This is a genomic window from Halarchaeum sp. P4, from assembly GCF_051195175.1.
Taxonomy (GTDB): domain Archaea; phylum Halobacteriota; class Halobacteria; order Halobacteriales; family Halobacteriaceae; genus Halarchaeum.
This window is the reverse complement of record NZ_JBNTKC010000007.1, coordinates 1-57671: the sequence shown is the minus strand read 5'-3', so window position 1 is coordinate 57671 and position 57671 is coordinate 1. Positions and strand designations below refer to the sequence as shown.

The 57671-nt window shown below is 66.9% G+C and carries 46 protein-coding genes and 1 pseudogene (1 of these 47 running past the window's edge); 20 read left to right on the top strand and 27 right to left on the bottom strand.

Features of this window, described 5'->3' with window-relative positions:
• A protein-coding gene (locus ACQUS8_RS16035) for an ABC transporter ATP-binding protein (protein ID WP_435102971.1) crosses the window boundary here: on the bottom strand, positions 1-317 show its start. Its footprint begins 1594 nt before the window's first position; only the first 317 of its 1911 coding nucleotides appear in the window; the start codon lies at positions 315-317; the stop codon falls past the left edge of the window.
• Positions 318-438: 121 nt separating this feature from the next.
• On the opposite strand from ACQUS8_RS16035, the gene ACQUS8_RS16030 reads away from it, so the two are divergent.
• Positions 439-735, top strand: coding sequence for a hypothetical protein (locus ACQUS8_RS16030; protein ID WP_435102969.1), 297 nt, complete (start codon positions 439-441; stop codon positions 733-735).
• On the opposite strand, the gene ACQUS8_RS16025 is transcribed toward ACQUS8_RS16030, so the two are convergent.
• Positions 732-1037 (bottom strand): hypothetical protein, encoded by a 306-nt coding sequence (locus ACQUS8_RS16025; RefSeq protein WP_435102967.1) that lies wholly within the window; start codon positions 1035-1037, stop codon positions 732-734. The genes ACQUS8_RS16030 and ACQUS8_RS16025 overlap by 4 nt on opposite strands.
• A 258-nt stretch (positions 1038-1295) precedes the next feature.
• Here ACQUS8_RS16025 and ACQUS8_RS16020 point away from each other — a divergent pair, with 258 nt between their 5' ends.
• On the top strand, positions 1296-3317 hold the full coding sequence (locus tag ACQUS8_RS16020; protein ID WP_435102965.1) for an ABC transporter substrate-binding protein: 2022 nt from the start codon (positions 1296-1298) through the stop codon (positions 3315-3317).
• Positions 3318-3378: 61 nt separating this feature from the next.
• Here ACQUS8_RS16020 and ACQUS8_RS16015 read toward each other — a convergent pair whose 3' ends face one another.
• Together ACQUS8_RS16015 and ACQUS8_RS16010 are read right to left on the bottom strand one after the other, a co-directional pair.
• Complete coding sequence (locus ACQUS8_RS16015; protein ID WP_435102963.1) at positions 3379-5145, bottom strand: ABC transporter substrate-binding protein; 1767 nt, start codon at positions 5143-5145, stop codon at positions 3379-3381.
• Between the two features lie 26 nt (positions 5146-5171).
• Entirely contained in the window at positions 5172-6296 is a 1125-nt protein-coding gene (locus ACQUS8_RS16010; protein WP_435102961.1) for a HEAT repeat domain-containing protein, read from the bottom strand.
• A 130-nt stretch (positions 6297-6426) separates the two neighbouring features.
• Here ACQUS8_RS16010 and ACQUS8_RS16005 point away from each other — a divergent pair, with 130 nt between their 5' ends.
• The 6 genes from ACQUS8_RS16005 (at position 6427) to ACQUS8_RS15980 (ending at position 14409) form a co-directional block, all read left to right on the top strand.
• Entirely contained in the window at positions 6427-7497 is a 1071-nt protein-coding gene (locus ACQUS8_RS16005; RefSeq protein WP_435102959.1) for an ABC transporter permease, read from the top strand.
• Position 7498: 1 nt separating this feature from the next.
• Positions 7499-8506 (top strand): ABC transporter permease, encoded by a 1008-nt coding sequence (locus tag ACQUS8_RS16000; RefSeq protein ID WP_435102957.1) that lies wholly within the window; start codon positions 7499-7501, stop codon positions 8504-8506.
• Positions 8507-8563: 57 nt separating this feature from the next.
• Positions 8564-9655 (top strand): ABC transporter ATP-binding protein, encoded by a 1092-nt coding sequence (locus ACQUS8_RS15995; protein WP_435102955.1) that lies wholly within the window; start codon positions 8564-8566, stop codon positions 9653-9655.
• Positions 9652-10773 carry an ABC transporter ATP-binding protein gene (locus ACQUS8_RS15990; RefSeq protein WP_435102953.1) on the top strand — a complete coding sequence of 374 codons (1122 nt, stop codon included), beginning with the start codon at positions 9652-9654 and terminating at the stop codon, positions 10771-10773. Before ACQUS8_RS15995 ends, ACQUS8_RS15990 begins: the two co-directional genes overlap by 4 nt.
• 48 nt (positions 10774-10821) lie before the next feature.
• A complete protein-coding gene (thsA, locus tag ACQUS8_RS15985) occupies positions 10822-12426 on the top strand; it encodes a thermosome subunit alpha (RefSeq protein WP_435102951.1) in 1605 nt (534 codons plus the stop codon).
• An 87-nt stretch (positions 12427-12513) separates the two neighbouring features.
• On the top strand, positions 12514-14409 hold the full coding sequence (locus tag ACQUS8_RS15980; protein ID WP_435102949.1) for an ABC transporter ATP-binding protein: 1896 nt from the start codon (positions 12514-12516) through the stop codon (positions 14407-14409).
• Positions 14410-14640: 231 nt separating this feature from the next.
• On the opposite strand, the gene ACQUS8_RS15975 is transcribed toward ACQUS8_RS15980, so the two are convergent.
• Together ACQUS8_RS15975 and ACQUS8_RS15970 are read right to left on the bottom strand one after the other, a co-directional pair.
• Positions 14641-15660 (bottom strand): SGNH/GDSL hydrolase family protein, encoded by a 1020-nt coding sequence (locus ACQUS8_RS15975; RefSeq protein ID WP_435102947.1) that lies wholly within the window; start codon positions 15658-15660, stop codon positions 14641-14643.
• Positions 15661-15966: 306 nt separating this feature from the next.
• Positions 15967-17100, bottom strand: coding sequence for a mandelate racemase/muconate lactonizing enzyme family protein (locus ACQUS8_RS15970; protein ID WP_435102945.1), 1134 nt, complete (start codon positions 17098-17100; stop codon positions 15967-15969).
• 158 nt (positions 17101-17258) lie between these two features.
• On the opposite strand from ACQUS8_RS15970, the gene ACQUS8_RS15965 reads away from it, so the two are divergent.
• Positions 17259-20543, top strand: a complete 3285-nt coding sequence (locus ACQUS8_RS15965; RefSeq protein WP_435102943.1) for a family 78 glycoside hydrolase catalytic domain — start codon at positions 17259-17261, stop codon at positions 20541-20543.
• Between the two features lie 21 nt (positions 20544-20564).
• On the opposite strand, the gene ACQUS8_RS15960 is transcribed toward ACQUS8_RS15965, so the two are convergent.
• The 5 genes and pseudogenes from ACQUS8_RS15960 to ACQUS8_RS15940 all read right to left on the bottom strand — a co-directional run bounded on the left by ACQUS8_RS15960 (position 20565) and on the right by ACQUS8_RS15940 (position 24770).
• Entirely contained in the window at positions 20565-21431 is an 867-nt protein-coding gene (locus tag ACQUS8_RS15960) for a DUF58 domain-containing protein (RefSeq protein ID WP_435102941.1), read from the bottom strand.
• Positions 21432-21447: 16 nt separating this feature from the next.
• Positions 21448-21534 (bottom strand): annotated as a pseudogene (locus tag ACQUS8_RS15955) (hypothetical protein); the annotation flags it as partial.
• Positions 21535-21788: 254 nt separating this feature from the next.
• Positions 21789-23027, bottom strand: coding sequence for a tyrosine-type recombinase/integrase (locus ACQUS8_RS15950; RefSeq protein WP_435102939.1), 1239 nt, complete (start codon positions 23025-23027; stop codon positions 21789-21791).
• 286 nt (positions 23028-23313) lie between these two features.
• Positions 23314-24057 (bottom strand): ThuA domain-containing protein, encoded by a 744-nt coding sequence (locus tag ACQUS8_RS15945; RefSeq protein ID WP_435102935.1) that lies wholly within the window; start codon positions 24055-24057, stop codon positions 23314-23316.
• Between the two features lie 47 nt (positions 24058-24104).
• Positions 24105-24770, bottom strand: a complete 666-nt coding sequence (locus tag ACQUS8_RS15940) for a ThuA domain-containing protein (RefSeq protein WP_435102933.1) — start codon at positions 24768-24770, stop codon at positions 24105-24107.
• A 119-nt stretch (positions 24771-24889) separates the two neighbouring features.
• Here ACQUS8_RS15940 and ACQUS8_RS15935 point away from each other — a divergent pair, with 119 nt between their 5' ends.
• From ACQUS8_RS15935 to ACQUS8_RS15920, 4 genes are all read left to right on the top strand, one after another.
• A complete protein-coding gene (locus tag ACQUS8_RS15935; RefSeq protein ID WP_435102931.1) occupies positions 24890-25573 on the top strand; it encodes an RraA family protein in 684 nt (227 codons plus the stop codon).
• Between the two features lie 60 nt (positions 25574-25633).
• Positions 25634-26824, top strand: coding sequence for a mandelate racemase/muconate lactonizing enzyme family protein (locus ACQUS8_RS15930; RefSeq protein WP_435102929.1), 1191 nt, complete (start codon positions 25634-25636; stop codon positions 26822-26824).
• A gap of 123 nt (positions 26825-26947) precedes the next feature.
• The gene (locus ACQUS8_RS15925; protein WP_435102927.1) at positions 26948-27973 is read left to right on the top strand and encodes a GDSL-type esterase/lipase family protein; all 1026 of its coding nucleotides are present in this window, start codon (positions 26948-26950) and stop codon (positions 27971-27973) included.
• 80 nt (positions 27974-28053) lie between these two features.
• Positions 28054-29145: a Gfo/Idh/MocA family protein gene (locus tag ACQUS8_RS15920; RefSeq protein WP_435102925.1), complete on the top strand. Its 1092-nt coding sequence runs from the start codon at positions 28054-28056 to the stop codon at positions 29143-29145.
• Here ACQUS8_RS15920 and ACQUS8_RS15915 read toward each other — a convergent pair whose 3' ends face one another.
• Complete coding sequence (locus tag ACQUS8_RS15915) at positions 29146-30600, bottom strand: glycoside hydrolase family 4 (protein ID WP_435102923.1); 1455 nt, start codon at positions 30598-30600, stop codon at positions 29146-29148. It abuts the gene before it with no gap.
• A 317-nt stretch (positions 30601-30917) separates the two neighbouring features.
• Between ACQUS8_RS15915 and ACQUS8_RS15910 the strand changes: the two genes are divergently transcribed.
• Complete coding sequence (locus ACQUS8_RS15910; RefSeq protein WP_435102921.1) at positions 30918-31688, top strand: SDR family NAD(P)-dependent oxidoreductase; 771 nt, start codon at positions 30918-30920, stop codon at positions 31686-31688.
• A gap of 24 nt (positions 31689-31712) precedes the next feature.
• On the opposite strand, the gene uxaC is transcribed toward ACQUS8_RS15910, so the two are convergent.
• The 3 genes from uxaC to ACQUS8_RS15895 form a co-directional block, all read right to left on the bottom strand.
• Positions 31713-33080, bottom strand: coding sequence for a glucuronate isomerase (uxaC, locus tag ACQUS8_RS15905; RefSeq protein ID WP_435102919.1), 1368 nt, complete (start codon positions 33078-33080; stop codon positions 31713-31715).
• Between the two features lie 131 nt (positions 33081-33211).
• A complete protein-coding gene (locus ACQUS8_RS15900; RefSeq protein ID WP_435102917.1) occupies positions 33212-33400 on the bottom strand; it encodes a hypothetical protein in 189 nt (62 codons plus the stop codon).
• A gap of 187 nt (positions 33401-33587) precedes the next feature.
• Complete coding sequence (locus tag ACQUS8_RS15895) at positions 33588-34532, bottom strand: mannonate dehydratase (protein WP_435102915.1); 945 nt, start codon at positions 34530-34532, stop codon at positions 33588-33590.
• A gap of 106 nt (positions 34533-34638) precedes the next feature.
• Between ACQUS8_RS15895 and ACQUS8_RS15890 the strand changes: the two genes are divergently transcribed.
• On the top strand, positions 34639-35004 hold the full coding sequence (locus tag ACQUS8_RS15890) for a hypothetical protein (protein ID WP_435102913.1): 366 nt from the start codon (positions 34639-34641) through the stop codon (positions 35002-35004).
• Between the two features lie 10 nt (positions 35005-35014).
• Here ACQUS8_RS15890 and ACQUS8_RS15885 read toward each other — a convergent pair whose 3' ends face one another.
• Both ACQUS8_RS15885 and ACQUS8_RS15880 read right to left on the bottom strand, forming a co-directional pair.
• On the bottom strand, positions 35015-35476 hold the full coding sequence (locus ACQUS8_RS15885; RefSeq protein WP_435102911.1) for a universal stress protein: 462 nt from the start codon (positions 35474-35476) through the stop codon (positions 35015-35017).
• A 159-nt stretch (positions 35477-35635) separates the two neighbouring features.
• Positions 35636-36607, bottom strand: coding sequence for an endo-1,4-beta-xylanase (locus tag ACQUS8_RS15880; protein WP_435102909.1), 972 nt, complete (start codon positions 36605-36607; stop codon positions 35636-35638).
• Between the two features lie 383 nt (positions 36608-36990).
• Here ACQUS8_RS15880 and gfo6 point away from each other — a divergent pair, with 383 nt between their 5' ends.
• Positions 36991-38082: a D-xylose 1-dehydrogenase Gfo6 gene (gfo6, locus tag ACQUS8_RS15875; RefSeq protein WP_435102907.1), complete on the top strand. Its 1092-nt coding sequence runs from the start codon at positions 36991-36993 to the stop codon at positions 38080-38082.
• Between the two features lie 62 nt (positions 38083-38144).
• Complete coding sequence (locus ACQUS8_RS15870) at positions 38145-38393, top strand: hypothetical protein (RefSeq protein WP_435102905.1); 249 nt, start codon at positions 38145-38147, stop codon at positions 38391-38393.
• A 1-nt stretch (position 38394) separates the two neighbouring features.
• On the opposite strand, the gene ACQUS8_RS15865 is transcribed toward ACQUS8_RS15870, so the two are convergent.
• The 7 genes from ACQUS8_RS15865 to ACQUS8_RS15835 form a co-directional block, all read right to left on the bottom strand.
• Entirely contained in the window at positions 38395-39501 is a 1107-nt protein-coding gene (locus ACQUS8_RS15865; protein ID WP_435102903.1) for an oligopeptide/dipeptide ABC transporter ATP-binding protein, read from the bottom strand.
• A complete protein-coding gene (locus ACQUS8_RS15860) occupies positions 39494-40585 on the bottom strand; it encodes an ABC transporter ATP-binding protein (protein WP_435102901.1) in 1092 nt (363 codons plus the stop codon). Before ACQUS8_RS15860 ends, ACQUS8_RS15865 begins: the two co-directional genes overlap by 8 nt.
• A gap of 3 nt (positions 40586-40588) precedes the next feature.
• Positions 40589-41644: an ABC transporter permease gene (locus ACQUS8_RS15855; RefSeq protein ID WP_435102898.1), complete on the bottom strand. Its 1056-nt coding sequence runs from the start codon at positions 41642-41644 to the stop codon at positions 40589-40591.
• Entirely contained in the window at positions 41631-42641 is a 1011-nt protein-coding gene (locus ACQUS8_RS15850) for an ABC transporter permease (RefSeq protein ID WP_435102896.1), read from the bottom strand. Before ACQUS8_RS15850 ends, ACQUS8_RS15855 begins: the two co-directional genes overlap by 14 nt.
• Before the next feature lie 192 nt (positions 42642-42833).
• On the bottom strand, positions 42834-44633 hold the full coding sequence (locus tag ACQUS8_RS15845) for an ABC transporter substrate-binding protein (protein ID WP_435102894.1): 1800 nt from the start codon (positions 44631-44633) through the stop codon (positions 42834-42836).
• Between the two features lie 111 nt (positions 44634-44744).
• Positions 44745-46556: an ABC transporter substrate-binding protein gene (locus ACQUS8_RS15840; RefSeq protein ID WP_435102892.1), complete on the bottom strand. Its 1812-nt coding sequence runs from the start codon at positions 46554-46556 to the stop codon at positions 44745-44747.
• 101 nt (positions 46557-46657) lie between these two features.
• A complete protein-coding gene (locus tag ACQUS8_RS15835; RefSeq protein ID WP_435102890.1) occupies positions 46658-48484 on the bottom strand; it encodes an ABC transporter substrate-binding protein in 1827 nt (608 codons plus the stop codon).
• 170 nt (positions 48485-48654) lie between these two features.
• Here ACQUS8_RS15835 and ACQUS8_RS15830 point away from each other — a divergent pair, with 170 nt between their 5' ends.
• Positions 48655-50736, top strand: coding sequence for an alpha-glucuronidase family glycosyl hydrolase (locus ACQUS8_RS15830; protein ID WP_435102888.1), 2082 nt, complete (start codon positions 48655-48657; stop codon positions 50734-50736).
• A 299-nt stretch (positions 50737-51035) separates the two neighbouring features.
• Complete coding sequence (locus ACQUS8_RS15825; protein WP_435102886.1) at positions 51036-53369, top strand: glycoside hydrolase family 3 N-terminal domain-containing protein; 2334 nt, start codon at positions 51036-51038, stop codon at positions 53367-53369.
• Positions 53370-53510: 141 nt separating this feature from the next.
• On the opposite strand, the gene ACQUS8_RS15820 is transcribed toward ACQUS8_RS15825, so the two are convergent.
• The 3 genes from ACQUS8_RS15820 to ACQUS8_RS15810 all read right to left on the bottom strand — a co-directional run bounded on the left by ACQUS8_RS15820 (position 53511) and on the right by ACQUS8_RS15810 (position 56893).
• Complete coding sequence (locus ACQUS8_RS15820; protein WP_435102884.1) at positions 53511-54386, bottom strand: fumarylacetoacetate hydrolase family protein; 876 nt, start codon at positions 54384-54386, stop codon at positions 53511-53513.
• Between the two features lie 138 nt (positions 54387-54524).
• On the bottom strand, positions 54525-55499 hold the full coding sequence (locus ACQUS8_RS15815; protein WP_435102882.1) for an aldo/keto reductase: 975 nt from the start codon (positions 55497-55499) through the stop codon (positions 54525-54527).
• Between the two features lie 155 nt (positions 55500-55654).
• The gene (locus tag ACQUS8_RS15810) at positions 55655-56893 is read right to left on the bottom strand and encodes a mandelate racemase/muconate lactonizing enzyme family protein (protein WP_435102880.1); all 1239 of its coding nucleotides are present in this window, start codon (positions 56891-56893) and stop codon (positions 55655-55657) included.
• Positions 56894-57545: 652 nt separating this feature from the next.
• Between ACQUS8_RS15810 and ACQUS8_RS15805 the strand changes: the two genes are divergently transcribed.
• On the top strand, positions 57546-57671 hold a 126-nt coding region (locus ACQUS8_RS15805; RefSeq protein ID WP_435102973.1), incomplete at its 3' end, for a helix-turn-helix domain-containing protein.

Here is a 57671-nt window from a genome sequence, read left to right as displayed (position 1 = left end):
AGCCCGGCGCTCAGGCAGTAGGCGACGACGAGCACGCCGCCGAGGAGGAGGAACTGTGCGCCGGCGGTGTCGGGGAGCCACGCGTCGGGGACGTACGGGAAGCCGAACGGGCGACTGTTCGTGAACAGGGTGTCGATGGCGACGGAGAGGACGTAGGCGGGGACGAGCTCCATCGCGACCGAGAGAACGCTCGCCGTCCCGCCGATGGCGAACTGCGGGCGGTAGCCCCCGCCGTACTCGCGGAACAGCCGCCAGATGGCGTTGCCGTCCTCCGCGCGTATCTCCGCGAACTCGTCGTCGTCAGCGGGCTCGGCCATAGTGGTGTGAACGTTCAGTCAGACTCCTGAAAAGGTTCCGGTCGGTTCGGGTCGTCAGCCGCCGTGCGAGCTGCGAGTGTGGCGTGGAAACACTTTTCACTCGAGGCCGGCACCAGAGCGTATGGACCAATCCACCGGCGGAACCGAGAACGGGACGGGCTACGTCGTGAGCGAGCGACTCGACCCGCTATTGGTAGAGCTCTGTGACCGGCGGACTCAGCTCATGGCGCTGTTCGCCATCGCGGTGCTCTTCCTCGGCGTCCAGCTACCCTACCTGTTCGTCGTGGAGTCCGGGACGGCGCTGTTCGTCGTCTCGGTGTTGAACGTCGTCGCGCTCACCGGCGCCGTCGTCGTGCTCGGGGCGGCGCTCTGGTACTGCCGAAAGCTCAGGCGGCACAATGCGGCGCGCTGGAGTTAGTTGGTCGCGGCCCGACGCTCGGAACGGAGTTTCAGCAGCCAGAGCGCGACGTAGGAGAGGGCGCCGAAGAGGGCGAACGACGCACCCCAGACGCCGAGCATTCCGGCGAACGTCCGCGTCGGTTCGTTGGTCGGCGTCGGCTGTCCGATGGAGAGGTTCCACGCCCACCCGACGGCGGCCATCACGACCCCGATGCCGACGATAGTCATCAGGAAGTTGCGCGCCATCAGGTAGTAGGCGGCGAGCAGGTACATCTGCGCGCCGCTCGACTCCTCTCTCGCTAGCTCCAGTTCGCGTCTCATCGTTCGTGGTATAGGAAGAGTAGTATTTCAATATTGCGCCAATGGTTGCCGTGGTACAGTAGGTCAAACAGGCGCGTGTGGCCGAGCGCGGGCGGGCAGACGCTCACGCGAGCGCAAACTAATTTATGTCATCTCTAAATCATCCAGAACATTTATGATATTGTGTGCCAAGTACCGACCATGCGGCACGTCGACCGTACACAAGACGACAGTGGACTGTCTCGACGCCAGTACGTCGCGTTACTGGCAGGTAGCGGAATGGCCGGTCTCGCGGGCTGTGGCGGGTCCTCGGACGGCGACACCTCGAACGGCGGCGGGACGTCGGAGGGCGGGGGCGGCGGGAACACACCAGTCAGCGACACGCTATCGGTCACCGTGAACAACGTCGCCTCCCAGTCCAACCTCCAACCGTGGGCGACGACCGTGAAGAACACCGGCCTCACGTGGATCACCGAACTCGCCGCGCCACAGGACCCCGCGACCGGTGAGTACAAGCTCAGCGGGAGCACCTTCGACGCGCCGTGGGTCGAGGGGACGGACCAGATACAGGTCTACTCCATGCTGAAGGACATGACCGTCAACCCGCCCTACGAGTGGACGTGGGAGCTAGAGGACCTGCAGTACTGGGACGGGACGGACATCGACGCCGAGGCGCGCCGCCTCCACGACCGCGTCTACTACTTCAACGACGGCAACAAGTTCGTCAAGACCTCGACGTTCAACTACGAGGTCGTCGACAAGTGGACGTACAAGGGCTGGCGGAACAAGGGGGAAGTCGAGGGGCAGGAGAAGGACCCCGCGAACAAGTTCGTCATCCGCGGGAAGAACTACCCCAGCGGGCCGTCCTCGATCCCGTTCCACCCCGGCTTCACCAAGCAGTGGGTCCAGAAGTTCGAGGACGCCTCGACGAAAGAGGCGGTGAACTCCGTCAGCAAGGAACTCGGGAGCACCCGCGTCTCCTTCGGCAAGTTCGCCGAGGAGGGTTGGGGCTCCGGCCTCTACCAGATCGAGTCGCGTGACGATGTCTCCGACCAGGGCATTACGGCGAAGCTGCGCGACGACCACCCGAACGCCGAGCACGCGACCATCCCGAACCTCGAGATGATGTTCGCGAACGGCGACCGGACGCAGGTCCTCACCACCAACGGGAAGGTCGACATCGGGAACGGCTACATCCCCGAGAAGTCCGCGGGGACCGGCGGCGCGAGTCGCGCCACCCTCCCCGACTACATCCAGCAGATTCAGGAGTGGCTCCAGCTCGGCGGCGACACCCTGATGTTCAACTGGAAGCACAACAAGCACCTCGGCCGCCTCTGGTTCCGCCGCGCCGTCGTCGCCGCGACGGACTGGGACGCACTCCGGCAGAACGGGTGGGGCGTCGGCGTCTCGAAGAGCTCCCAACACCACACGGGGATGCTCGACACGCTCGCCGAGCAGACCTTCTCGAAGGAGTTCCTCGACAAACTCTACACGTACCCGATTAAGTCCGACATGGCGCTCGCCGAGAAGTGGCTGAAGAAAGGCGGCTACTCGAAGCAGGGCGGGAAGTGGGTCGGCCCCGACGGCGACACGGCGTCCTTCGAGGTCAACTACTACGGCCCGACGAAGGCGTACATCGGCGCGACGCAGACGATGCAGGCCAACATGCAGGACCTCGGCGTCAACCTCAACGTGAAGGGGCTGCCGAACACCGCGTTCTCGAAGGCGCTGAAGCCCGAGAACGAGAACTACGACGCCGTCTTCACGTGGGACAACGACAACGAGCCGTGGAAGGAGTTCTGGTCGCACGGGAACTGGTGGCGCATGGGCTTCATCAGCGGCGACCCGAACGACAACCCCGGGCAGGCCGTCGTCGACTACCAGGACCACGGCAGTCAGCACCGCGACACCGTCGACACACTCGGGCGGCCGCTCCAACCCGAGATTCCGAAGGAAATCGGCTCCATCGAAGCGCCCGACCAGGCGGGCCGCGACCCCGACCTCCCGAACGGCGAGACTATCGACCTCGCGAAAATCATCCACAAACTCCGCGCGCCCGATATTTCCGACGACGAGTACCAGACGATGCTCCGGCAGTGCGCGCGCTGGTACAACTTCTACCTGCCCGACTTCCACTTCCACCAGTACAAGGCTGGACTCTACGGCAACGTCCGGGACTTCAAGTTCGCGCCGCAAGGCAAGCAGATAAACCAGCTCTCGAAGGAGTTCGGCGGCGACGACTTCCAAGTCCTCGGCGGCATCCCACAGGTGAAGTACAACACCGACTACGAGAAGCCCTGACGACGAGGCGACGACGACTGTCGGTCCTCTTCTTTCGCGCGCGACGCCGTGAGCGGTCGCGTCAGCGCTCGGCCGGTGCGATGTCACCCGCCCGCAGGAGCGCGTGGAGTGCGTGTCCGTCCGACCCTGCGGTCCGATAGGCCGGGTCGTCGGCGGCCGGCCACGAGAAGTCGCGCGCGTTCCCCCAGACGCCGCTCGTCGCCGTCGCGAGGTAGAAGTCCGGGAGCGCGTGGTTCCACCAGCGCGCGAACGTCCGGGCCGCGGCCGCCGTCTCCGCCTCGGCGGTCGGCCGCTCGATGCGCCGCCAGGTCTCGAGGAGGTCCACCGTCTCGGTCCCGCCGTCGCCCGTCGGCACCTCGGGTTCGACCGGACGGCCGAGCGCGGACTCAGTCGCCGCGTCCGTGACGCCGTAGCCGAGCGTCGCGGGCGACGGGTCGGTCACGTCGTAGGCGGCGTACGGCGTCCCGGTCGTCCACCAGAGCAGCAGGTCGTACTCGTCGCGGCGGCTGACCGCGAGGAAAGAGGACGCCGGCGACTGCGTGACGTCGACGCCGACGCCGAACGCGCGCAGCGAGTTCGCGATGAGCTGCGCGCTCGACCCCCACGCCTTGTCGAGGAGCGTGTCGAGGCGGAGCGCGAGCCGTCGGCCGTTCGGCCCGTACCAGTCGCCATCGTCACGAGTGTAGCCGGCGTCGCGGAGGAGTGTCGCGGCGCGCTCCGTGTCCGCCGCGACGGGATAGGTGCGCAGCGAGGCGCGGATCGCGTCGTCCAGCCAGTCGTCGGCGGCGGGAGCGGCGAGCCCCGTCTGCCGGCGCGGCGGACTCCCCCACGCGGCGTTCTCGACGACGGTCGGAATCGGGAGCGCGCAGAAGAGCGCGCGGCGGACGGCGCGACGCGCGAGGTGCTCGTTGCGCCAGTTCACCACGAGTTTCGTCCCGCCGGTCGTCCGGTAGCGGGCGCGCTGTTCGATGTAGTCGGGCGGGTTCGCACCTCGGTCGGCGAGGAGGCCCTGTCCGCCGTCGAGGGTGCCCTCGCCGATGAGGCCGTTCGCCTGCGAGGCCTTCGCGACGGGGAGCCAGAGGCGCGGAATCGAGAGCGCGTCCGCGTTCGGGTGGTCGTCGTGGCGCTCGAGGAGGAGGCGGTTCGGCGACACCTCCACGAGCTCGTAGGGGCCGAAGCCGAGGCCGCGTTCGCGCACCGTATCGAGGTCGAGTTGGAACGACCGGAGGTCGGCGGCGACGCGCTCGCGCGCCGCCGTCGAGGAGGCGTCCTCGAAGCGCTCGAGCCACGACCGGAAGACGGACGCCGGGGCGTCGACGCCGCGGACGACGTTCGAGAGCACGAGGTGGCGCGCACGGGGCGCGTCGAGGCTGTAGCGAATCGTGTAGTCGTCGACGAGCGTCGCCGTCGGGGTGCCGTCGGGTGCGACGAACTCGTCGATGCGGTGGGCGACCCACGCGTCACGGGCGTCGACGGGGTCGCCGTTCCACCACGTGTAGGCGTCGCTGTACGTCACGGTGACCGTCGAACCATCGAGTTCGACGGCGTCGAGCAGGGGGCCAACCTCGTAGCGGCCGGCGTGGGTGCGCTCGACGGCGGGGTCGAAGACGAGCGACGCGAAGTCCGCAGGGTACTGCGTGCCCCACGGGTTGAGCTGCGCGCGCTCCGTCGAGTGTGAGAACACCGTCCCGAAGACCGTGGTCGAGTCGCCGATGTCGTCCCCGTTCCCGCCGCCGTCGAGACATCCCGCGAGCGCGCCGAGCGTGCCGCCCGCGCCGAGCGCGCCGAGGAAGCGTCGACGCGTCACACTCGAGTCGTCGTCAGTCATGGTCGCTGGGTAGCCACCGGACCGGGTTAAACGCCGCGCCCCGCCTCGAGCGCGTCGGCGGCGGCGGCGCGAACGTACGGTTCGTCGCCAGTCTCCCGGAGGGCGCGGAGGCGCGCGGTAACGGGCTCGACGATGTCGGGGTCGTCGTCGGCGAGGAGGGCGAGGAGCGTCGCGGCGCTCGCGTGGACGGCGGGTTCCTCGTCGTGGAGGCAGTCTCGGAGAATGTCGACGGCGGGGGCAACGGCGTCACGGACGGCCGACGGGGTGTCGGGGGAGGCAACGGCGAGAACGCGGAGCGCGCTCGTGCGGACGTCCGCCGGCGCGTCGGCGTCGAGTCGGCCGGCGAGCGCGTCGATGTGCGGGCGGACGACGGCGGGGTCGGCGTCCGCGAGCGCAAACAGGGTGTCGGCGGCGGCGACTGCGACGCGCGGGTCGCGGTCGGTGAGACGGTCGGCGAGCGTGTCGGCGCACGGTACGACCGCGTCGGGGTCGTCGCGGGCGACGGCGACGATGGCGCGGCCGGCGGTCCGGCGTCGCGTCCGCTGGCGCGCGAACTGCTCCTCGCGGACGTCCTGCAGTTGCGGCGCGGGGTCGCCGTCCCGCGTGGGCACGCCGGCGACGTCGACTTCGGGCTCGCGGAGCGCCTCGACGAACGCGGGGCGGTCGGGTGCGACGGCGGCGAGCGAGACGAGGGCGTGCTCGCGGACGTGTTCAGCCTCCGCGTCGAGGAAGGGGCGGATGGCCTCGACGTGCGGCCGGACGGCCTCGGGAGCGCTGCGAGTGAGGTGAAAGAGGGCTTCGAGGGCGTTCCACCGGACGAGCGAGAAGTCGTCGGCGAGGCACGCGGCGAGGGCGTCGGCGGCGTCGCGGTACGGGTCGGGGTCGACTTCGCCGAGGTCGCCGAGCGCGGCGGTGGCGTCGACGCGAATCTGGTCAGCGGGGTCGTCGAGGCGCTCGACGAAGTCGTCGACGGCGTACGCGAGGAAGGTCCGGTCGTAGCCGCCGAGGACGCGAACGCCCTCGACGGCGCGCCGACGGACCGCGGGGTCGTCGGCGTCGAAGAACGCGAGGAGGCGGTCGGCGTCCGCCGGTTCGGGGTCGGTTCGCACCTTCTCGAGGAGGGTGTGCACGCGAGTCTCCGTGTCGGTCATGTCTGAGTCATGCGGCCGGCCGCGAATAAGTGTACTGTCGAGTGCGGCGTTTCGGGGCGTACGCGCCCGAGAACTCGCGTTCAGCACAACCAAAGATATAATAATGAGGGTGTCACACACTGTGATGGATATGAGAGATGACACCCGGAGAATAGGGTTGAGAGCCATTGCGTTCCTGCGGAATTACTACGTCCGCCGCATCCTGCGCGCGACGGCCACGTTCCTCCTCGGGATGTTCGTCGTGTTCGCGCTCTACCGCCTGATGCCGGGCGGGCCGCTCGATGCGATGATGACGCAGATGGTTCAGCAGATGCGCCAGGAGCAGGGGCACGTCGACATGGCCCGGATCGCCCACCGGGCGAAGGTGCTGACCGGCATCGACCCCTCGAAACCGATACCGCTTGCCTACTACGGCTACCTGAAGGACATCATCATCCACCAGGACTTCGGACAGTCGATCGCCTACAGCGACCCGGTGTTCAAAATCCTGTTCAAGGCGATGCCGTGGTCAATCTTCATCAGCGTTTACGGCCTGTTTCTCGGATACACGTCGAACATCCTCATCGGGGCGCTCATGGCCTACCGTCAGGGGACGCGGACGGACAGCAGCCTCACCGTCTTCGTCCTCGTGATGAACTCGGTCCCCTACTTCGTCGTCGCCATCGTCCTCCTCAGCCTCGTCGGCTTCCAGTGGCACCTGCTGCCGACCGGCGGGCGCTATCCGTCACAGGCGACCCCCGGGTTCAATCTCGAATTCATGATCGGGATGGTGAGACACTCCATCCTCCCCATCGGGTCAAGTTTCATCGTCGGCTTCGCCGGCGGTTCGCTCCAGATGCGCGGGAACGCCATCAGCATCATGGGCTCGGACTACCTCCGGCTCGCGAACATCCGGGGGCTGAGCACGAACCGCATCCTGACACGCTACCTCACGCGGAACGCCATCCTCCCGATTTACACGTCCATCATCATCGGGATTTCCGCGCTGTTCAGTTCGAGCGTCATCACCGAACGCATCTTCCAGTATCCGGGTGTCGGATGGTACACGTTCGAGGCGCTCCAGTATCAGGACTACCCGCTCCTGATGGGGGCGTTCATCTTCTTCGCGCTCCTGACGATTCTCGGGACGCTCATCGCGGACTTCACGTACGGACTCATCGACCCACGCGCCGGCACCGGCGACCAGAGAGAGAGCTACTGACATGACCTCCCGAGACCCACAGACCGACGGCGGCGAAGTGACGAAAGAACAGATCTTCGGGACGGGCGACGACACCCGGACACGGATAACGCATCGGAAGCGTCTCAGGCGCTTCTTCGACGCGTACGTCCTCGCGCCGCTCCGCATCGCCTCCGAGGACTGGCGGACGGTCGTCGGCGGCCTCGGTGTCCTCGGCTACCTCCTCATGGGGTCGCTCGGCGTGATTCTCATCCCGCAACCCGAGCTCAACCGCGGCCCGCGCTACCTCCAGCCGTTCCAGCAGTGGTCGTTCCCGCTCGGGACGGACAACGTCGGGCGCTCCATCTTCCGGCGCATCGTCCACGCGACGCCGGCGATGCTGGAGATGGCGCTCGCCGGCATCCTCTTCGCCGTCGTCGTCGCCGTCATCATCGGCTTCGTCGCGGGCTACAAGGGTGGCCGCATCGACGAGGCGCTGATGGGGCTGACCGACCTCCAGATCATCATCCCGGGCCTCCCGCTCATCATGGTGCTCGCCGCCGTCTACACGCCGACGAACCCGTTCCTCGTCGGGGCCATCGTCTCCATCGACAACTGGCCGGGGCTGGCGCGTGCCATCCGCTCACAGGTGTTGACGCTCCGCGAGGAGGACTACGTCGAGTCCGCCCGCGCGATGGGGCTCTCGACGCCGACCATCATCAGACAGGAGCTCCTCCCGAACATCGCACCCTACATCCTCGTGAACGCCGCGGGCGCGGCGACGTTCGTCATCAACTCCTCCGTCGCGCTCTACTTCCTGAACATCCTCCCGTTCAACACGCTGAACTGGGGCGTCATGATCAACCTCGCGTACTCGCAGGGGCACGCCGTCTCGAACCCCGCCCGCGCATGGCACTGGCTGTTCTTCCCGCTCGTCGTCCTCTCTGGGCTGAACTTCGCGCTCATCCTGTTCTCACAGGGTCTCGACCGCGTGTTCAACCCGCGACTGCGCGCCCGCCACAGCAACACCACCGGAGGTGACGAGTCGTGAGACGGACACGGCGACGCCGAACGAACAGCGCGCGAAGCGACACGAAGTAAGCAGACAATGGCAATACAGAACTCCACGCAGACTGGGCGCACCGGCTCACAAAAGGACGTCGTCCTCGACATCGAGGAGACGAACGTGCACTTCGACCTCTCGCGGGGCACCTCGCAGGTGCTGAACGACGTGAACCTCGAAGTCGAGCGCGGCGAAATCCTCGCCGTCGTCGGCGAATCCGGCAGCGGGAAGTCGATGTTCGCCGCCTCCATCCTCGACGCCGTCGAGGACCCCGGCGTCACTACCGGCGACATCACCTACTACCCGAAGGGCCAGACGCACGCGCGCCTCGACGACGAGGCGATCGACGTCCTCGACCTGAACGAGAAACAGCTCTCGGCGCTGCGCTGGGAGGACATCTCGATGGTCTTCCAGGGCGCGATGAACTCGTTCAACCCGACGATGAAGATTCGGACGCACTTCGAGGAGACCGTCCGCGCACACGACGCTGACCTCGACGCGTGCATGGAGCACGTCGCGGACGTCTTCGACGCGCTCCACCTCGACATGGGCCGCGTCCTCAACTCCTACCCGCACGAGCTCTCGGGCGGGATGAAACAGCGTGCGCTCATCGCGCTCTCACTCGTCCTCGAGCCGAACGTCCTCGTGATGGACGAACCGACGGCGGCGCTCGACATGCTGATGCAGCGCTCCATCATCTCGATGCTGCGCGAACTCCGGGACACCTTCGACTTGACCATCGTCTTCGTCACGCACGACCTGCCGCTGGTCGCGGGGCTCTCGGACCGCATCGCCGTGATGTACGCCTTCGAGTTCGTCGAAGTCGGACCGACGCGCGAACTCCTGCTCGACGCCGCCCACCCCTACACGCGCGCGTTGCTCCGCTCGGTGCCGAACGTCGACACGAAAATCGAGGAGATGGAGGCCATCGAGGGCGCCAGTCCCGACCCGGTGAACATCCCGCAGGGGTGCTCGTATCACCCGCGCTGTCCACTCGCCGACGACCGCTGTGAGGCGAACGACCCGGAGATGCACGCCGCGGACCCCGGCCACGAGGCCGCCTGTTACTACGTCGACGAGGCGCGCGAGACGGTGCCCTACCTGCTTCACGGCGCCGAACGGGGTGACGCCCGATGAGCGACGGGACGCCGCTGCTCGAGCTCGAGGACGTGGAAGTGCACTTCAACCCGGGCGGGATGGTCCGCAGTCTGCTCTCCGAGCAGACGGTGCGCGCCGTCGACGGCGTCGACCTCACGCTCGAGGAGAACGACGTCATCGCACTCGTCGGCGAGTCCGGCTGTGGGAAGACGACGCTGGGGAAGGCGGCGGTCGGCCTCCAGCGCCCGACCGGGGGCGACGTGAACTACCGCGGGCAGGAAATCTGGGAGGCGAAGGACTCCCGGGACGCCGACATTCCGTGGACGGAAATCCGGCGCTCGCTCCAAATCATCCATCAGGACCCCGCGAGCGCGCTGAACGGGTCGCGGCGCGTCCGCGCGCTCCTCGCCGACCCGCTGAAGAAGTGGCGGACGGACCTCGGGCCCGAGGAGCGCCTCGAAACCATCTACCACTACCTCGAGTACGTCGGGATGGAGCCGGTCGAGGACTACGCGGACCGGTACCCCCACCAGCTCTCGGGTGGGGAGAAACAGCGCGTCGCGCTCGGGCGCGCACTCCTGATGAACCCGGACGTCATCCTCGCCGACGAGGCCATCAGCGCCCTCGACGTGAGCCTCCGCGTCGAGATGATGGACCTCATCATCGACCTGCAGGGGATGTTCAACACCTCCTACCTCTTCGTGAGCCACGACCTCGCGAACGCGCGCTACCTTACGAAGCAGGCGGGCGGGAAAATCGCGGTGATGTACCTCGGCGAAATCGTCGAAATCGGTGACCCGGACGACATCGTGCAGAACCCCCAGCACCCCTACACGAAGGTACTGCGGTGGTCGATGCCGCCCATCGACCCGGACGCGGCGGCGAAAGCCGTCGAGGAGGAGCCACCCATCCGGAAAATCGACGTGCCGGACCCGAAGGACCCCCCGTCGGGCTGTAAGTTCCACACGCGCTGTCCGCACGCCCGCGAGGCGTGTACGCAGGAGGAGCCGGCACACTTCGAGACGGAGTACGACACGCGGGTCGCGTGCTTCCGACAGCTCGACGACCACGCCTACTGGGACTCGCCCGAACTCGAGGACGAGGCGGACGGGACGGACATCGGCACGGACGGCGAGGCGACGGCGCGGGGCGACTGACCGCACGACGGAAACACTTTTATCGTTCGTGTAGGATACCTCTCGTCTATGCAAGGACAACGTGGTGGCGGACCGACGGTCGTGCTCTCCGAGGAGTCCGAACGTGCGTCCGGCGAGGACGCGCGAGCGATGAACGTCTCCGCGGCGCGGGCCGTCGCGGACGCCGTGCGGACGACGCTCGGCCCGAAGGGAATGGACAAGCTCCTCCTCGACTCCAGCGGGAACGTCGTCGTGACGAACGACGGCGTGACGCTCCTCGAGGAGATGGACATCGACCATCCGGCCGCCGACCTCCTCGTCGAAGTGGCCGAGACCCAGGAGGCGGAGGTCGGCGACGGGACGACATCCGCGGTGGTGCTCGCGGGCGAACTGCTCGCGGAGGCCGACGACCTCCTCGAGCGCGGCGTCGCCGCCTCGACGGTGACGGCGGGGTACGCGGAGGCTGCCGAGCGCGCACAGGCGTTCCTCGCGGAGCACGCCGACCCCGTCGACCCCGACGACACCGAGACGCTCGAAGCCATCGCCGCCACCGCGCTCTCCGGGAAGGGTGCGGAGGCCGCACAGGACCACCTGGCGTCGCTCGTCGTCGCCGCCGTCGAGGTGGCCACCCGGCCGGACGGCGGCGTCGACCGGGACGCCGCTGTCGTCCGGTCGTTCCCCGGCGGGTCGCTCACCGATTCGCGTTTCGTCGACGGCGCGCTCGTGGACGTCGACGCGCCCCACGAAGGGATGCCCCGTCAGTTCGAGGACGCGTCCGTGCTCGTCTACGAGGGCGACATCGAGGCCCCCGAGGTCGACGACGCGACGGCGACCGTCGGCGACTTCGAGGCCGCGGAAGCCTTCGTGGAGCGCGAGCAGGCCGAACTCGACGGGATGGTCGACCACCTCGTCGGGACGGGCGCGGACGTCGTCCTGGCGGACGGCGGTATCGACGACCGGGCGCTCGCGCGCTTCGCCGACGCGGGCGTGCTCGCGCTCCGACGCGTGGACGAGGAGGACCGCGCGCACGTCGCGGCCGCCACGGGCGCGACGCGCGTCTCCAGTCTCGCGGACGCGACGGCCGCCGACCTCGGGCACGCGGGACGGGTCGAGCAGGAGCGGATTCGGGCGTACGGCTACACGCACGACGCCGAACCGGAGCGGACGTTCGTCTTCAGCGACGGCGCGGGCGGCGAGGTCGGGACCGTCCTCCTGCGCGGAGGCACCGAGCACGTCCTCGACGAGGTCGAACGCGCCGTCACGGACGCGCTCGGCGTCGTCAGCGCCGCCATCGAGTGCGGCGCCGTCCTCCCGGGCGCGGGCGCGCCCGAAATCGAACTCGCCGGCCGCCTGCGCGACTACGCGGACGGGGTCGAGGGCCGCGAGCAGCTCGCCGTCGAGGCGTTCGCGGACGCCCTCGACGTCGGCCCGCGCACCCTCGCCGAGAACGCCGGTCACGACCCCATCGACGCGCTGGTCGCGCTCCGCGCTGCCCACGCCGGCGGCGACGGCCACGCCGGATTTGACGCCGACACCGGTGGCGTGCTGGACGCGTTCGAGGCGGGCGTCGTCGAGCCGCTGCGCGTGAAGACGACGGCCGTCGAGGCCGCCATGGACGCCGCGACGATGCTCCTACGCATCGACGATGTCGTCTCCGCGAGCGACCTGCCATAGGGTGCCATCGGGCCGGGATTTTCGGTCGCTGCAAGCGAGCGCGGGGAGGCGAATTCTTATCACGACGCCGAGGGTACGGCGACGCGAGTGACCGACCGCACACGCGACTTCGAGTGGTACCGTGACCAAGTCGAGAGGCCCCTACTGCGCATCTTCACGACGTTCGGGAGCGACAAGCGCCGCTGGTTCGGCGTCGGCCTCGCCATCAGCCTCGTCGAGCGCCTCGTCTCGCTCCTCCCGCCGTTCATCCTCGGCGTCGCCATCGACGCGGTGTTCAACCAGACGACGGCCTACGAGTTGCCACTCGTCCCCGCATCGTGGATTCCGGCGGCGCGCGCGGACCAACTCTGGTTCTCTTTCGCGCTGATACTGGGGTGTTTCGCGGCGACAGCGGTGTTCAGGACGGCCCGGATGCTCGCCGTCGACTACTACAGCCACTCGCTGATGCACGACATCCGGACCTCAACGTACGACAAACTCCAGCGCCTCGACGCGCGCTTCTTCGACGACCAGCAGAAGGGCGAGTTGATGAGCGTGCTCAACAACGACGTCTCGAACTTCGAGACGTTCTTCGACGACGCGCTCAGCCAGGCCGTCCGCATCGTCACCGTCCTCTTCGGCATCACGATCATCCTCGTCTACCTGAACTGGCAGCTCGCCGTCGTCACGCTCGTCGCCGTCCCGCTGCTCACGGCGTTCACCGTCTGGTTCATGCGTCGAGTCGAACCCGTCTACGACGCGATTCGCGCGAGCGTCGGCGGGATGAACACGCGCCTGGAGAACAACATCGGGGGCATCCACCTCATCAAGACGATGACGACGGAGGAGTACGAGTCCGAGCGCGTCCACGACGTCTCCTATCGGTATTTCTCGACGAACTGGGACCGCATCAAGCTCAGCACGCTCTACCACCCGGGGAGCAGCCTCATCACGGACGCCTCGTTCAGCGTGACGTTCATCGTCGGGGGCTACTGGGTGGTCATCGGGCCGCCGCCGTTCCTCTCGGGGACGCTCTCGGTGGGCGCGCTCGTGACGTTCCTCTTCATGAGCCAGCGCTTCACCGGCCCGCTGAAGCGCGTGGCGAGCATCATCGAGCAGTACGAGAACGCCCGCGCTTCCGGCAAGCGCGTCATCGGCCTCCTCGACATGCCCGTCGCCATCGCGGACGACACGGACGCCGTCGACCTCCAGAATCCCGACGGGCGCGTCGAGTACGACGACGTCTCCTTCGCCTACGAGGAAGCCGGCGACCCCGTCGTCGAGGACATCGACTTCACCGCCGAACCGGGCGAGACGGTGGCGCTCGTCGGGCCGACGGGCGCGGGGAAGTCCACGGTTCTCAAGCTCCTCACGCGGATGTACGACCCGGACGAGGGGGCCGTGCGCGTCGACGGCCACGACGTCCGGGACGTCTCCCTCGGGAGCCTCCGCGACGCCATCGGCTACGTCAGCCAGGAGAACTACCTCTTCGGGGGCACCATCGCCGAGAACATCCGCTACGGGACGTTCGACGCCGACCACGAGGCCGTCGTCGAGGCCGCGAAGGTCGCGCAGGCCCACGAGTTCATCCAGGACCTCGAGGCGGGCTACGACACGCAGGTCGGCGAGGAGGGCGTGAAGCTCTCGGGCGGCCAGCGCCAGCGCGTCGCCATCGCGCGCGTCGTCCTCGCCGACCCGTCCATCCTCATCTTCGACGAGGCGACGAGCGACGTCGACACGGAGACGGAGATGCTCATCCAGCGCGGCCTCGACGACATCACCGCCGACCGGACGACGTTCCTCATCGCCCACCGCCTCTCCACGGTGAAGAACGCCGACACCATCCTCGTTCTCGAGGACGGCGAAATCGTCGAGCGCGGCACCCACGAGGAACTGCTCGGACGCGACGGCCTCTACGCGAACCTCTGGCGCGTGCAGGCCGGCGAGATCGACGAACTCCCCGAGTCGTTCGTCGAGCGCGTCGCGCGCGACCACGGCGATTGAGCCGTCCGCGAACACGGCAGTAGTGTTTCACGATGGGTAACGAGCTGTTCGCGGTCGATAACATCGCCGCGAGTCGGCGCCGTTCTTTACGTATATACTTCCGTAATTCCGTCCGGATATCGTGTGTTATTTAGATAGAATACCACCGAGGGGTCCGCACGGCACCGAATACGCGACTCTCGGTGTGCGTGTACGGCGAAGCCGCCGTTCCGAATTATCGAACGCGGCGTGTCAGCCGAGGAGCGGAGCAAGGCGCTCCGCGAGGGCGCGCCCAATCTGGATCATCCCGTCGTCGCCGGGGTGGAGGACGTCGCTCGTCAGGCACGTCGCGTCCATCAGGTCTGCGCCCTCGACGATGTGGAGGTTCTGGTGGTCGGCGTCGGCGACGATGGTGCGGAGTGCCGCGCGGAAGTCGGCGGCGCGCTCCGGGTCGTCGCCCGCAACGACGTCAGCGTGATACGGGAAGAGCGTGACGCAGACGACTGGCGTCTCGGGGTGGGCGCGGGTGACCGTGTCCACGAGCGCGGCGGCGCGCTCGCGGAACTGTTCGAGCGTGAAGCCGCGGTTCGCCATGTTGACGGAGAGCGCGAGCGTCGCGACGTCCCAGTCCTCGCGACCCGCGATGTAGTCGGCCATCGCGGGTTCGCAGAACGCAGAGCCCGAGCAGCCAAGGTTCAACGCGTCCACGCCGAGGTGGCGGGCGGTTCGAGCGACGTAGGAGAGGTGGGGTGCGGACGCCCACGCGCCCTCGGTAATGGACGTCCCATACGCGAGGTAGCGCGCCCGCGGCAGTTCGTCGTTCGTAGGCGCGCGGACGGCACCGGAGACATCGTGGACGGCGGCGGGCACCCAGCCGTCGAAGCGCAGTCGGCAGACGCGGTGGTCGAACGCGCCGCCGGCCGCTACGTCGGGGTCAAGGTCGCGGACGCGCGGCGGAAGCGAGAACTCGTGTGTCGTTGGCTCCGGCCCGATTTCGACCGGCTCGCTCGGCTGGAACGGCCCCCAGAACGGCTGGACGACCGTCTCCTCGGGCGCGGAGAGCGTGACCGTCGCCGTCGCGTCCGACGACTCGGGGACGAAGCGGAGTTCGGCGCCGGTCGGATGCCGGAGGCGCTCGCGCGCGTCGACGTTCAGGTTCGCGCCGACGGCCGCCGGAACCCGGCAGAGCCGGTGGCCACCGTCGGTCCAGTCGGGGGAAGCGGTCTCCGCAACGTTGTGGAGCGAGACGTCGGGGAACGGCAGGTCACTCATCAGGACGCCGTTCGACAGCCGCCGAGTTAAACTCCGGCACCTGCGGTCGCGGCCGGCGAGCAACCCAGTCGTTTTCGGTAGGAGGACGTGTTTTTAAGCGCCTTATTATCCATATCCCCCATAATTCTCCCAATTTTCTAAATACTTACCCGCGTTAATGAGGTGTTTATTAGTACATATCCGTTATCCACTCTCTTTCCTGCCGTTTAATATTTGTTTTCTAAAGGAGAACAGTCTGCGGCTGTCAACCCTGTTCTCCGCGCAAGTTCCCCGACTGTCGCGTCTCCGTTCACCGTCGGCGAACGGTCAGTCGTCGCGATAGCGTTCGAGCGCGTCCGCGTCAACCTCGATGCCGAGACCGGGCGCCTGTGGGACGTCGAGTTCCCCGCCGCTCGGGTCGAAGGGGTCCTCGAGCAACTCGGAACGCAGCGGGTTCGGCGACCGGTCGAACTCCACCATCATCGGGTCGGGAACGTGGCGGGTGTGGGGGTAGTCGGAGACGCTCGCGGCGAACTGGACGGCGGCGGCGAGGCCAACCGCGGAGTTCCAGATATGTGGACGGACGGCGACGTTCGCGGTGTTCGCCATCGAGGCGATGCGGCGCGCCTCCGAGAGCCCGCCACAGCGCGCGAGGTTCGGCTGGACGACGTCGACGAGGCGGTCGTCGATGAGACGCTTGAACGCGAAGCGCCCGTAGTAGGCTTCGCCGGCGGCGAGGGGGATGCCGACGTGCTCGCGGACCTCGCGATACCCCTCCAAGTTCTCCGGGGGCACCGGCTCCTCCATCCACGTGACGTCGTACTCGGCGATGGCGCGCGCGGAACGAATCGCCTGGTCGGGTCGATAGTTGCCGTTGCAGTCGACCATCAGACGCGCGTCGGGGCCGAGCACCTCGCGGGCGGCACGGACGCGCTCGACGTCCTCCTCGACGCCGGTGCCGATTTTGATTTTCGCGGCGGTGAACCCCTCGGCGACGGCTTCCTCGATGGGTTCGGCGACCGGCCGGTCGCGCTCGGTGAAGTACATCGTCGAGGCATAGGGGAGGAGCGTCTCGCGCTTGCGGCCGCCGAGAATCCGGTGGACGGGCCGGCCGAGTTCCTTCCCGATGAGGTCCCAGCACGCGACGTCGATGGCGCTGAGCGCGCTCTGGACGAAGACGCTCCCGCCGAAGTGGTAGGGGTCGGTGTAGCTCCGGTCGGCGAGTGATTCGACGTCGAACGGGTCCATGCCCACCACCTCGTCGCGGAACAGCTCGTCGACGGTGGCCTGCACGATGGGACCAGGAGCGAACGCCTCGCCCCACCCGACGTGGTCGGTGTCGGTCTCGACGCGGAGGAGCGTCGTCCCGCGCTCGTGGCCGAAGCCGCGCGCGTCCCCGAGACCCTCGCCCGCGGGGAGCGAGTGTGAGACAGGGATGACGTCGATGTCGGTGAGTCGCATACCCGGAGACGACTAAACGGACCCCGATATAGCTTGTCCAGCCGTATCGGCGACCCCGGGACGTGTTCATCTCCAGTCCGTCGTTCTCGCTTGGCGAACGCGCGGTGGACGTGTCGGTTCCGAACGATTTATTCGTCGTGTGAGAGAGGCACACGACGATGCAGTCACAGGACGCGTCGCGGGACGCGCGACCGACCGGGCTCCGGGTCGAGGGCGAGGCCGACCCGCGAAACGTCGACCCCGAGCGCGACCCGCGCTTCTCGTGGCGACTCGACACCGACGACCGCGACGCCGGGCAAGCGGCGTACCGCGTCGCCGTCGGGCGCGACCGGGACGCCGTCGCGAACGGCGACGGCGACACGTGGGAGAGCGGCTGGGTGGACGCACGGCGGGCGACCGGTGTCGCGTACGGCGGGCCGCCGCTCGCGTCCGACACGACCTACGTCTGGTCCGTACAACTGCGGACACGGCGGGGTGCCGAGACTGAATGGGCGGCCCCCGCGACGTTCACGACGGCGCGCCGCGAACGCGAGTGGCGCGGCGAGTGGGTCACCCACCAGCCCGGCGTCGGCGACACCGACGGCTGGCGGGGCCGCTGGCGCGCGGACGGCTGGGACGGGGCGGAGTGGGTGCAGGTCGACTTCGGCGAGTCCCGCGAGATACGGAGCGTGGCGCTCCACCCCGCGGCGCCGGTGACGACGCTCCGGACGCCGGACGGCCGCGCCATTACCGAGGACTGGACGGACAGCCCGATTCGCGGCTTCGGCTTCCCGGACGCCTACCGCGTCGAGGTCGCGGACGACCCCGCGTTCGCGGACGCGACCGTCGTCGCCGACGTCCCGGACGCCGACACGGGCGAGTCACACGGCCGCCGGACGGTCCGGCGCGCGACGCCGGCGCGCCACGACGCCGCGGCGTCGGGCCGGTACGTCCGCGTGACCGCGACTGACCTCCACACGCTCGAACCCGACGGCCACCCGTTCGGCGCCGAGGAGCGGAAACGCGAGCGGGCGGGGACGTGGCACTGTTTCGCGCTCGCCGCGCTCACCGTCGAGGGCGCCGACGGAGTCGACCACGCGGCCGGCCAGTCCGTCACGGCGTCCTCGAGCGTCGAGACGGCGACGTGGGGCCGCGAGCACCTCGTGAACGGCGTCACCGAGTCGACGCGCGCGTCCGACTCGCCACACCTCCGAACCGAGTTCGACGTCGACGGCAAGGTGGCGTCGGCGCGCCTCCACGTCGCCGCGGTGGGGTACGGCGAGGCATACGTCAACGGCGAGACGGTCGACGAGGGCCGGCTCAATCCCGGGTGGACGGACTACGAGGAGCGCGTGCTCTACACGACGAGCGACGTGACCGACGCCCTCGAGGAGGGGACGAACGCGCTCGGCCTCTGGTTGGGCCGAGGCTGGTTCGCGAAGACCGCCGCACACTGGACGAGCGCCGGGTCGCCGCGCGCACGCGCCCACCTCACCGTCCGCTACGCGGACGGGACGACGCAGACGCTCGCCACGAGCGGCAACTGGGAGGCGACAGAGAGCCCAATCACCGAAAACGACGTCTACAACGGCGAGCGCTACGACGCGCGCCTCGCACAACCGGACTGGGCGAATCCGGGCGCTGACACGGACGACTGGGCGAGCGCGGAACCCGTCTCCGCGCCCGGCGGCGTCCTGAAACCCCAGCACGTCGAACCGATGGACGTCGTCGAGACAATCGACGTGCAGGACGTCCACGACCACCCCGAGGGGCCGATTCTCGACTTCGGGCAGAACCTCACCGGCTGGCTCGACGTCACCGTCCGGGGCACCGAGGCGGGCGACGAGGTAGTCCTCAGACACGCCGAGGCGCTCACCGAGGACGGCGACCTCTCGACGACCGACCTGCGCTCGGCGGACGCGACGGACACCTACGTCGCGCGCGGCGACGACATCGAGGAGTACGCGCCGCGCTTCACCTACCACGGCTTCCGCTACGCGCAAGTATCTGGCTACCCCGGCGACCTCGACCCCGACGACGTGACGGCAGAGGTCGTCCACACCGCGATGGACGAACGGGGCGCGTTCGCGTGCTCGGACGCCGACCTCTCGCAGGTCCAGCACAACGCCGTCTGGGGGCTCCGCTCGAACACGCACTCGATCCCCGAGGACTGCCCGCAGCGCGACGAGCGCTTCGGCTGGACGGGCGACGCCCAGATTTCGACGCGCGCGCTCCTCTACAACTTCGACGCACGGCGCTTCGAGGAGAAATGGCTGCGCGACCACGCTGATGCGGCGTCCGAGATGGGCTACGTGACGGACGTCATCCCGGACCGCGCGGGCGGCCCCGCGGACCCGACGTGGTCCGTGACGCGCGTGCTGATTCCGTGGTACCTCTACCGGCACGACGGCGACGTGGGCGTTCTCCGCGAGCATTACGAGGGGATGCGCGACTACCTCGACTACTGGCACTCCGTGACCGAGGACGGCATCCTCCCCGAGCGCTACGGGAAGTTCGGCGACTGGCTGGCGTTCGAGAACTGTGATGAGGAGGTGGACGACCGGCGCGGCCTCCCCATCGAGCTGTTCACCACCGCCTACCACTATCAGGTGTCGGACACGTTCCGGAAGATTGCGGGCGTCCTCGGCAACGAGACGGACGCCGAGCACGTCGCCGACCGTGCCGCCGCGGTGAAGGAGGCGTTCAACGACCGGTTCTTCGACCCGGAGACGGCGACCTATGGTCCCGGTACGCAGTCCTCCTATGCAGTCCCGCTCTACATGGGTCTCGTGCCCGACGAGCACAGAGAGGCCGTCGTCGAGGGCCTCGTCGAGAAGGTCGAGTCGGACGGGCGCACCCTCCGCACGGGCTTCCTCGGGACGCGCCCGCTCATTCACACGCTCGCCGACCACGGCCACGCCGACCTCGCCGTCGACATCGTGCGCCAGCCCGAGAAACCGGGCTGGGTCTACATGGCCCGCGAGGGCGCGACGACGATGTGGGAGCGCTGGGACTCCGACGAGAGCGTCGGCTCCGGGATGAACTCGCTCAACCACTCGCCGTACACGCACGTCTCCGAGTTCCTCTACGAGGTGCTGGGTGGTCTCCGCGTCGGCGACGACCCGCTGACTGAGCACGTCACCGTCGCGCCGACGCTCGCCAACGGCCTCGACTGGGCCGACGCGTCTGTCGAGACGCCGACCGGGGAGGTGTCGAGCGGGTGGGTGCGAGCCGGTGACGGCTACGACCTCGACGTCACCGTGCCGTGGAACGCGACGGCCACCGTCCGCCTCCCGGACGCCGCCGACCGAACTGTCGAAGAGTCCGGTGTCGGCCTCAGCGCGGACGGAAGCGAGGACACAAGGGCTGATGTGCCCGTCGAAGGCGTGCGCGACGTTCGGGTGGACGACGGCGACCTCGTCCTCACCGTCGGCTCCGGCGACTACGCGCTCACCGTCCGTTGAGGCGGCGCCGCGGTCGTGGCGTCACCAGCCGCCGGCGAGCGCGTCGCGCCAGAGGTCGGCGAAGGCGTCGAAGAACTGCCGGCCGGTGTCGACGCGCGCGTGCGTCGCCCGGAGGTCCGTGCCGACGTCCGCGACGGTGGCGACGTGGCCGTCGAGGCGCTCGCGGTAGGCGGCGGCGTGGCGGCCGCCGAAGTACGTCCGGCGCGTCTCCGTCGTCTCCGGGTCGCGGAAGACGGCGTCGCCGATCACGCCGGGGTCGCGCTCGTCCGGGGCGAGCAGGTGGGCGAGCACGAGGCGGTTGTCCGCCAGCGCCGCGAGGCCGTCCTCGACGGCGTCCGGGTCGGCGAGGAAGTCGCTGACGACGAGGACGAGCGAGCGCGAGTCGATGCGGCCGGCGTAGGCCGCGAGCGCGTCCGCGAAGTCGGTCTCGCCGTCGGGGTCGATGTCGTTGCAGCGGTCGACGAGCGCGAGCACCTCCCCGCGGTTCGACGGGCCGGTGTCGAGGCGCGAGACGTCGTCGCCGAAGACGGAGACCCGGAAGTCGTTGTGCTCCTGCCCGAAGAGATAGGCGAACCCGAGGCCGAGTTTCGCGCCGTAGTCGAACTTGTGGGCGTCGCCGTCGCCGTAGTCCATCGACGCGCTCGCGTCAATGAGGACGTGGACGGTGAGGTTGCGCTCCTCCTCGTACTGGGTGACGTAGAGGTCGCCGGTGCGCGCGTAGAGGCGCCAGTCGATGCGGCGCGTGTCGTCACCCGGGACGTACTCGCGGTGGTCGCTGTAGACGAGGCCGTCGCCGGTCGCCCGCGAGTGCTGGTCGCCCTGCAGCGACGAGTCCGTCCGGTGTTCGCTCGCCGGCCTCGCTGAGGAACGCTGTCGTCGGGAGCTCAACCGTCGGCGGGTCCGGCCGGAGAAGATAGAGCACCACCAGCGGGACGACGCTCGCGAGCGCGAGCAGTCCGAGCGGCCGCGCGAAGACGTCACCGAGCGCCATGCGCGGAACGCCGTCCCGGAAAGGAAGGCGTGGCTCGGCGGTCTACGCGGGGTACGCGCGAAGCGGGGCGCGTTCGGGACGGGTCGTGCTGGCGGCGCGACGGGTGGAGGGGCGTCGCCGGGAGGGAGGGTGGCATCGTCCGACGGCCGATAGATGGTCACTGTCCTACAAATTCCTTGGGTAGGCTTCGACGCGCGCTGAAGCGACCGAACAGGGAGAGACAGACAGATTCGATATAGCGGAATGCACTATATCTACGTGAACAGCCCTTCGAGGGAGTCCGCCATGACCTCACGGAGGTGCATCCGGCGGTCGGCTTCGCTGAGGTAGTTCTCGAGGACGACGTTGGCGTCGGCGGAGCCCTGGGCTTCGGCGACGGGCGTGAAGCGCTCGGCGACTTCGACGACGGCCTCGCCGTAGAGGGAGTACCAGAAGCGCCGGCCGTACTTCGGTGTCGGGGCCTCGCCTCGGACGGTCACGTCCGTGCGCGCGACGAGGTCAGCGAACCACCGGCGGAGGGTATCGACGTGAACGTGCCCGGCCTCGGCGTGCTCGGAGGGGAAGACGTAGCCCGTCCACCCGTCGCGGTCGGCCATCGCGTCGAGGCGGGCGTCGAGGACGTCCGCGCCCGCGAGCATCGCCACCGTCCCGGGGCCGTTCTTCCGGTCGCCGTCGCGGAAGTCGAGGAAGGGGTAGTCGTCGTCCTCGGGCTCGAGGACGACCTGCCGGACGTGGAGTGCGGCCAGCTCCGACGGCCGCAACCCCCACCCGCAGAGGCCGACGACGAGGAGGCGCTCACGGCGGGTGTCGGCCTCGGCCCAGAGGGTCTCGACGTCGCGCTCGGAGAGCGAGGGGTTGTCCCACTCGGGGACGTCGAGGCCGAGGCGGGTCTCCATGCGCCGCATCGGGTTGTAGGAGATATAGCCGGCGTCGACGAGTTCGCGGTAGAAGCGCCGGACGTCCTCGACGTACTTCCGGCGGGCGGCGGGCGTCTGGAGCGTGCGGTCGAGGACCTTACAGACCGTGAACGCGCGGTCGATCTCCTCGGCGCGCCGGGACTCGTCGCGCAGGCCGTCGAGCAGGTCGGGGCCGTGCAGGTCGCAGTAGAGTTGGACGTACTTCTTCAGGCGCGCGCGGTAGGGGCGAATCGTCGTCTCGGGGTGGCCGCGATAGCGGAGTTCGTCGAGGTGCGCCTCGAGGCGGTTTCGGGTGCGTTCGGCGGCCTCGCCGTCCGGAAGCCCCCAGTCGTAGTCGTCGTCTTCGCCGCCGTCGAGGACGTGCTCGCGGTAGAAGTCGGCGGGCGAGGCGTCGAACTCGCGCTGGAGGTGCTTGACGAACCCCGGATAGTGCCCATTGAGCCACCGATAGGTGGGGGGTTCGGCGTCGGGACGGCGGTCGCACTCCGGGTCGGCGTGCATCTCGGGGACGACCTCCTCCCGGAGGAAGGCCGCGCAGGCCGCTTCGTCCATCGTGGCGTAGGTAGCGTCGGTCATAGCGGGCGCGGCGGGGGTGTGGTGTTCTAAGCCCGCCGGTTTCGGTGGGTAGAGCAATAGGATCAGAACACAAATAGTTTGTCTTGTGTGGTTGTCCGCTACCAGACAACCGTGCAAGACGGGTTTGCGGCGCTGTACCGTCGCAGACGCATACACTACATGTCGCTATAGCAAATTCGGGTGTGCGCTGAATCGTCGAGACGAGTCGCTATCGGGGCGAGAGACGGCGAGCGGCGACGCTCCGGGCGGTGTGTGCGCGAAAACGAGGGCGGCAGGAGAAGGAGCGTTAGTGGACGGTCCGGTCGTCGCTCGTGTCGATGTCCTCGACGGGTTCGGCGTTCCCGCGCGTGATGTCGGGGGCGTCGTCGTCGCGCGCCGCCCACTCGGCGGCGTTGCGGAGGATCTGCCGGACCTCGTCCTGATGGTAGATCGGGTAGGTCTCGTGGCCCGGGCGGAAGTAGAAGATACGACCCTTCCCGCGGTGGAAGACACAGCCCGAGCGGAAGGTCTCGCCGCCCTCGAACCAGGAGTTGAAGACGAGCGCGTCGGGCTGAGGGATGTCGAAGTGCTCGCCGTACATCTCGGCTTCGGGAACCTCGAAGGACTCGGGGAGACCCTCCGCAATGGGGTGGGCGGGGTCGGTGACCCAGAGGCGCTCGGTCTCGCCGGCCTCGCGCCACTTCAGGTTGCACGTCGTCCCCATCAGCGACTTGAACACCTTCGAGAAGTGCCCGGAGTGGAGGACGAGCAGGCCCATCCCTTCCAGAACGTGGTGTTTCACGCGCTCGACGATTTCGTCCTCGACCTGGTCGTGGGCAGCGTGCCCCCACCACGTGAGGACGTCCGTCTCCGCAAGCACGTCCTCGGTGAGGCCGTGCTCGGGTTCGTGGAGGGTAGCCGTCTCGACGTCGAACCCACCGGCTTCGAGGGCGTCGGCGATGACGGCGTGGATACCGTCGGGATAGATTTCGGCGACGGTGTCGTTCTCCTGCTCGTGGACGAATTCGTTCCAAACGGTGACGCGTGTCATACCACGGGGGGACGAAGCCGAACGGGAAAAACGCACCTATCGGCTACTCACTCGCGAGTAACCCACGCGACGGCGTTCGCGAGGAGGGTGCGGACGCCGTCGTTCGTGAGTGAAGCCTCGTCGTGGCCGAGCGAGGAGTAGAAGACGCGACCCTCGCCGTACTCCGTCGACCACGCGATGGGCATGTCGGCGTGCTCGGGGTGGTCCATGCGCGCGAGCACGCGGACGTCCTCGGTGTCGACGTCGAGGACGTAGGGTTCGTCGAAGACCGCGAAGTCCTTGAGCGCGGCCGTGACGGGGTGGTAGTGGTCGACGACGCGGACGTCGTAGGTCGTCTGCGCGGGGTGCGTGACGAAGTGTCCGCCGACGAGGTCGCGCAGCTCGGGGAATGGTTCCTCGCGGGCGTCGATGACGGCGTCCGGGTCGTCGGCGGCGGTGCTCGTCAGGTCGGACGCGCAGTGGACGCCGAGGTAGCCGCCGCCGGACTCGACGAAGGAGAGCAGGCCATCGCGCTGGGCGTCAGTGAGCGAACTGTCCGTGAGGTAGTCGACGACGGCGTCGTAGCCCTCTAAGTCTTCGAGGTCGGCCTTCTCGGTGGTGAGCGTGACCTCGATACGGTCAGGAATCGCGTCGGCGATGAGGTCGCCGTTCGTCTCGAAGCGGTGGAACGGGAAGCGGTTCCCCCCGATGAGGAGGACGGAGCGCGTGGACATACCGGCGGAGTGGACGCGTGTCGGTATAGGTCTTTACACGTCGCGGCGCCGAACCCCACCCGCGTTGCCGGATGCATCACCGGTATCCACCCCCTCCGAGATGGTAGTGACGAAGACCCATGGGACTCTCTACCGAACAACGCGAGCGCCTCTCGAACCTCCATAGCGCCATCATCAACGACGTGACGGACGAGATGGGCATCGACGACAACGTAATTCCCTGCACGAACATCGAGTCGCTGTGGCGACGCGACCCCATCATCGGGACGGCGCACACCGCCCAGCGCGTCGAAATCGGCTACGAAGAGGGCGGGGACGAGGAAGAGGAGACCGACGCGACGGACTCGGAGTTCTTCCAGTATCTCGACGCCGCCGGCCCGGGCGACTTCGTGGTGATGGCGGCGCCGAAGGACACCGAAGTCGGCCTCTGGGGCGAGTTGTTGAGCACCATCGTGCAGGAGAACGGCGCCGTCGGCGCGCTCATCGACGGCCCGACGCGCGACTCGCGGATGATCGAGGAACACGAGTTCCCCGTCTGGGCGGAAGGGCACAGCGCCATCGAGTCGTTCGGCCGCGTGAGCTTCCGCGAGTGGGACGTCCCGGTGAACGTCCACGGCGTGAACATCAGCCCCGGCGACGTGATTTTCGCGGACTACGAGTCCATCGCCGTCATCGACCCGGACGACGTCGAGGAGGTCATCGAGCGCGGCGAGGAGGACCTGGAGAACGAGAACAACGTCCGGCGCGACATCCGCGACGGCGACAGCGTCTTCGAGGTCTGGGAGCGCTACGGCACGCTCTAGGTAGCCCGAACGGGTTTCCGGTACTGCGTCTTTTATCGTGCGGGCCGCCGCAGCAGGACTATGGTACCATGTGACGAGGTACGCGACGTGGAGATTACGGACGTCCAGACGACGCGCATCGGCACCACCTTCGAGTGGACGCTCGTGCGCGTCTACACGGACGCGGGCGTCACCGGCACCGGCGAGATGGTGCTCGGTCCGAAGGCCGACGCCTACGTCGAGCACGCGACGGAACGCATCGTCGGGAAGAGCCCGCTCGACATCGACGCGCGGATGACCGAACTCTACGACGGACTCTCCTATCTCGGCGGGATGAACGGCGTCGGCGTGACGGCGATGTCCGGCATCGACGTCGCGCTCCACGACCTCGCCGGGAAACTGCTGGAGGTGCCAGCCTACCAGTTGCTCGGCGGGAAGCACCGCGACGCCGTCCGCGTCTACTGCGACGTCCACGCGGGCGAGCACCTCCACGACGCCGCGGCGAGCGACGACGATGGCGCCTATCGTCCCGAGGCGTACGCGGACGCCGCCCAGGCCGTCGTCGAGGAGGGATGGGACGCGGTCAAGTTCGACCTCGACAGCCCGGACAAGCACGTCATCGACCGGAAGAACAAGCACCTGAACGCGCGCGCCATCGACTACCGCGCCGACATCGTGCGCGCCGTCACGGAGCGTGTCGGCGACCGTGCGGACGTCGCCTTCGACTGTCACTGGAGTTGGACGGGCGACACCGTGCGTCGCCTCGCCTCCGCCGTCGAGGAGTACGACGTCTGGTGGCTCGAGGACACCGTTCCGCCGGAGAACCACGACGTCCAGATGTACGTCACGCACAACACGGACGTCACCATCGCGGCCGGCGAGAACGTCTATCGGGTCGAGGGCGCGCGCCGCCTCGTTGAGAACCAGGGTATCGACGTCATCCACCCGGACGTCCCGAAGAACGGCGGGATGCTCGAAACGAAGAAAATCGCGGACATGGCGAAGACCTACTACATCCCGCTCGCGCTCCACAACGTCGCCTCGCCCGTCGGCACGATGGCGTCCGCACACGTCGGCGCCGCCGCCTCGAACTTCCTCGCGCTCGAGTACCACGCCCGCGACGTCCCGTGGTGGGGCGACGTCGTCGAGGAGGACGTTCTGGAGCCGGGTCGTATCGACCTCCCCGACGACCCCGGGCTCGGCGTCACGCTCGACATGGACGTCGTCGAAGAGCACCTGCTGGAGGGCGAGGACCTGTTCGACGAAGCGTGAGCGTCGTCGAGCACGCGGCCCGAAGCGACGCCAGTTCGACGAGGCGTGAGCGTCGTCGAGCACGACACCTGAGGCGTCCCGACAGCCTCATGTGGCCGTCGACGAATCGTCGTACCGAGTCACATGGAGTCTTCGGAGCATCCGTCGGTGTCGCTGCACAACGTCACGGAGACGGTTCCCGCGGAGTGGGCCGAGGGCGGTGAGCGACTGTGTCGCGTCCCCGCGTCGGTGGGTGAAGAACTGAACGAGATGGCACGGGACCGCGTCCGCCATCCGACGGGGAGCGAGGTGCGGTTCGTGCCGGCGGACGACGAGACGGAGGTGGAGGTGACGCTCTCGGCGGCCGAGAAGACGCACGTCCGGGTCTTCTGGGGCGTCTTCCAGCCGTGGCAGCCGACCGAAATCGGGCCCGAACCGAGGACGCTGACGCTCAGCGTGCCCGAGCGCATCGCGGACCTCCCGGACGAGGCCGCGGCGGACGCGGGCCGCTTCGACCCGCGGGTCTGCCGGATTCGCTTCGAGCGCCGGACGGCGGCGGCACTCCACGACGTCTCGGGCGAGTGCCGGCCGCCGACGGACGACGAACTGCCGGAGGCGCGCTATCTCGCGTACGGGACGTCCATCACCGAGGGTGCGGCGGCGTCGGCGCTTCACACGGACTACGTCACGCACGTCGCGCGCGAACAGGGGTACGACGCGCTCAATCTGGGGTGTTCGGGGTCGGCGTACTGCGAGGCCGCGATGGCCGAGCACATCGCGGGCCGTGACGACTGGGACGTCGCGACGCTCGCGCTCTCGGTGAACATGGCGAACACGGGCGGGTTCGAGCCGGAGACGTTCCGCGAGCGCGCGGAGACGTTCGTGAACACCGTCGCGGACGCGCATCCCGAGAAACCCGTCGTCTGCGTCACGCTCTTCCCGTACCACGACGACCTGACCGAGTCCGGGGACGCTGCGCACGCGGCGGCATACCGGACGGCGCTGCGCGAAATCGTCGCGGAGTCGCCACACGATACCCTTCACGTCGTCGAGGGCCCGGACCTCCTCGACCTTCCGGGACTCGGCGCCGACCTCCTCCACCCGAGCGACGCGGGCATGAAGTCCATCGGTCGGGGGTTGGCGACACGCCTCGACGCCATCGTCGAGTGAGGCACGGTCCGCACGTCACCGCGATGGCGCTCGATTCCGTTCCCGGACGGTTTATGATGTGGGTCGCCCTGGACGGAGACATGGACCCAGTGCGAGTCGGTATTCTCGGATGCGGAACGATCAGCGACGCCTACCTCGGGGCGAACGACCGTTTCGAGGAGTACGACATCGTCGCGTGCACGGACCTCGACGAGGCGCGCGCGGAGGCGAAGGCCGCCGAGTACGGCATCGAGGCGATGGACAGCGAGGCGTTCCTCGACTCAGACGTCGAGCTCGTGGTGAACCTCACGCCGCCCTCGGTCCACGAGCAGACCTGTAAGCAGGTCTTGGACGCGGGCAAGCACGTCTACGTGGAGAAGCCGCTGGCGTCGTCCGTCGAGGACGCCGCAGGGATTCTGGAGGCCGCCGAGGCGTCCGACCTCCGCGTCGGGTCCGCACCCGACACCTTCCTCGGCGCGGGCCTCCAAACGTGTCGGCGCGTCATCGACGACGGCCGCATCGGCGACCCGGTGGGCGCGACGGCGGTCTGGACGTCGCCCGGCCACGAGGCCTGGCACCCGAACCCCGACCTCTACTACAAGGAGGGCGGCGGCCCGCTCTTCGACATGGGCCCCTACTACGTGACGGCGCTCGTCACGCTGCTCGGCGCCGCGGAGCGCGTCACCGGGTCCGTCACGCGCGCGCACGACGAGCGCACCATCACGAGCGAACCCCGTCACGGCGAGACCATCGACGTCGAGGTGCCGACGCACGAGAGCGGCATCGTCGACTTCGGCGGCGGGACAGTGGCGAACGTCACGACGACGTTCGACGCACAGGACTCGACGCTCCCGAGCCCGACCTTCGAGATTTACGGCACGGAGGGGACGCTCGCGGTGCCGGACCCGAACCACTTCGAGGGACCGGTGCGCGTCTCGGACGGCACGGGCTTCGAGACGGTCGAGATGGACCACGACTACACCGCGGGTCGCGGCGCCGGCGTCGCGGACCTCGCGCGCGCGATTCGCGACGACGGGTGGACGCACCGCACGAGCGCGGACCTCGCCTACCACGTCCTCGAAGTCCTCGACGGCGTCCGGACGTCCTCGGACGAGGGGAAACACGTCAGCGTCGAGAGCGCCCCGGAGCGACCGGAGCCGCTCCCCGAGGCGTTCCCGGAAGACCGCGACTAGTTAGACGTCGACGTCGGTGCCGTCGAGGACGTCGGCGTCCGCGACGTTCCAGTCGTCAAGATAGTCCTTCTCGGCGGCGATGAGTTCGGCGAACAGCTCGGCGGCCTCCTCGGTCTGGAGCGTGCGGACCTGCGGGTCGATGAGGAAGCCCTCGAACGCCGTGTCGAGGTCGCCGTCGCGGGCTGCCTCGATGACCGTCTCGATGGTGTCGATGTGGCCCTGAATCAGGCTCTCGACGGGGCGCGGGAAGCCGCCGGCGGCGAGCGGGCGAATCTCGCTCGCGCGCACGAGTGCGTTCGTCTCGACGACGGGGCCGTGTTCGAGGCCCTCTATCTGCCCGCGGTTCGGCATGTTGACGTTCGTAACGAAGGTGTCGCCACCCGAGAGCGCTTCGAGGATGTCGAGGAGGACTTCGCCGGAGGACTCCAGCGTGAACTCCTTCTCGCCGGCGAGCCACGCCTCGACGTCGGTCGTCTGCTCGGACTCGGAGGGCGTCCAGTGCTTCGAGCGGAACTCGCTCGTGGTGCGCTTGACGCCCCAGCGGTTCAGTCCCTCCTTGCCGCCGTGGAGGAACCAGTTCGCGTACTCGACGATGTGGCGCTCGCCGGCGAACGGCATGACGCCGAAGCGCCGGAAGAGTTCCCACGTCACCTGTCGCTTCCCGCCGAACGGGCTCATGTCCTCGAGGTCCTCGGGCGTGAACTCCCGATGGGCTTCCTCGGAGTCCTTCAGGTCCTCGAGGAGCGGCCAGAGGTCGACGCCGTCACAGTAAGCCTCGTCGATCCACGTGAAGTGGTTGATGCCCTTGACGTTCACCGAGACGTCCTCGCGCTCGGCGTCCATGTCGAGGTGTTCGCTGGCGATGTCGGCGAGCACGCCGCGCTGGTGGAGCACCTCGTGGCACATCCCGACGGCGTTGATGTCCGGAAATTCGTCGTAGAGCGCGCGCGTGACGAAGTGGACGGGGTTCGTGAAGTTGAACACCCACGCGTCCGGGCAGTGTTCGCGGACGCGCGCGGCGATGCGCTTGTAGTCGTGAATCGTCCGCATCGCGCGGAAGATACCCCCGGGCCCGATGGTAGCGGCGACGGCGCCGTAGATTCCGTGTTCCTTCGGGATGTCGAGGTCGTGGACGAACGTCTCCGCGGGGTTGTACTGCGTGGAGAGGAGGACGACGTCGGCGCCCTCGAGCGCGGCGTCGAGCGACCCGGTGGCCTCGTAGGTCCAGTCCGCGGTGGCGTCCTCACGGTCCTGCACCCAGTTGCCGAACTCGGCGTTGCGCTCGGCCGCCTCGACGTCGAGGTCGTAGAGTCGGACGGTACCGTCGAACTCGGAGAGCGCGAGGTCCTGTACGAGGTTCGGCACCCACTGGCGGCTCCCGCCACCGACATAGGCAATGGTCACGTCGTCCGAGTCCAGTCGCTGGCCGCGCTTCGCCTTGCTAATGGCTTCCATGGCAGTTGTGTGACGGCCGGGGGTAAAAGCAGTATCGGAGGGCGTGACTATTCGCCGGTAGACGCGATGGGGGTAACGCGTACGGGCGTCTCGTGGTCGACGACCCCTGTGGCGCGGTTTGTACAGTATTGATGAACTACGAGTCGGGCCTGCAGAATGTCGGTTCTCGCAGTGTCGGGCGATACTGACAGCACTATGCCCGTAAACGTGTCACCGCCGGAGTCCTTCGGGGCCTGCCGGATTCACTCATTACGAACGTCCGGTCGCCGTCGAACGGTTCCACTACCTATAAACCACCGGCAGGGAAAATGCTCAACATGGCTTCCGAGAGTATGCCGTCTGTGAGCGTTGAAGGGAAGACAGCCGTCGTCATCGGCGGGACGAGAGGAATCGGGCGCGCCATCGCCCTCGGGTTCGCCGAGGACGGCGCGGACGTCGTCGCCTCGAGTCGCTCCGAGGATGCCGTCGAGCGGGTCGCCGAAGAACTCCGCGAGCGCGGCGCGGCGACCGCTGAAGTGACGTGTGACGTCACCAGCGACGAGGACATCGAGACCCTCCGCGACACCACCATCGAGGAGGTCGGCGACGTCGACATCCTCGTGAACTCCGCCGGCGTCAACGCGACGACGCCGGTCACCGAGATGACGAACGAGGAGTGGGAGCAGGACATCGCCGTCGACCTCACCGGCGTCTTCAAGGCCTGCCGGGCGTTCGCCCGGGAGATGGACTCCGGGAGCATCATCAACATCTCCTCGATGTCCGCCGACCAAGCCCGCGAGGCCCGACCCTCCTACTGTGCGGCAAAAAGCGGCGTGAACGGCCTGACGCGCGCCGTCGCCGCCGACCTCGCGCCCGACATTCGCGTGAACGCCATCGCGCCCGGGTTCGTCAAGACCGACATGGCCGGCCCGAAACTTGAGGAGGGCTCCGAGTTCCGCGAAACCGTCGACGAGCGCACCCCCATGGAGCGCGTCGCGACGCCCGACGAGATGGTCGGCACCGCCATCTATCTCGCGAGCGACGGCGCTTCCTTCACGACTGGCGAGGTCATCACCGTCGACGGCGGCTACGACCCGAGCGCGCAGTAACCCGAAAAGGGAGACGCCCGTTCTTTAGAGGCCGTAGAGCTCCTTCGGCCGCTCGTAGGCGACGTGCCGGACGAGGCGCTCGGCGTTCGCCCGCGGAATGCGACCCTGCTCGACCATCTCGCCGACGGTGGAGGCGAGCGTCCGGCGGAACATCTCGAAGCGCGACCCGTAGGAGACGAGTTTGCGCGAGTCACTCACCATCCCCGCGTGGTTCGCGAGCAGGTCGACGTTCGCGACGCGCTCGAGCTGGTTCGCCATCCCCATCGGGCTGTCGTTAAACCACCACGCCGGCCCGATGCTGACGTTCGGGTAGGCGCGTGCGACCACCGTCGCGCTCGCGTAGTGCGTCGGGTCGAGGACGTAGAGGACGATTTCGGTCTCCCCGTCGAAGCGGTCGAAGAAGTAGTCGAGGCCGCCGACGACGTCGACGTCCTGCGTGGAGACGTCACCACCGGCGTTGATGCCGACTGCCTCGTAGAGGTCCTGTCGGTAGTCCCGGACCGCACCGACGTGGAGCTGGGTCACCCAGTCCTTTTCGCTGTTCAACTCGCCCGCGAACTCCAGCATGAACGCCTTGAAGTCCCGGACTTCGGCCTCGGTGGGTGCGTCGCCGCGCCGCGCCTTCGCGTAGACGGCCGCGGCGCGCTCCTCGCTGACGGGCTTGGAGACCGGCGTCGTCCCGGTGCCGATGTCGCAGGCGAGACAGCCGTGCTCCGCGAAGTAGTCGTGCGTCTCGCGCAGCCCCTCGAGGAAGCCCTCGAACGTCGAGACGTCGGCATCCGTCACCGCATCGAGGTCCGCGACGAACTCGTCCCACGCGGCGTTCTCGATTTTCATCGCGCGGTCCGGCCGCCACGTCGGGCGGACGTCGACGCCCTCGACCTCCTCCTCAGCGCGCTCGTGGTACTCCAACAGGGAGGTCGGGTCGTCGCTGCTGCAAAGCACCTCGACGTCCATGTCCCGGAGGACCTGCTGGGGACGCATCGAGTCCTCGGCGAGTTGCTCCTTCGTTTCGTCCCAGATTTCGTCGGCGGTGTCGGCGTTCAGCGGCTTCTCGATACCGAAGCGGCGCTTCAGGTCGAGGTGGACCCAGTCGTAGGTCGGGTTGCCGGCGAAGTCCGGGAACACCTCCGCGAGCGCGTTCCATTTCGCGCGGTTCGAGGCGTCGCCCGTAATCTTCTCCTCGTCGACGCCGCGCTTGCGCATCAGCTGCCAGACGTAGTGGTCGGTGGCGCCCTCGACCTCCCAGATGTCGTCCCACGGTTCGTTCTCGACGACTTCCTCGAGGTCGATGTGGTTGTGCGGGTCGACGACCGGCAGGTCCGCGACGGCGTCGTAGAGGTCGCGGGCCGCGTCCGAGTCGAGTAGGTAGTCCTCGTCCATGAAGCCCATACCGTCGGTTCCACGGACGCGGCGGATAAATCTACTGGAGCAGGTGGCCGACGCCGCCGCTCTGCGGCGACGGAACCGACAAAACGAGCGGCGGCGGCCACGGCCGGCCGCCGCGGACTAGCCGGAGGCGCTCACGCCCGTGCGAGGGCCACCCAGCCACCAGCGCCGACGAGGCCGACGGCGACGATACCCGCCATGAGGACGGCGAACGTCGCCATCAGCCCGCTGACCAGGTTCGTGAACAGGATGGTCTGCGTTCCGTTGGGCGCGAACGTATCGAGCACGGCCGCGAGCGCGAACAGCGCCACTTCGAACCCCACGAAGTAACTCGCGTACCGATTCGACGCCACGACATCGATGAGACCGCCTAATACACCGTCTGCGTCGCTCGGTCGCTGCCTGCCGGAGAGTTCCGACATGACAGGGGACATCTATGTGGCGTGCGACGGGTAAGCCTTGGGCGTCACCAAAAGGCCTGTGGCGGCGTGGGCGCAAGTCGACCGGTCGTCACTCGAGGAGGCCGCGGATGTAGCCGATGGCGAAGAGCCGACCCATGTCCGTGTAGCCGGACTGGGCCTCGGAGCGGTCCTCCTCGTCGAGCATCCGCGGGACGTGGTCGGGGCGAATCGGCCCGTCGAAGCCGACATCGAGGTAGGCGTCCATCGCCGCGCGCATGTCCGTCTGGCCCTCGTCGTGCCACGTCTCGTGGAACTTCTCGGGGTGGCCCTCGACGTCCCGGAAGTGGACGAAGTGAATCTTCTCGCCGAAGCGGCGAATCGTCTCCGGGACGTCCGCACCCATCGCGGAGAAGTTGCCCTGACAGAACGTCACGCCGTGATTCGGGCTGTCGTACATCTCGAGGATGCGCTCGTAGTTCTCCACGGAGTTCACGATACGCGGCACGCCGCGTAGTTCGTCCACCGGCGGGTCGTCGGGGTGGAGCGCCATCTTCACGCCCGCCTCCTCGGCGACGGGGACGACCTCATCGAGGAAGTACTGGAGGTTCTCCCAGAGTTCCGCCTCGGTGATGTCCGCGGCCGGATGGTCGTCCGCGCGCTCCAGCCACTCGTGGTCGTAGGCCGTCGTCAGCGAGTCCCCGCGCACCGGCAGCGAGTCCGAGGTCCGGACGACGCCGACGGGGTTCTCCGTCCACACCCAGCAGTAAATCGGGATGTCGAGTTTGCCCATGTTCCGGATGAGTCGTTTCACCGTCTCGATCTCCTCATCGCGACCCTCGAGGCCGAGCACCGTCTTCTCCATCGGCGGGCGGTCCTCGACGACGTCGAGGGAAAGCCCGTGGTCGGCGAAGCGCTCGCGGGCGCTGAGCAGTGACTCGTACGTCCACCACTCCTCCTCGCCCCAGAACCGGACGACGGCCGTGTCGAGACCAAGTTGCTTGGCGATGGTCCATCGCCGGTCCGGGTGCGGCGGCAGCATGGTAGTCGGGTCCATGCGCCACCGTTTGTGCAGGCGCGATATATAGGCTTCCTCTCGCACGGGCGCGCCCGTTCGGACCGAAAGACCGTTGAGGATTCAGTTCTCTCCTACGACAAGACCAATGGCAGACGTCACCCGCTATCAGACGAAAATCGAGGACGAGACGTTCGCCGTCGAGACCGACGACGGCTGGCTCGAAGTCGGCGACGTCGAGGACATCATCGACCTCTTCGGCGGCGAGACGTACGTCCTCGAGTACAGCGACAAGCAGGCGTCGGTCGCGTGGCTCGACACCGACGAGGACAACACCATCACCGTCGACGTCCGCGAGACGATGGAGACGATGAGCTACACGGACGACTTCGTCTCCAAGCTCGCCTCGACGCCGCTCGACGAGGAGACCGACGAGGGCTACCCGAAGCGGACCGACCTCTACGTCGCGCTGATGCGCGAAATTCTCGACTCGAAGGGGAACGTCGGCGAGTAAGCGTCGCGACTTACTCCGTCGCGACGGTCACGTAGCCGTCGAAGTTGAGGATGACGCGCTGTGCGAAGTCACCGAAAATGGCCTTCCCCGTCGGCGAGCGGTGCTGACCGAGGATGAAGGCGTGGTCGCAGTCGTTGTCCGCGCCCGCCTGGACGACGGCGCGTGCGCGCTCGTCCTCCTCGACGACGTCGACGAGGACGTCCCACTCGATGTCGAAGTCGTCACCGATGACCTCGCGGGCGATTTCGTTCACGTCCTGCTCCGCCCCTTCGAGAATCGTGCCTTCGCCGTAGCTGACGTTCTCGACGTTCCCGATGGATTCGAGCGTCTCGATGTCGTGTTCGTACTCCGCTTCGTCGAGAAGCATCAGCAGGAGAAGCTTCGAGTCCGTGCCGCTCGCGTTCTCCGCGGCCTCCCGGAGGAGGTCGCGGTGTGCGTCCGTGTCGTCGACGACGACGAGTCCGTAGTCCATTTCATTACCTACGGGGTTGTTTCATCTCCATAAAACCACCGGCGTGTCGCGGCCGTTCGCTGACGTGTTCGGCCGTCTCAGCGGTCGGGCAAACGCGAGTAGCCACTGTCCGGGAGGGAATATTCGTACGGGGTTCCTATATAGGTAGTGACGGGCGCCTCAGGCGGTGTCCTCGAGGCGCTCCTTCAGCGCGTGGTAGGCGGGTTTCGGCTCGTTGCTCCCATCGAAGAGGAGGGGGTCCTCGGTGACGTCGGGGAACCAGCCGGGTATCCAGGAGTCGCTATCCCGGACACCCCAGACGACGAGGGTGTCGACGCCCTCCTCGAGGCAGACGTCGAGGATTTCGCGGTAGTCCTCGGCCTGCCGTTCGAGGTGGTTCTCGGGCGCGTCATCCTTCGGGTAGGCGACGTCCATCTCGGTGATGTGGACGTCGAGGCCGAGGTCCTTGAAGCGCCGAACGTTCTCGGCGACCGAATTCGGGTCGGGGATGCTGTCGAGGGCGTGCATCTGGAGGCCGACGCCGTCGAGCGGGACGCCCCGGTCGAGCAGCCGTTCGACCAGCTCGTAGATGGCGTCGGACTTCTCGTTGACGGCGTCTGCGCCGTAGTCGTTGTAGAAGAGGTCGGCGTCGGGCGCGACCTCGTTCGCCCACCGGAACGCCTTGTCGAGGTACTGCTCGCCCATCGCGTCGTACCAGACGGAGTCGCGCATCGACCCGTCGTCCGCGACGGCCTCGTTGACGACGTCCCACGCGTCGACCTTCCCGCGGTAGCGGCCGGCGACGGTGTGGACGTGGTCGCGCAGGAACGACTCGAGTTGGGCGTCCGTGTAGTCCCACTCCTGGAACCACTCGGGGACCTGGTTGTGCCAGACGAGCGTGTGTCCGCGGAGGGCCATACCGTGCTCCTCGGCGAAGTTCGCGACGGCGTCGGCGTCCGTAAAGTCGTAGACGCCGGGTTCCGGGCGCATCGGCCCCATCTTCATCGCGTTCTCTGCGGTGACGGTGTTGAAGCCGCGGCGGAGCGTCTTCCAGTAGCCGGCGTCGGTGCGGAGCGGGTCGGCGGCGACGGCCGCACCGAGACGGAAGTCGGCGTCGTCCGCGACCTCGCGGAGCGTCGTGTCTTCGGGCATCGGAACGGTCGTACGAAACGCCCCGTCTTAGTTGCTGGTGTCCCACCCGTCGATGACCGCGAGTGTGGCAGTCCGGGACTGGAAGACACCAGTGGCGAACATCGATTCCTCGATAGTGAACGGAGGAGGTCCGACCCGTCGCGTCCGCAGTCCAACGATTCGATTCAGGAATTACAGCAGTATTCGTGTAAACGGCGTCGTCGGCGCGTGTATCCATCACGAACGACTAATCTCGTACCGCCATCGTTCGTGATGTTTCTGAACGATCGTCTCAGCCATGACCTTAATTATTCATCAATAATGAACCCGTTGTCCGCGCGTGGGTGCCGGACACACCGTCCGCATCGTCCAGATTTATCCGCCACGGCGGAGATGCACTCGGTATGGACTCCGAGAGACCGTTCGATGGATTCGTCGACGGCTACGCCGAGCGAGACTGGGACGACGGCGCGGACGGCACGCTCCGCATCGCCCTCGTCGGCCTCGGGTGGTTCGCGCGCGACGAAGCGCTCCCCGCCATCGCCGACTGTGACTACGCCGACGTCACCGCCACCGTCAGCGGTTCCGCCGAGAAAGCCCGAGAGGTCGCCGACGAGGCGAAGGCCGACACCGCGCTCACCTACGACGAGTTCCACGCCGGCGACGGCGCCGACGCCTACGACGCCGTCTACGTCGCGACCCCGAACGCCCTCCACCTCGAATACGTCGAGACGGCGGCCGACCTCGACAAGGACGTCATCTGCGAGAAGCCGATGGAGGCCACCGTCGAGCGCGCCGAAGCGATGGTCGAGGCCTGCGAGGACGCCGACGTCACCCTCATGGTCGCCTACCGGATGCAGACCGACCCCGTGATTCGTCGCGTCCGCGAACTCGTCGACGACGGGTTCGTCGGCGATGTCACGCAGGCGACCGGCGCGTTCACCTTCCCGATGTTCGCCGGCGACGGCGCCGACCCCGACCAGTGGCGGCTCGACCCGGAGCTCGCCGGCGGCGGGTCGCTCTACGACATCGGCGTCTACCCCCTCAACACCCTCCGCTTCGTCCTCGACGCCGACCCGACGAGCGTGCAGGCCTCACTCACCAGCCCCGACGAGCAGTTCGATGGCCCCGTCATCGACGAGCACGCCGCCTTCCTCCTCGAGTTTGACGGCGGCGCGCAGGCGCTCTGTCGCTCCAGCTACGGGTCGTTCGGCGAGAGCAGCCTCCGGGTCGACGGCAACGAGGGCTCCATCCGCGTCGAGAACGCGTTCAACCCCGGCGCCGAACGCACCGTCGTCCTCGAACGCGGCGGCCGGCGCAGCCGACACGACGGCCTCGGCTCTAACGAACTCACAGAGCAGTTCGACTACTTCGCCTACTGCTGTCTCACCGGTGAGACGCCCACGGCGGACGGCGAGCACGGCCTCCGCGACATGTACGCCCTCAAGGGCGTCCAGACGTCCGCCGCCGACGGCCGGCGCGTCACCCTCGACTGAGGTGGCGGCAGCCGCTACGGAGGCGATGGAGTTATGCAGCGAGGCCATCCACATTTAACGAAATGGTACGATGGTCACGAGAAGAGTTCTGGGACGCGATGGAGAACTTCACACCGCTCTGGTTCGGCCTCGCGGTCACCGACCTCCTCATCGGCCTCGGGCTCGTCTACATCCTCCTCTCGCAGCCGCTCGACACCACGAATCCGAGCGTCGTCGTCGCCATCATCGACCTCGCCGTGGTCGTCGTGACGCTGCTGCCGCTCACCTACGTGCTCTACCGCGTCCGACAGCGAAAACTGGAGGAGTACTGAGTCAGTCGGCCTGCATGGCGCCGCTACCGGCGTCCGTCGTTTCCTCCATCTCTTCGACCGGCGGACTGTCCCAGTACTCGTGGTCGTCGCCGTAGACCCGGAAGCACGCCGCCGGATGCTCCTCGTCGCCCGATCCATCGAGCGAGGGGTCCTGTTGCTTGCAGACCTCACGCGCCTCCGGACAGCGCGTGTGGAAGCGACACCCCTCCGGGGGGTTCGTCGGGTCCGGCACGTCGATGTCGCGAATCGGCGGCTCCTGTACCTCCGTCGAGTCCGTCTCGAGGCTCGGCGTCGCCCACTTCAGCACCTTCGCGTAGGGATGCTTCGGGTTCTGCAGCACCTCGTCGACCGGCCCGATCTCGACGAGGCGTCCGAGGTACATGATGCCGATGCGGCCGTCCGTCTTCTTCGTCAGGTAGCGGGCGTTCGAGAGGTTGTGGCTGATGAACAGGTAGGAGGTGTCGAACTGATCCTGCAGTTCGAGCATCAGGTCCATCATGTCCACGCGCAGCGAGACGTCGAGCGCCGAGACGGCCTCGTCGGCGAGGATGAGATCCGGGTTCATCAACAGCGCGCGAATCAGCGCGACGCGCTGCTGCTCGCCACCCGACAGCTGGTGCGGGTAGCGCCCGGAGTAGTCCTTCGCGGGCTTCATCCCGACGCGCTCGAGCATCCCGTGGATGCGCGCCGCCCGGTCGTCCGCCGACATGTCCGAGTGCCACGTCTTCAGCGGCCGTTCGAGGATGTTCAGCACGCGACGGTTCGGGTTCAGCGAACTCCCCGGGTCCTGGTGGATGATCTGGAGCGCGCGGCGAATCTCCTCGAAGGGAATCTGGACGTCGCCCTCCTTGTCCCGCGCCTTCCAGATGTCCTGCCCGCGGTACTTCACGGAGCCGCCGGTGGGCCGCTGCAGGCCGATGGTCGTCTTCCCGAGTGTCGTCTTCCCACAGCCGGACTCACCGATGAGCGCAACGATCTCGTTCTCGCCGATGTCGAGGTCGACGCCGTCGACCGCCTGCACGACGTCCGGGTCGGAGAAGAGCCCACCCTGGTTCTCGAAGTGGACTTCGACGTCCTCGAGGGAGATGACCGGTTCGTCGTCACTCATCCTGACGCACCCCCTCGATGTGCAGCGGGACCTGCTCTGGAACCTGCTCCCAGTAGTGGCACGCGGAAGCGTGGACGGTTTCGTTCGCGTCGGCGTCGTCGTCGTTCGTAATCATCATGTCTGGGTCGTTCGTCTCACAGAACTCGTCCGCAAGCGGACAGCGCGAGTGATACGAGCACCCGGTCGGCACGTTCACCGGGTCGGGGCTCTCCCCACGAATGGGCTCCATCGCCTCGACTGGCGTTTCGAGGTTCGGTGTCGAGTTGATGAGCGCGCGGGTGTAGGGGTGGTTCCCGTTGTAGATGATGTCGTCGGCGGAGCCGACCTCAACGAACTCGAAGGCGTACAGCACGGCGATGCGGTCCGCGAGTCCCGCCGCGAGTTCGAGGTCGTGCGTGATGAACAACATCGTGAGGTTGTACTCGTCGCGGAGCTCGGAGAGCAGCGCGATGATGGAGCGCTGCATGAGGAGGTCGAGCGCCGCCGTCGGCTCGTCCATCACCAGCACCTCGGGGTCGAGCACGAGCGAGAGCGCGATGAGCGCGCGCTGTTTCATCCCGCCCGAGAGCTCGTGCGGGTAGGCGTTCAGCACGCGGTCCGGGTCGAGGTAGACGTTGTCGATGAGTTCACGGGCGCGCTCCATCCCCTCGCCCTTCGGGACGTTGTGGGCCTTGAGCGTCTCCTCGAAGTGCTTGCCGATGGTCATCGTGGGGTTCCACGAGTCCATCGCACCCTGGAAGACCATCGATATGTCCTCCCAGCGCATCTGCCGGAGTTCCTCCTCCGACTGGTCGAGCACGTCGACCGGCTCGCCCTCCTCGGGGTGGAATCTGATGCTGCCGCTGGTGATGCCGGGTTCGGGAACGGCGTCGAGGAGCGCGGACGCGAACATCGACTTCCCGCTCCCCGACTCGCCGACGACACCGAGAATTTCGCCGCGCTCGATGGTCATGTCGACGCTGTTGAGCACGCGTGACTCACCGCGGTCGAGGTCGAAGGAGACGGTGAGGTCTTCGGCCTCGACGATGGTGTCCGATTCGGCTTCCGTGTAGACGGGTAGGTGTTTCTGCTGTTGGTGACTCATAGTTCAGAACATCCCCTTGGACTCGTCCGGGTTCGCTGCTGGGCCCTCGTCGTCGCTCGACTTACTGGGGCCGCCGCTGTCGCCGGCGTGCCGAGCGCGGACACGCGGGTTGAACAGGCGGTCGGTCCCCTGTGCGAAGAGGATGAGCCCGAAGACGAGCAGGATAATCGTGATCATCGGGAAGATGAGCCAGTACGCGGTGTCCCACGTGTAGAGCGCGCCCGCGGTGGAGTACGCGCGGCTCATCATGACTCCCCAGTTCGGCTTCGACGTCGGCAGGAGGCCGAGGAAGTAGAGGCCGACGGAGGAGAAGATAACGTTACGCGCCGCCTGCACGAAGTTGACGACGACGTACGGCATCAGGTTCGGAAGGACGTCCTCCCGGATGATGGTGCGGGTCGGCACCCCGATGGTGCGCGAGGCCTCGATGTAGGACTCCTCGCGGAGGGTGAGCACCTGCGAGCGGATGGAGCGGGCGAGCCCCGCCCACGCGTTGATGGTGAGGACGATACCGATGAGGATGGGGCTCTTCGGCTGGAGGAGCACCGCGAGGACGATGACGAGCGGGAGGCCCGGAATCGTCATCGCGATGTCGGTGAGCGTCATGAGCACCTGGTCGACGGTACCGCGCTTGTAGCCGGAGAGTGTCCCGACGGCCGTCGCAATGACCGTGGAGAAGACGGCGCCGGCGGCGATCATCTGGAGCATCCACGGAGTCGCGTGGACGATCTGCCCGAGGATGCCGCGACCGAGGTTGTCGGTCCCGAGTGGGAACTGCCAGTTCGTGAACGGTCCGACGTAGCGCGGTCCGGCGCCGATCGTCGGCTCGGGAACGAGCATGACGCCGACCGTCCCCATCAGGACGTAGAGGAGGACGATGAGCGAGCCGATGCGAACGCGCCAGTCGGACCACGCGATGCGTGCGGAGGCGAGCAGCCACGTCTCGATCCACTGCTTGTAGCGGTCGGTGCGGGTGACCTCGGTATCCGACTCGGTGTCGAAGAGTGAGGTCTCCGCCTCCGGGGTTTCAGCGTCTGTTGAGGCTTCAGTAGGACTCATTGTTATCACCACCAGCCCGCGGGTCGATGAAACCATACGTCACGTCGGCAATAAACACACCGATGACGACGGTCACTGTGATAATGATGAACCCACCCATCATCAGTGGGTAGTCCCGAGCGCCGATGGACTGGTAGAGGTAGTAACCGACGCCAGGGTAGCGGAAGATCTGTTCGAGAATGACGGAGCCACCGAAGATGAACCCGATGGAGATCAGCAGGCCCGTGTACATCGGGAGGATGGCGTTCCGGCCGACGTACCAGAGCGAGATACGCCGGGACGGCAGGCCGCGCAGTTGCGCGACGCGGAGGTAGTCCTCACCGAGGACACGGATGGAGTTCCCACGCATCGTGAGCGCCCACCCACCGAAGCCGGTGATGACGAGCGACGCGATGGGGAGCGCCGCGTGGTGGATGACGCCGGCGATGAACGCGTAGTTGAAGCCGACCATCGTCTCCGTGTTCATCCGGCCGCCGGTCGGGAACCACTGGAGCTGGTAACCGAGGACGTACACGAGCAGGATACCGGCGACGTAGTACGGAATCGAGTTGAGCAGGATTCCGACCACGGTGGAGCCGAGGTCGATGCGCTCTCCCTCGTTGTACGCCATGATGGCGCCGAGGACGATGCCGATGGCGAACATCAGGAGGATGGACACCACCATCACGAGGAGCGTCCACGGGAGCGCGTTCATGATGATCTCGGACACCGGCTGGTTGTAGACGACGGAGCGACCGAAGTCACCGGAGAGCACCGCCGACATGTAGTCGATGTACTGCTGGAGCACCGGTTTCTCCGGGTTGATGTTCGTGTACGCCTCGACGAGCGCGTTGATCCGCTGCATGTCCACGCTACCCGACGAGGACTGGATGAGCTGTGCCTTGAGGTAGTCCATCGGTCCTCCCGGCATCAGCCGTATCATCCCAAAGGTGAGGGTGACGACGACCACCACTGTTAGCAGGGCTTGGGCGACCCGTTTGGTGATACGATTTACCATGGCAGAACGAAACCAATCCAGCATTATTAACCTTCCTAATCGGCAAATGAACGTGACATATCTCTCGGTGTTCCGTAGGGAGTAAAGAACGGCCGGTCAGGGAAGATGACGAACCCTTCCGACGGCGTGAGCGAAACGGTCAGCCGGAGAAAGGGTGCAGGGGGCTATGGGACGACTGACCGGACGGCGACGTTACTGCTTGGGCGTGACGTAGCCGAAGCGCGGCCAGTAGTAGTTACACCAGTTGACGAACTTCTTGTCGGTGTCCTTCGGGGGCACGTCCCACTCGTTCGTGTTCCAGAAGCTCGGACGAACCTTCTCGATGAGCGGGAGCATCGGGAGGTCCTGGTTGACGACCCACGCGAGTTCGCGCGTGAGTTCGGTGACCCGCTGCTGGTCGCTCGTCGTCCCGAGCTCGCGGAGCTTCGACTGGACGTCGACCTCCTGCGGTTCGCCGTCGGGGTTGCCCATCGGCGGCGCCTTCGGCTTCTCGTCGTACCCGAGCGTGGACATCACCGTGTTGCTGGTGAGAATCCACGAGAGGCTGAAGAACGGCTTCGTCTTCCCGGAGTTGTTCCAGAACCACGGGACCATCTGGAAGTTCGAGGGACCCCAGTACTGCCCGAAGAACGTCGTGTTCTCGACGCCGCGCTTCTGGGCCTCGATACCGAAGTCGGAGAGCATCTGCGCCACCGTCGTCGTGAAACTCGCCACGTCGCTCCAGCCGGACGGCGTCGGGATCTCGACCGTGAGCTGATCGCCGTTGGGCTTGTACCACTTGCCGCCCTGCTTCGTGTAGCCCTCGCTACGGAGGAGTTCAGCGGCCTTCTCCGTGTTCGTGTACGTGTCGTACGAGGAGACGTCGCCACCGAGGTTCTCCTCCCACGTGCCGGTGACGAAACTGCCGACGCCGGCGGGCGCCGTGACGGGGTGTTTCGTCGGGTCGGCGAGGTTCGCCATCTTGTTCTGGTCGATGACGTTCGCGACGGCGCGCCGGACGTTGCGCTTGCCGAAGTCTTCGTCACTGTGGTTGAACGCGAGCGCGTAGCCGTTGTAGCGCGGGACCTGATACTCCCGAACGTAGTCGGGGAACGTCTTGACGATGCGGCGCGGCGTGAAGCCGTTCAGCACGTCGATGCCCGCGTCGTTCTTCATGTTCGCCCACTTCTGCTGCGAGGACGCGAAGTACACGACTTCGTAGGTGTCAAACTTCACGTTGCTCGCGTCCGGGTGGTCCGCGTACGTCGTCAGCGTGAGCGTCTGCTGGTTCGCGGAGTCGAACTCGAAGGGGCCACAGCCGACCGGTTCGGAGGGCTGGTAGTTCTGGATGTCGCCCTGGACCTTCTGTTTCTCCTCCTTCGTGGAGGCGTCACGGAAGCGCTGGGCGAACTCGCCGAACTTCTGGTGGGTCGGCGTGTCCAGCCACGTGCCGTTGAAGACGAGGAGAATCGTCTTCGCGCGGTAGGCATCGGCGAGGGCGTACTCGACGGTCTTCTCGTCGACGGCCGTCGCGCTCTCGATGTAGTTCCCGACCTCGTAGCCGAAGCCCTTGTCGATAGTGAACTTCGTGACGAAGTCCTCGGCCGTGACTGGCTCGCCGTCGTGCCACGTGACCCCGTCGCGAATCGTCACGGTGAGCGTCTTCCCCTCGAGCGTCCAGTCCTGGAAGAGGTAAGGGATGAGTTCGTCCGTCTTCTGGTTGTAGAAGATGAACGGGTCGTACACGGCGCGGCCGCCGACGACTGCGTAGTGGCTGGGCGCGTAGGAGTTCCACTGCATGTTCGTCGGGATGTAGCGGCCGGGGATGGTGAGGGAGTTGTCCCCCGACCCGCCGCTCCCGCCGTCGCCGCTCGTGCTCGTCGTGCTCCCGGCCCCACCCTCGCTCGGCGTCTCCGAGGAACACCCGGCGAGTGCGGCCGCGCCGGCCACGCCGCCCATCTTCAGGAACCGGCGCCGCGCGGACTGCCAATCGTGACTACTGCCATCAGGCATACACACCCGAGTATCTCGCATGAATATTTATCCTTTGGCATCGAGAGAAATATAATGATAAACCATCCATGAACGGCGTCCCGGACTGGATAAAGAGTAGGGCGCGTGACGTTACTGCTCCTTCGGGGAGACGATGCCGATGCGCGGCCACCAGAAGTACTCGTTGTTGATGTACTTCTTGTCGGTGTCCGCGGGCGGGATGTTCCAGCGGTTCCCGTTCCAGAAGGACTGGCTACTCACCTCGACGATGGGAACCATCGGAAGGCTCTGGTTGACGTCCCACGCGAGGTCGCGCGTGAGTTCCGTCACCGTCGCGTCGTCGCCCGCCGTCCCGAGCGACTGGAGTTTCGAGCGGACGTCCGACGGCGACGTCTCGCCCTCGGGTTCGCCCATGGGCGGCACCTCGGGCTGCTCCGGGAAGTTGAGGTTCGACATCACGGTGCCGCTCGTCAGAATCCACGAGAGACTGAAGAACGGCTTCGAGAGTGCCGAGTTGTTCCAGAACCACGGGACGACCTTGAAGTCCGAGGGGCCCCAGTACTGACCGAAGAACGTCGTGTTCTCGACACTCTTGTTCTGCGTCTTGATACCGAACTCGGTGAGCGCCTGCGCCACCGCAGTCGTCATGGAGACGACGTCGCTCCACCCCGCCGGCGAGGGGATAGTGAGCGTGAACTGGTCGCCGTTGGGCTTGTACCACTGGCCGCCCTGCTTCGTGTAGCCCTCGGCGCGCAGCAGTTCGGCGGCTTTCGCGGTGTCGTTGTACCGCTGGTAGACGTCCGTCTCACCGCCGAGGTTGCGCTTCCACGTCCCCGTGCGGAAACTCCCGATACCCGCCGGCACCGTGACCGCCGTCTTCGAGGAGCCGAGGAGGTTCGCGACCTTCTGCTGGTCGATGGCATAGGCGAACGCCCGACGGACGTTCCGGTTCCCGAAGTCCTCGTCGTCGTGGTTGAACGCCATCGAGTAGCCGTTGTACGCCGGCACCGAGTACTTCTGGACGTAGTCGGGCAGCGTCTTACGGATGCGCTTCGGGAAGAACGTCGTCGTCGTCGCGTCGTACGTGCGACCGTTCTTCATCGCCGCCCACTGCTGCTGGTTCGAGTCGGAGTACGTCACCTCGTAAGTCGGGAACGTGATCCGGTCGGCGTCCGGATGGTCCTCGTACTTCGTGAGGGTGAGCGTCTGCTGGTTCGCCGACTCGAACGTGAACGGCCCGGAGCCGACGGGCTCTTTCGGCTGGTAGTTCTGGATGTCGCCGCGAATCTTCTGCTTCTCCTTCTTCGTGGATGCCTCACGGAAGCGCTTGGCGAACTCGCCGTACTTCTCGTGGGTCGGCGTGTCCATCCAACTGCTGGAAAGGACGAGCAGGATGGTGTCGGTCCGGTAGGGCTTCTTGAGGCTGTACTCGACGGTGTGCTCGTCGACGGCCGTCGCGCTCTCGATGTAGCTCGCCACCTCGTAGCCGAACCCTTTGTCGATGGTGAACTTCGTGACGACGTCCTCGGCCGTGACCGGCTCGCCGTCGTGCCACGTGTCACCCTCGCGGAGGGAGACGGTGAGCGTCGTCCCGTCCACCGACCAGTCCTGGAAGAAGTAGGGGATGAGCTCGTCCGTCTTCTGGTTGTAGCGCAGGAACGGGTCGTAGACCATCTTCCCGCCCTGTTGGGCGTAGTGGCTGGGCGCGTAGGAGTTCCACTGGACGTTCGTCGGGACGTAGCGACCCGGCACCGTGAGCGCCGTGTCGGTGGACCCGCCGCTCGTGGTGGTCCCGCCCTCGGTGGTCGTGGTGTCGCCACCGCTGCTCCCCCCCTCGGGGGCCTGTGAGGAACACCCGGCGAGTGCGGCCGCGCCGGCCACGCCGCCCATCTTCAGGAACCGTCGTCGTGCGGAGTCAGTCTCGTCGCTGCGTTCGTTGGGCACGTGTGTACGATAATAATCATCATTATTTATTCTTCGGGTTGCGGGCGCCGTTACCTTATCGCGCAGCGACGAAACCGCAGAAAAGGGTCGGTCGGGCGGCGTTACTTCGTCTTCGGGGAGACCGCCCCGATGCGCGGCCAGTAGTAGTACGGGTAGCGGACGTACTGTTTGTCGACACCCTTCTCGGGGGTGTTCCACTCTTGGGTGTTCCAGAAGGACTGGGACACCTTCTCAATGAGCGGAAGTTCGGGCAGACTCTGGTTGATGACCCACGCGAGTTCACGCGAGAGCTCCGTCGCGCGTGCCTCGTCCGACGTGGTGCCGAGTTCGCGGAGCATCCCGCGGACGTCCGTCGGCGTCGCCTCCGCGTCCGGCTGACCCATCGGCGGCGCGACCGGCTTCTCGGGGAAGTTGAGCGTGTTGACGCTGGTGTCGCTCGTCAGCAGCCACCCGAGGCTGAAGAACGGCTTCGGGCGGACGAAGGAGTTGTTCCAGAACCACGGGATGACCTGGAAGTTCGAGGGGCCCCAGTACTGCCCGAAGAACGTCGTCGTCTCGACGTTCGAGTTCTGCGTCTTGATGCCGAAGTTCGTCAGCATCTGCGCGGTGGTCTGGACGAAGGAGACGATGTCGCTCCACCCGGCGGGCGCGGGGATTTCGAGCGTGAACTGCTCCCCGTTGGGCTTGTACCACCAGTCGCCCTGCTTGGAGAAGCCCTCGGAGCGCAGGAGTTCCGCGGCCTTGCTCTGGGAGTCCGACCCGGTGTACGTCTGGTAGGCGCTGACGTCGCCGCCAAGCTTCTGCTTCCACGTTCCCGTGATGTAACTCCCGACGCCAGTCGGCGCCGTGACGGCCGTCTTCGTCGGGTCGGCGAGGTTCGCCATCTTGTTCTGGTCGAGGATGTAGGAGAACGCGCGCCGGACGTTGCGACGGCCGAAGAGGTCGTCGCTGTGGTTGAACGCGAGCGCGAAGCCGTTGTACGCCGGCATCTGGTACTGCTTGACGTAGTCCGGGAGCGAGTTGACGATGCGCTCGGGGAAGAACGTCGTCGTCGTCGCGTCGAGGTGCTCGCCGTTCTTCATCGCCGCCCACTGCTGCTGGTTCGACCCCATGTAGGCGACCTGCGCCTTCGGGAACGGGATGGTACCGGCGTCCGGGTGATCCTCGTACTTCACCAGTTCGAGGTTCTGCTGGTTGGCCGACTCGTACTTGAAGGGGCCACAGCCCACCGGCTCCTTCGGCTGGTGGTTCTGAATGTCCGACTGAATCTTCTGCTTTTCCTCCTTCGAGGAGGCGTTCCGGAGTCGCTCGGCGAACTCGCCGTACTTCGTGTGCGTCGGCGTGTTCATCCACGTGCCCGAGAAGGTGAGCACGATGATGTCCTCACGGTAGGCCTTGGCGAGCGAGTATTCGACAGTCTTCTCGTCAACGGCCGTCGCACTCTCAATGTAGTTCGCGATGGTGTAGTTGAACCCCTTGTCGATGGTGAACTTCGTGACGAAGTCCTCGGCCGTGACTGGCTCGCCGTCGTGCCACGTGACCCCGTCGCGAATCGTCACCTGAAGGGTCTGGCCGTCGAGTGTCCAGTCCTGCACGAGCGAGGGGATGACGGTGTCCGTCTTCTGGTTGTAGAAGATGAACGGGTCGAACACCATCGCGCGCCCGGGGTTCGAGTAGTGGCTGGGCGCGTAGGAGTTCCACTGCATGTTCGTCGGGACGTACGTCCCCGGCACCGTCAGCGACTCGTCGACGAGTTCGCCGCTCCCGCCACCCCCGCTGGTGGTCGTGGACGTCGTCGTGCCGTCACCACTCTGGTCGGGCGAGTCGGAGGAACACCCGGCGAGCGCCGCCGCACCGGCCACTCCACTCAGTTTCAGGAACGTTCGCCGCGCAGACTTCCCACCACTATGGCTGTTATCGTCCACCATACCACACCCTATCCATCATTAATATTTATTTCTTCCCCTCGTCGGTCACCAGCCGCGGAATCGGGGGCCGACACGGAGAAGTAGCGACGAACGCCCGCGAGACCGCACGACTGCGGCGACGTTCGACGCGACGGCGAAAGCTTTAGCCACCGTGGTCGATACGATGGGGTATGGTAGTCACCGACTACGACGACTGTTGGCTCCAGTACGAGCAGATAGACGACCCGGATCGCCTGTCCTCGTATCGTCGACGCTGTCTCCACGCGTACGTCTCCGAGGAAGGCCCGGAACTCCGCTCGGTACGCAAGGAACTCCGCGTCGGCCTCAAGGGGTTGCTCGGGCGCGCCCCCCACCTCTGGCAGCACCCGCCACGCTCGCAGGACGGCTTCCTCGCGGTCGGCCGACGCGACAACATGGAAGTCGTCCGGCACGCCGTCGACGCCGACGAACTCGAGGACCTCGACGACGAGGGCTACGTTCTGCGCGCGACCGAGTGGGAGGGCCAAGACTGCCTGGTCGTCACCGCGAACACCGACCGCGGGATGCTCTTCGGGACGTTCCACCTCCTCCGGTTGCTCTCGCTCGGCGAGCCCGTCGCCGACCTCGACGTCGTCGAGGAGCCGCGCACGAAGGAGCGCGTCATCAACCACTGGGACAACCCCTTCCGCGGCTCCGTCGAGCGCGGCTACGCCGGCCAGTCCATCTTCGACTGGGAGACGCTCCCGGACCTCCGAGAGCGCTACTGGGACTACGCGCGCCTGCTCGCCTCCACCGGCATCAACGGTGTCGTCGTCAACAACGTCAACACCGAGAAGCCCGACCGCGAGGGCGCGAACGAAGCCATCGCGGGGAAGGAGGGGTGGCAGCTCCTGAAGACCGAGAACCTCGAGAAGGTGGAGGCGCTCGCGACGGTGTTCCGGCGCTACGGCATCCGGACGTTCCTCTCCGTGAACTACGCCGCGCCGATGCTCATCGGCGGTCTCGACACCGCGGACCCACTCGACGACGACGTCGCGGCGTGGTGGGCCCAGAAGGCCGACGAAATCTACGAGCGCATTCCGGACTTCGGCGGCTTCCTCGTGAAGGCAGACTCCGAGGGGCAACCCGGCCCCTACGACTACGACCGGGACCACGCGGAGGGCGCGAACGTCCTCGGACGCGCGCTCGAACCGCACGACGGCCGCGTCTTCTGGCGCGCGTTCGTCTACTCCCAGCACGAGGACCGCGCGGTGCAGGCCTACGAGACGTTCGAGCCCCTCGACGGCGAGTTCCACGACAACGTCACGCTCCAGATCAAGAACGGCCCCATCGACTTCCAGCCCCGCGAGCCGGTGTCGACGCTGTTCGGCGCGATGCCGAACACGAACATCGCCTGCGAACTCCAGATTACGCAGGAGTACACCGGGCAGGCCGTCCACGCCTGCTCGCACCTCCCACAGTGGGAGGAAGTCCTCGAGTTCGACACGCACGCGGACGGCGAGGACACGGCGGTCCGTGACCTGCTGGTCGACGAGGAGGGCGAGGGCTTCGCGGGCGTGGCGAACGTCGGCGAGGACCGCAACTGGACCGGCCACGACCTCGCACAACTGAACCTCTACGGCTACGGTCGACTGGCATGGGACCCGTCGCTGGGCTCCGAGGAGATTACGCGCGAGTGGGCAGCCCAGACGTACGGGCGGAACCCGAGCGTCGTCGAGACGGTCACGCGCATCCAGGAGGAGTCGTGGCCGGCCGTCATCGACTACGAGACAGGCGGCATCGGCCTGATGCACATGATGTACAACGGCGAGGCGCGCCTGGAGAACCACTACGACCCGGCGCCCGAAGAATGGCCGGAGTACACCGGCATCTCCGAGGACGGCATCGGTCTCGACCGGACGCCCTCGGGGAGTGACTACGCGGGCCAGTTCCGCGAACCCCACCCTGAGCAGTACAACGACCCGGAACGCTGTCCCGAGGAACTCCTGTTGTTCTTCCACCACCTCCCGTGGGAGTACGAACTCTCGGACGGCACGACGGTCATCCAGCGCCTCTACGACAACTGCTTCGACGGCGTCGAGCAAGTGCGTGACCTCCGCGAGCGCTGGAACGCCCTCGAGGGGCCGATCGACGAGCGCCGCCACCGGACGGTGGCCGAGCGCTTCGACGAGCAGGTCGTGCAGGCCGAGCGCTGGCGGGACACGCTCGTCTCGTACTTCTACGAGTACGCCGGCGTCCCGGACGAGCACGGCCGTGTCCCGCTCGACGACTGAGCCGGGAGGGAAACACAGGTTCATTATTTCATAACAGTCGTACTCATGCGGTGACTGGCACTTCCGGATGTACACTCGCGCCGTTAGAAAGACTGACGGGCGGTTGAGCGGCCGTACTCGACGATTACGCCAGTATTCGTGTAAAGCAGTCTATCACGAAAATGCGTGGGGGAGCGAGAGTTATCGTGCAGACGGCGCGCTCGACGGCGAGTTCGTTCAGCCATTCGGAATGGGCGTGACGTTATCCTGCGTTACCGACGTCCATACGATTAATAGCGAGGGTGCCAACAGACGGAACGATGACCGACCAGACAGGCGGACATACTGACGCGACCACGATCGACGAACGCGTGGACGCGCTGCTCGAGGAGATGACGCTCGCGGAGAAGGCCGCCCAGCTCGGCTCCGTGAACGCCGAGAAAATCCTCACCGAAGACGGCGACCTCGACCGCGAGGCCGCCGAAGAGTATCTCGCGAACGGCATCGGCCACCTCACCCGCATCGGCGGCGAAGGGAGTCTCGACCCCGAACGCGCCGCCGAAGTGACGAACGAACTCCAGGCAATCCTCACAGAGGAGACGCGGCTCGGGATTCCGGCGATTCCCCACGAGGAGTGTCTGAGCGGGTACATGGGTCCGCGGGGGACGACGTTCCCGCAGGGCATCGGGATGGCCTCGACGTTCGACCCGGACCTGATGGAGGAGGTGACGGACACGATTCGCCAACAGCTCGAAGCCATCGGCACGGTGCACGCGCTCTCGCCGGTGCTGGACGTCGCGCGCGACCTGCGCTGGGGGCGCGTCGAGGAGACGTTCGGCGAGGACCCCTATCTCGTCGCCGCGATGGCCTGTGGCTACGTTGACGGCCTCCAAGGGGAGGGCGACGACGGCATCTCCGCGACGCTCAAGCACTTCGTCGGCCACGCCGTCGGCGAAGGCGGGAAGAACCGCTCCACCGTCCACCTCGGCGAGCGCGAACTCCGCGAAACCCATATGTTCCCGTTCGAGGCGGCGATTCAGGAGTCCGGCGCCGAGAGCGTGATGAACGCGTATCACGACATCGACGGCGTCCCGTGCGCGCGAGACGAATGGCTTCTCACCGACGTCCTCCGCGGCGAGTGGGACTTCGATGGCACCGTCGTCTCCGACTACTACAGCGTCGAGTTCCTCAAGAGTGAACACGGTATTGCCTCGAGTGAACGCGAGGCCGGCGTGATGGCCGTCGAAGCCGGCATCGACGTGGAGCTCCCGTACACGGACTGCTACGGCGACCACCTCGTCGAAGCCGTCGAGAACGGCGAACTCGCGGAGTCCACCGTCGAGGAGGCCGCGCGCCGCGTCCTCACGATGAAGGCCCGTAAGGGCGTCCTCGACGACGCCACCGTCGACCCCGCAGCGGCGAGCGACCCCTACGACACCGAAGAAGCCACCGAGCTCACCCAGCGTGCCGCCCGCGAGTCCATCACCCTCCTCAAGAACGAGGACGACTTCCTCCCGCTCGCCGGCGACGACCTCGACTCCGTCGCCGTCGTCGGCCCGAAGGCGGACGACGCGCAGGAACTCCTCGGCGACTACGCCTACGCGGCCCACTACCCGGACGAGGAGACGGACTTCGACGCGACGACGCCGCTCGACGCGCTGAGCGCGCGCGGCGACGCCGAGGGCTTCGACGTCCTGCACGCCGACGGCTGCACCACGACCGGCCCCGACACGAGCGGCATCGATGACGCCGTCGCGCAGACCGAGGACGCGGACGTCGCGCTCGCGTTCGTCGGCGCGCGCTCCGCCGTCGACTTCAGTGGCGTCGAGACCGACATGGAGGAGCGCCCCAGCGTCCCGACGAGCGGCGAGGGCTGCGACGTGACGGACCTCGGCCTGCCCGGCGTCCAGGAGGAACTCGTCGCGGAACTCCGCGAGACGGACACGCCCGTCGTCGTCGTGGTCGTCAGCGGCAAGCCCCACTCCATCGAGGAGATCTCGGAGGAGGCGCCCGCTGTCGTGCAGGCGTGGCTCCCCGGTGAGGAGGGCGGCGACGCCATCGACGCCGTCCTCTTCGGCGACCACAATCCCTCGGGGCACCTCCCCGTCTCCGTCCCCCGGAACGTCGGCCAGCTCCCCGTCTACTACAGCCGCCGGCCGAACAGCGCGAACGAGGAGCACGTCTACACGGAGAGCACGCCCCTCTACGCGTTCGGCCACGGTCTGAGCTACACGGAGTTCGAGTACGCCGACCTCGAGCTCTCCACGGAGAGTCTGAGCCCCGCCGGGACGCTGACGGCGAGCGTCACCGTCACGAACACGGGCGAGCGCGCGGGCAGCGACGTCGTCCAGCTCTACACGCACGCCGAGAACCCGAGTCAGGCCCGGCCCGTGCAGGAACTCACCGGGTTCGAGCGCGTCCACCTCAAGCCCGGCGAGTCCGCCCGCGTCACCTTCGACGTCCACGCCAGCCAACTCGCCTTCCATGACCGCGACATGAACCTCGTCGTCGAGGAAGGCCCCTATCAGGTCCGCGTCGGCGAGGCTGCCGACCAAATCGTCGAGACGGCCGACTTCGAGGTCACCGACACGAAGGAGCTCCCCAAAACTGGCCGCACCTACTTCACCGACACCCGCGTCGAGAGCGACGACTGACCACGCGCCGGTTTCTTCTTTTCGGGTACTCTACCGGACGAGTAGTCGCGTCGCTGGCGTTCGAGCGCCGAACGCGGGCGCCGCCGTCTGGCGACGCCGCTCTGTGGAGGGTGCGGACGCGGAAAAACAGCAGCCCGCCGATTAGACGGTGACGGTGCCGTTGGTGAGCTGGCCGATACCCTCGATGTCGATGGTGACTTCGTCACCGTCCTGGAGCGTGAAGTCCTCGGGGACGAGGCCGGTGCCTGTGAGGAGGACGGCCGTCTCCGGTAGGACGTTGTGCCGGGCGAGGTAGTCGACGAGTTCCTCGCAACTGTGGACCATCTCGCCGGTAGTGGTCTCGTCCTCGTAGACGACTTCGCCGTCGCGCGCGATGCGCATGGAGAGCGTCAGCTCGTGGGGGTCCCCGACCGTCTCCGGCGACGCGACGCAGGGGCCGAGCGAGCAGCAGCGCTCGAAGACCTTCGCCTGCGGCAGGTAGAGCGGGTTCTCCCCCTCGATTGAGCGACTGGACACGTCGTTCCCGATGGTGTAGCCGACGACGTCGCCGCGGTGGATGACGACGGCGAGTTCGGGTTCGGGTACGTCCCACTCCGAGTCGCCCCGAACGCCGACCGGTTCGTTCGGGCCGACCGTCCGCGACGGCGTCGCCTTCAGGAAGAGTTCGGGGCGCTCGCCCTCGTAGACGTCGAGGTAGATGTCGGGCATGCCGCTCTCCTCCTCGCGGGCTTGTTCGCTGATTTCGTAGGTCACACCGGACGCCCAGACCTCCTCCGCAATCACGGGCTGGACAGCGTCCGACGCGAGTACACCCGGGTCCACGGAGTCGGCGTCGGCGATGCGCGCGGCCGCGACATCGTCGAGCGACTGTTCAGTCGCGTTCGCCGCCCGCGCCAGCGCCGTGAACGACCCCAGGTCGTCCGACGCCGTCGACAGGTCGTACGCCTCACCCTCGTCAGTCTCCACGACGAGGTGAGCGCCGTCACTACCCTCCACAGGGAGCTGGTAATACCGCATACCTCACAATCCGTCACCGACCACAAAAGCGTATCCCTATTGGCAACGTGGCGCTCGGCAGCCCGGGACGCCGGGTACCGAGCGCCTATCGGCCGTTCAGCGCGGCGAGGGGTGCGTCACGCGGTCAGACGTCCTCGGTCAGTGACCAATTACCGGCGACGGCTCGTAGGGCTCCTCGAGGTACTCTAGTTCGGAGTCAGTGAGGTCGACGTCGAGCGCTTCGACGGCCTGCTCGAGGTGTTCGACGCTCGTCGTCCCGACGATGGGTGCGCTCACCGGCTCCTTGTGGAGGAGCCACGCGAGGCTGACCTGCGCCATGGTCAGGTCTTTCTCGGCGGCGAGCTCCTCGACGCGCTCGTTTATGTCCTCGCCGCCGCCGGCGCGGTACTCCGCCGTCGGGTTGTGCTTCTGCTCGGGGTCGCCGCGCGCCGTCGCGTGGAGGTCCTCGTGGGGTCGTGCGAGGAAGCCCTGCGCGAGCGGCCCCCACGGAATGAGGCCGACACCCTCCCGCTGGCAGAGCGGGTTCATCTCGCGCTCCTCCTCCCGATAGGCGACGTTGTAGTGGTTCTGCATGGAGGCGAAGCGCTCGAGACCGAGTCGGTCGCTCGTCGCGAGCGCGTCGGCGAACTGATGGGCCCACATCGAGGATGCCCCCAGATATCGCACGTCACCGCGCCGGACGGCGTCGTCGAGCGATCGTAGCGTCTCCTCAATGGGCGTCTCGGGGTCCCAGCGGTGAATCTGATAGAGGTCGACGGTGTCCATCCCCAACCGGTCCAGGGAGTTCTGGAGTTCCTGCTCGATGGTCTTCCGCGAGAGACCCGTCGCGTTCGGATGCGGGTCGTCCATCGCGGGGAAGCGGACCTTCGTCGCGACGACCTGCTCGTCCCGGTCGTAGCCCGCGAGGGCGTTCCCCAGAATTTCCTCGGACTCGCCGTTCGAGTACGTGTTCGCCGTGTCGAAGAAGTTGACCCCGAGGTCGATGGCGCGCTCGATGATGTCGTGTGCGTCGTCCTCATCAAGCATCCAGTCGCTCCCGCTCCCGAAGCTCATACAGCCGAGGCAGATGCGACTGACGTTCAGTCCCGTGGAGCCGAGTGTCGTGTACTCCATGCGGGCAGGGTCGGGAACCGGGCGTAAATACCCACGGGTGGCGGTAGAATGGCGGCGCGAGTGAACGAAAGAGCGGGCGCGAACGCGCCCGACAACCCACGGCAGAAGGGGGCTATACGTCGGATGGGGACGACGTCCCTACGGTCCGACAGCGCTCAGGCTTCGTCGAAGAGGGTCTCGCCGGCGACCATGTGCTCCTCGACGGTGTCGAGGTCAAGCGTCAGGCCGAGACCGGGCTCTTCGGGGATTTCCATGCGACCCTCCTCGATGAGGTCGTCCTCCTCGACCAGGTCCTCCCACCAGTCGAGCTCGTAGGAGTGGTACTCGACAGCGAGGGAGTTCGGAATGGCGGCGGCGACCTGCGCGGAGGCCATCGTGCCGATGGGCGAGGAGACGTTGTGCATCGCGACCGGAGTGTAGTACATCTCCGCGATGTCCGCGATTTTGCGGGTCTCGCGCATCCCGCCGACGCGCGGCAGGTCAGGCGCGATGATGTCGACGGCCTGCGGCTCGAGGAGCGTTCGCTGGCCGAACTTGCGGTAGACGTTCTCACCGACTGCGATGGGCGTGGAGGTGGACTCCGTCACCTTCTGCTGGACGTCGTGGTTCTCCGGCGGGACGGGGTCCTCGAGCCACCAGACGTCGTACTCCTCGAGCTCACGCGCGAGGCGCTTCGCGCTGCCCGCGGAGAACGACCAGTGGCAGTCGAAGGCGACGTCCGCCTTGTCGCCGACGGCTTCGGTCGTCGCCTCGACAATTTCGACCTTGTGGTCGATTTCGGGGTTGCGGAGGTGACGGTTCGCGCGGTCCTTCTCATGGCCGGAGGGGACGTCGAGGTCGAACTTGATTGCGTCGTAGCCGAGTTCCTCGACGACGCGTTCGGCCTCGGCGGCACAGGCCTGCGGATTGGCCTCATCCTCGGTGTGGAGGTCGCAGTAGATGCGGACCTCGTCGCGGTATTTCCCACCGACGAGCTGGTAGGCGGGAACGTCGAGGAGTTTGCCCGCGACGTCGTGGAGCGCGATTTCGATACCGGAGATCGCGGAGATGACCTTGCCAGAGATGGAGCCCTCACCACTCATCTTCTGGACGAGGTGCTCGTAGAGCCGGTCAATGTCGAGGGGGTTCTCGCCGACGAGGAACGGCTTCATCCGCTCGATGATCTCGGCGTCACCGCCGCCCCAGTAGGACTCACCGGTGCCGACGACGCCGGCGTCGGTGTAGACGCGGACGAGGATCCACGGGTAGTTCCCGTCGACCATCGTCGTCTGTACATCGGTAATCTCGGCGTCCCGCGTGCCGCCACGCTCCTTCTGGACACCCATCGTCTCCGCGGAGAGGTCCCGCATCGTATACTCCGCGTTCGGGTCGCGGAGCTTCTCGTAGTCGACCATTGCGTCCGAGATATTCAAAGGGGGCGTACTAAAGCTTGTGGATACCCGTCACGGACACGAGCGCCGTGTGAGGCACTCACTCTGTCGTTGAGGCGCCGAAGGCGGCTCCTCTCCGCGATATATGGTGTTCCCACCTGCACGGCATCTGCTTCCGGTAGCGGCGGAAAGAGTTTCGGAGTAGGAGCGACATACCCGACGCCCCGCAGCCGCCGCGTTCCGGAAACCGGAACGTCGACGCTGGAGACGGTGTAGGAGTCGATACCGGCGTCACCCTGCTCGTGTGACGCCGTGAGCCTTCTTGAAGCGCTCGACTTCAACGACAGCGACGGCCGGGTGGAAGACTTCCGCATGGACGACGGCGCACGAGGTGGCGGTGTAAGACACGTTAATTATTCCGATCATACCGGATTCGACTGCACGTCTTCGCGGTCGGGCAGGTCGACGACGCCCGTCCTCGCGAGCGTCGAGGTGGCACGCGGCGTCGCGGAGGTAGCGACCACGCTCGGGACTAGGCGTCGCCTCCGATATCGCACATGTAAAGTACCGTGCGCGTATAGACTACTACAGTTTCACGCGACACTAGTCGTGATGCTGCCATTATGTTCACGATTGATGAATAACAGTTTTGTACGCTGACGTAGACGGTACAGCTATGCTCAAGGAAGCGTCGAACCCAGTGAAGTCGACGATTCGGACGTTCGAGGTGCTAGAGGGTCTGAAGGAGTTGAATGGCGCGCGCGTGACGGAGCTCGCCGCCCACCTCGACCTCCCGAAGAGT

Bases quoted from the DNA above. Each gene is read 5' to 3' on its own strand.
- ACQUS8_RS16030 (WP_435102969.1), top strand. From the start codon at position 439: ATGGACCAATCCACCGGCGGAACCGAGAACGGGACGGGCTACGTCGTG.
- ACQUS8_RS16025 (WP_435102967.1), bottom strand. From the start codon at position 1,037: ATGAGACGCGAACTGGAGCTAGCGAGAGAGGAGTCGAGCGGCGCGCAG.
- ACQUS8_RS16020 (WP_435102965.1), top strand. From the start codon at position 1,296: ATGGCCGGTCTCGCGGGCTGTGGCGGGTCCTCGGACGGCGACACCTCG.
- ACQUS8_RS16015 (WP_435102963.1), bottom strand. From the start codon at position 5,145: ATGACTGACGACGACTCGAGTGTGACGCGTCGACGCTTCCTCGGCGCG.
- ACQUS8_RS16010 (WP_435102961.1), bottom strand. From the start codon at position 6,296: ATGACCGACACGGAGACTCGCGTGCACACCCTCCTCGAGAAGGTGCGA.
- ACQUS8_RS16005 (WP_435102959.1), top strand. From the start codon at position 6,427: ATGAGAGATGACACCCGGAGAATAGGGTTGAGAGCCATTGCGTTCCTG.
- ACQUS8_RS16000 (WP_435102957.1), top strand. From the start codon at position 7,499: ATGACCTCCCGAGACCCACAGACCGACGGCGGCGAAGTGACGAAAGAA.
- ACQUS8_RS15995 (WP_435102955.1), top strand. From the start codon at position 8,564: ATGGCAATACAGAACTCCACGCAGACTGGGCGCACCGGCTCACAAAAG.
- ACQUS8_RS15990 (WP_435102953.1), top strand. From the start codon at position 9,652: ATGAGCGACGGGACGCCGCTGCTCGAGCTCGAGGACGTGGAAGTGCAC.
- thsA (WP_435102951.1), top strand. From the start codon at position 10,822: ATGCAAGGACAACGTGGTGGCGGACCGACGGTCGTGCTCTCCGAGGAG.
- ACQUS8_RS15975 (WP_435102947.1), bottom strand. From the start codon at position 15,660: ATGAGTGACCTGCCGTTCCCCGACGTCTCGCTCCACAACGTTGCGGAG.
- ACQUS8_RS15970 (WP_435102945.1), bottom strand. From the start codon at position 17,100: ATGCGACTCACCGACATCGACGTCATCCCTGTCTCACACTCGCTCCCC.
- ACQUS8_RS15965 (WP_435102943.1), top strand. From the start codon at position 17,259: ATGCAGTCACAGGACGCGTCGCGGGACGCGCGACCGACCGGGCTCCGG.
- ACQUS8_RS15950 (WP_435102939.1), bottom strand. From the start codon at position 23,027: ATGACCGACGCTACCTACGCCACGATGGACGAAGCGGCCTGCGCGGCC.
- ACQUS8_RS15945 (WP_435102935.1), bottom strand. From the start codon at position 24,057: ATGACACGCGTCACCGTTTGGAACGAATTCGTCCACGAGCAGGAGAAC.
- ACQUS8_RS15940 (WP_435102933.1), bottom strand. From the start codon at position 24,770: ATGTCCACGCGCTCCGTCCTCCTCATCGGGGGGAACCGCTTCCCGTTC.
- ACQUS8_RS15935 (WP_435102931.1), top strand. From the start codon at position 24,890: ATGGGACTCTCTACCGAACAACGCGAGCGCCTCTCGAACCTCCATAGC.
- ACQUS8_RS15930 (WP_435102929.1), top strand. From the start codon at position 25,634: ATGGTACCATGTGACGAGGTACGCGACGTGGAGATTACGGACGTCCAG.
- ACQUS8_RS15925 (WP_435102927.1), top strand. From the start codon at position 26,948: ATGGAGTCTTCGGAGCATCCGTCGGTGTCGCTGCACAACGTCACGGAG.
- ACQUS8_RS15920 (WP_435102925.1), top strand. From the start codon at position 28,054: ATGGACCCAGTGCGAGTCGGTATTCTCGGATGCGGAACGATCAGCGAC.
- ACQUS8_RS15915 (WP_435102923.1), bottom strand. From the start codon at position 30,600: ATGGAAGCCATTAGCAAGGCGAAGCGCGGCCAGCGACTGGACTCGGAC.
- ACQUS8_RS15910 (WP_435102921.1), top strand. From the start codon at position 30,918: ATGGCTTCCGAGAGTATGCCGTCTGTGAGCGTTGAAGGGAAGACAGCC.
- uxaC (WP_435102919.1), bottom strand. From the start codon at position 33,080: ATGGGCTTCATGGACGAGGACTACCTACTCGACTCGGACGCGGCCCGC.
- ACQUS8_RS15895 (WP_435102915.1), bottom strand. From the start codon at position 34,532: ATGGACCCGACTACCATGCTGCCGCCGCACCCGGACCGGCGATGGACC.
- ACQUS8_RS15890 (WP_435102913.1), top strand. From the start codon at position 34,639: ATGGCAGACGTCACCCGCTATCAGACGAAAATCGAGGACGAGACGTTC.
- ACQUS8_RS15885 (WP_435102911.1), bottom strand. From the start codon at position 35,476: ATGGACTACGGACTCGTCGTCGTCGACGACACGGACGCACACCGCGAC.
- ACQUS8_RS15880 (WP_435102909.1), bottom strand. From the start codon at position 36,607: ATGCCCGAAGACACGACGCTCCGCGAGGTCGCGGACGACGCCGACTTC.
- gfo6 (WP_435102907.1), top strand. From the start codon at position 36,991: ATGGACTCCGAGAGACCGTTCGATGGATTCGTCGACGGCTACGCCGAG.
- ACQUS8_RS15870 (WP_435102905.1), top strand. From the start codon at position 38,145: ATGGTACGATGGTCACGAGAAGAGTTCTGGGACGCGATGGAGAACTTC.
- ACQUS8_RS15865 (WP_435102903.1), bottom strand. From the start codon at position 39,501: ATGAGTGACGACGAACCGGTCATCTCCCTCGAGGACGTCGAAGTCCAC.
- ACQUS8_RS15860 (WP_435102901.1), bottom strand. From the start codon at position 40,585: ATGAGTCACCAACAGCAGAAACACCTACCCGTCTACACGGAAGCCGAA.
- ACQUS8_RS15855 (WP_435102898.1), bottom strand. From the start codon at position 41,644: ATGAGTCCTACTGAAGCCTCAACAGACGCTGAAACCCCGGAGGCGGAG.
- ACQUS8_RS15850 (WP_435102896.1), bottom strand. From the start codon at position 42,641: ATGGTAAATCGTATCACCAAACGGGTCGCCCAAGCCCTGCTAACAGTG.
- ACQUS8_RS15845 (WP_435102894.1), bottom strand. From the start codon at position 44,633: ATGCCTGATGGCAGTAGTCACGATTGGCAGTCCGCGCGGCGCCGGTTC.
- ACQUS8_RS15835 (WP_435102890.1), bottom strand. From the start codon at position 48,484: ATGGTGGACGATAACAGCCATAGTGGTGGGAAGTCTGCGCGGCGAACG.
- ACQUS8_RS15830 (WP_435102888.1), top strand. From the start codon at position 48,655: ATGGTAGTCACCGACTACGACGACTGTTGGCTCCAGTACGAGCAGATA.
- ACQUS8_RS15825 (WP_435102886.1), top strand. From the start codon at position 51,036: ATGACCGACCAGACAGGCGGACATACTGACGCGACCACGATCGACGAA.
- ACQUS8_RS15820 (WP_435102884.1), bottom strand. From the start codon at position 54,386: ATGCGGTATTACCAGCTCCCTGTGGAGGGTAGTGACGGCGCTCACCTC.
- ACQUS8_RS15815 (WP_435102882.1), bottom strand. From the start codon at position 55,499: ATGGAGTACACGACACTCGGCTCCACGGGACTGAACGTCAGTCGCATC.
- ACQUS8_RS15810 (WP_435102880.1), bottom strand. From the start codon at position 56,893: ATGGTCGACTACGAGAAGCTCCGCGACCCGAACGCGGAGTATACGATG.